Origin of the sequence: Butyrivibrio sp. AE3006 (assembly GCF_000424165.1) — a bacterium.
Classification (GTDB): Bacteria; Bacillota; Clostridia; order Lachnospirales; family Lachnospiraceae; genus Butyrivibrio.
Map to the genome: position 1 here is coordinate 1 of NZ_AUJJ01000021.1, position 57,671 is coordinate 57,671.

At 40.6% G+C, this 57,671-nt stretch carries 47 protein-coding genes, 2 tRNA genes and 1 rRNA gene (1 of these 50 running past the window's edge); 3 read left to right on the forward strand and 47 right to left on the reverse strand.

The features are described from left to right. From G603_RS0111415 to murI, 28 genes are all read right to left on the reverse strand, one after another. A 16S ribosomal RNA gene (locus tag G603_RS0111415) occupies nt 1-122 on the reverse strand; the annotation flags it as partial. Between the two features lie 611 nt (nt 123-733). Further along, nucleotides 734-821, reverse strand: a tRNA-Ser gene (locus tag G603_RS0111420). 152 nt (nt 822-973) lie between these two features. Further along, on the reverse strand, nt 974-1,531 hold the full coding sequence (locus G603_RS0111425) for a Fe-S-containing hydro-lyase (protein ID WP_026524466.1): 558 nt from the start codon (nt 1,529-1,531) through the stop codon (nt 974-976). A 31-nt stretch (nt 1,532-1,562) separates the two neighbouring features. After that, nucleotides 1,563-2,408: a fumarate hydratase gene (locus G603_RS0111430; protein WP_026524467.1), complete on the reverse strand. Its 846-nt coding sequence runs from the start codon at nt 2,406-2,408 to the stop codon at nt 1,563-1,565. 15 nt (nt 2,409-2,423) lie between these two features. Next, nucleotides 2,424-2,834: an HIT family protein gene (locus G603_RS0111435; protein ID WP_026524468.1), complete on the reverse strand. Its 411-nt coding sequence runs from the start codon at nt 2,832-2,834 to the stop codon at nt 2,424-2,426. Beyond that, nucleotides 2,831-3,529 carry a rhomboid family intramembrane serine protease gene (locus G603_RS0111440; protein WP_051207788.1) on the reverse strand — a complete coding sequence of 233 codons (699 nt, stop codon included), beginning with the start codon at nt 3,527-3,529 and terminating at the stop codon, nt 2,831-2,833. The genes G603_RS0111435 and G603_RS0111440 overlap by 4 nt, the downstream gene beginning before the upstream one ends. 2 nt (nt 3,530-3,531) lie before the next feature. Then, nucleotides 3,532-4,533, reverse strand: a complete 1,002-nt coding sequence (locus tag G603_RS0111445; RefSeq protein WP_026524470.1) for an SCP2 sterol-binding domain-containing protein — start codon at nt 4,531-4,533, stop codon at nt 3,532-3,534. 84 nt (nt 4,534-4,617) lie between these two features. Continuing rightward, nucleotides 4,618-5,946 carry a DUF6382 domain-containing protein gene (locus G603_RS0111450; RefSeq protein ID WP_026670308.1) on the reverse strand — a complete coding sequence of 443 codons (1,329 nt, stop codon included), beginning with the start codon at nt 5,944-5,946 and terminating at the stop codon, nt 4,618-4,620. Next, on the reverse strand, nt 5,947-6,441 hold the full coding sequence (locus tag G603_RS0111455) for a pilus assembly protein (protein ID WP_026670309.1): 495 nt from the start codon (nt 6,439-6,441) through the stop codon (nt 5,947-5,949). It abuts the gene before it with no gap. Then, on the reverse strand, nt 6,428-6,892 hold the full coding sequence (locus G603_RS0111460; protein ID WP_026670310.1) for a hypothetical protein: 465 nt from the start codon (nt 6,890-6,892) through the stop codon (nt 6,428-6,430). Before G603_RS0111460 ends, G603_RS0111455 begins: the two co-directional genes overlap by 14 nt. A 22-nt stretch (nt 6,893-6,914) precedes the next feature. Next, the gene (locus tag G603_RS0111465; RefSeq protein WP_155832667.1) at nt 6,915-7,775 is read right to left on the reverse strand and encodes a pilus assembly protein; all 861 of its coding nucleotides are present in this window, start codon (nt 7,773-7,775) and stop codon (nt 6,915-6,917) included. 52 nt (nt 7,776-7,827) lie between these two features. Further along, nucleotides 7,828-9,300, reverse strand: coding sequence for a DUF5702 domain-containing protein (locus tag G603_RS0111470; RefSeq protein WP_155832668.1), 1,473 nt, complete (start codon nt 9,298-9,300; stop codon nt 7,828-7,830). Further along, nucleotides 9,245-9,379: a Flp1 family type IVb pilin gene (locus G603_RS23245; protein WP_242829632.1), complete on the reverse strand. Its 135-nt coding sequence runs from the start codon at nt 9,377-9,379 to the stop codon at nt 9,245-9,247. Before G603_RS23245 ends, G603_RS0111470 begins: the two co-directional genes overlap by 56 nt. A 163-nt stretch (nt 9,380-9,542) precedes the next feature. Continuing rightward, nucleotides 9,543-11,012, reverse strand: a complete 1,470-nt coding sequence (locus G603_RS0111480) for an immunoglobulin-like domain-containing protein (protein ID WP_155832669.1) — start codon at nt 11,010-11,012, stop codon at nt 9,543-9,545. Nucleotides 11,013-11,027: 15 nt separating this feature from the next. Beyond that, on the reverse strand, nt 11,028-11,792 hold the full coding sequence (locus G603_RS20175) for a type II secretion system F family protein (RefSeq protein WP_081669910.1): 765 nt from the start codon (nt 11,790-11,792) through the stop codon (nt 11,028-11,030). Beyond that, nucleotides 11,743-12,969 (reverse strand): CpaF family protein, encoded by a 1,227-nt coding sequence (locus G603_RS0111490; RefSeq protein WP_155830993.1) that lies wholly within the window; start codon nt 12,967-12,969, stop codon nt 11,743-11,745. Before G603_RS0111490 ends, G603_RS20175 begins: the two co-directional genes overlap by 50 nt. Then, on the reverse strand, nt 12,959-13,954 hold the full coding sequence (locus G603_RS0111495; RefSeq protein ID WP_026670314.1) for a hypothetical protein: 996 nt from the start codon (nt 13,952-13,954) through the stop codon (nt 12,959-12,961). Before G603_RS0111495 ends, G603_RS0111490 begins: the two co-directional genes overlap by 11 nt. An 18-nt stretch (nt 13,955-13,972) precedes the next feature. Next, the gene (locus G603_RS0111500) at nt 13,973-14,404 is read right to left on the reverse strand and encodes an A24 family peptidase (RefSeq protein WP_026670315.1); all 432 of its coding nucleotides are present in this window, start codon (nt 14,402-14,404) and stop codon (nt 13,973-13,975) included. A gap of 387 nt (nt 14,405-14,791) precedes the next feature. Beyond that, nucleotides 14,792-15,268, reverse strand: a complete 477-nt coding sequence (locus G603_RS0111505) for a flagellar export chaperone FliS (RefSeq protein WP_026524479.1) — start codon at nt 15,266-15,268, stop codon at nt 14,792-14,794. A 48-nt stretch (nt 15,269-15,316) separates the two neighbouring features. Beyond that, nucleotides 15,317-17,017 (reverse strand): flagellin N-terminal helical domain-containing protein, encoded by a 1,701-nt coding sequence (locus G603_RS23155; RefSeq protein ID WP_051207791.1) that lies wholly within the window; start codon nt 17,015-17,017, stop codon nt 15,317-15,319. 31 nt (nt 17,018-17,048) lie between these two features. After that, nucleotides 17,049-20,144: a DUF6240 domain-containing protein gene (locus G603_RS0111515; protein WP_155832670.1), complete on the reverse strand. Its 3,096-nt coding sequence runs from the start codon at nt 20,142-20,144 to the stop codon at nt 17,049-17,051. Between the two features lie 97 nt (nt 20,145-20,241). Beyond that, complete coding sequence (glgB, locus tag G603_RS20185) at nt 20,242-22,293, reverse strand: 1,4-alpha-glucan branching protein GlgB (RefSeq protein WP_035793006.1); 2,052 nt, start codon at nt 22,291-22,293, stop codon at nt 20,242-20,244. Between the two features lie 85 nt (nt 22,294-22,378). Then, nucleotides 22,379-25,693 carry a tetratricopeptide repeat protein gene (locus tag G603_RS0111525; RefSeq protein WP_026670317.1) on the reverse strand — a complete coding sequence of 1,105 codons (3,315 nt, stop codon included), beginning with the start codon at nt 25,691-25,693 and terminating at the stop codon, nt 22,379-22,381. Between the two features lie 117 nt (nt 25,694-25,810). Further along, nucleotides 25,811-26,575 (reverse strand): TatD family hydrolase, encoded by a 765-nt coding sequence (locus G603_RS0111530; protein WP_026524482.1) that lies wholly within the window; start codon nt 26,573-26,575, stop codon nt 25,811-25,813. After that, a complete protein-coding gene (gene rsmA, locus G603_RS0111535; RefSeq protein WP_026670318.1) occupies nt 26,575-27,456 on the reverse strand; it encodes a 16S rRNA (adenine(1518)-N(6)/adenine(1519)-N(6))-dimethyltransferase RsmA in 882 nt (293 codons plus the stop codon). Before rsmA ends, G603_RS0111530 begins: the two co-directional genes overlap by 1 nt. Before the next feature lie 122 nt (nt 27,457-27,578). Beyond that, nucleotides 27,579-28,112, reverse strand: a complete 534-nt coding sequence (nrdG, locus tag G603_RS0111540; RefSeq protein ID WP_026670319.1) for an anaerobic ribonucleoside-triphosphate reductase activating protein — start codon at nt 28,110-28,112, stop codon at nt 27,579-27,581. A 155-nt stretch (nt 28,113-28,267) separates the two neighbouring features. Beyond that, on the reverse strand, nt 28,268-30,439 hold the full coding sequence (nrdD, locus tag G603_RS0111545; RefSeq protein WP_026524485.1) for an anaerobic ribonucleoside-triphosphate reductase: 2,172 nt from the start codon (nt 30,437-30,439) through the stop codon (nt 28,268-28,270). A gap of 159 nt (nt 30,440-30,598) precedes the next feature. Further along, nucleotides 30,599-31,420, reverse strand: coding sequence for a glutamate racemase (murI, locus tag G603_RS0111550; protein ID WP_026524486.1), 822 nt, complete (start codon nt 31,418-31,420; stop codon nt 30,599-30,601). A gap of 70 nt (nt 31,421-31,490) precedes the next feature. Here murI and G603_RS0111555 point away from each other — a divergent pair, with 70 nt between their 5' ends. After that, nucleotides 31,491-31,940, forward strand: a complete 450-nt coding sequence (locus G603_RS0111555; protein WP_026495426.1) for a hypothetical protein — start codon at nt 31,491-31,493, stop codon at nt 31,938-31,940. A gap of 67 nt (nt 31,941-32,007) precedes the next feature. Here G603_RS0111555 and G603_RS0111560 read toward each other — a convergent pair whose 3' ends face one another. The 3 genes from G603_RS0111560 to trmB all read right to left on the reverse strand — a co-directional run bounded on the left by G603_RS0111560 (nt 32,008) and on the right by trmB (nt 34,056). Beyond that, on the reverse strand, nt 32,008-32,859 hold the full coding sequence (locus G603_RS0111560) for a hypothetical protein (protein WP_026670320.1): 852 nt from the start codon (nt 32,857-32,859) through the stop codon (nt 32,008-32,010). A 180-nt stretch (nt 32,860-33,039) separates the two neighbouring features. Further along, nucleotides 33,040-33,363: a thioredoxin gene (gene trxA, locus G603_RS0111565; protein ID WP_026524488.1), complete on the reverse strand. Its 324-nt coding sequence runs from the start codon at nt 33,361-33,363 to the stop codon at nt 33,040-33,042. Nucleotides 33,364-33,417: 54 nt separating this feature from the next. Then, complete coding sequence (gene trmB / locus G603_RS0111570; RefSeq protein WP_026524489.1) at nt 33,418-34,056, reverse strand: tRNA (guanosine(46)-N7)-methyltransferase TrmB; 639 nt, start codon at nt 34,054-34,056, stop codon at nt 33,418-33,420. Nucleotides 34,057-34,179: 123 nt separating this feature from the next. On the opposite strand from trmB, the gene G603_RS0111575 reads away from it, so the two are divergent. After that, nucleotides 34,180-35,583, forward strand: coding sequence for a D-alanyl-D-alanine carboxypeptidase family protein (locus G603_RS0111575; RefSeq protein ID WP_242829630.1), 1,404 nt, complete (start codon nt 34,180-34,182; stop codon nt 35,581-35,583). On the opposite strand, the gene G603_RS0111580 is transcribed toward G603_RS0111575, so the two are convergent. Together G603_RS0111580 and G603_RS0111585 are read right to left on the reverse strand one after the other, a co-directional pair. Continuing rightward, nucleotides 35,580-36,503, reverse strand: coding sequence for a 3'-5' exonuclease (locus G603_RS0111580; protein ID WP_026524491.1), 924 nt, complete (start codon nt 36,501-36,503; stop codon nt 35,580-35,582). The genes G603_RS0111575 and G603_RS0111580 overlap by 4 nt on opposite strands. Before the next feature lie 19 nt (nt 36,504-36,522). Continuing rightward, nucleotides 36,523-39,021: a clostripain-related cysteine peptidase gene (locus G603_RS0111585; protein ID WP_026670321.1), complete on the reverse strand. Its 2,499-nt coding sequence runs from the start codon at nt 39,019-39,021 to the stop codon at nt 36,523-36,525. A gap of 198 nt (nt 39,022-39,219) precedes the next feature. Between G603_RS0111585 and G603_RS20190 the strand changes: the two genes are divergently transcribed. Then, on the forward strand, nt 39,220-40,899 hold the full coding sequence (locus G603_RS20190; protein WP_051207792.1) for a putative bifunctional diguanylate cyclase/phosphodiesterase: 1,680 nt from the start codon (nt 39,220-39,222) through the stop codon (nt 40,897-40,899). Between the two features lie 98 nt (nt 40,900-40,997). Here the strand turns inward: G603_RS20190 and pepF are convergent, their stop codons facing one another. The 14 genes from pepF to jag form a co-directional block, all read right to left on the reverse strand. After that, complete coding sequence (gene pepF, locus G603_RS0111595) at nt 40,998-42,797, reverse strand: oligoendopeptidase F (RefSeq protein ID WP_026670322.1); 1,800 nt, start codon at nt 42,795-42,797, stop codon at nt 40,998-41,000. Nucleotides 42,798-42,835: 38 nt separating this feature from the next. Then, nucleotides 42,836-44,221, reverse strand: coding sequence for an MBOAT family O-acyltransferase (locus G603_RS0111600; RefSeq protein ID WP_026670323.1), 1,386 nt, complete (start codon nt 44,219-44,221; stop codon nt 42,836-42,838). Beyond that, a complete protein-coding gene (locus G603_RS0111605) occupies nt 44,218-45,264 on the reverse strand; it encodes a hypothetical protein (RefSeq protein ID WP_026670324.1) in 1,047 nt (348 codons plus the stop codon). The genes G603_RS0111600 and G603_RS0111605 overlap by 4 nt, the downstream gene beginning before the upstream one ends. Nucleotides 45,265-45,429: 165 nt before the next feature. Beyond that, nucleotides 45,430-45,503 (reverse strand) — tRNA-Arg (locus G603_RS0111610). Nucleotides 45,504-45,576: 73 nt separating this feature from the next. Next, a complete protein-coding gene (locus tag G603_RS0111615; RefSeq protein ID WP_026670325.1) occupies nt 45,577-47,808 on the reverse strand; it encodes a hypothetical protein in 2,232 nt (743 codons plus the stop codon). Between the two features lie 123 nt (nt 47,809-47,931). Beyond that, nucleotides 47,932-48,816: a DUF3881 family protein gene (locus G603_RS0111620; RefSeq protein WP_026524497.1), complete on the reverse strand. Its 885-nt coding sequence runs from the start codon at nt 48,814-48,816 to the stop codon at nt 47,932-47,934. Nucleotides 48,817-48,858: 42 nt separating this feature from the next. After that, nucleotides 48,859-50,145, reverse strand: coding sequence for a serine--tRNA ligase (gene serS, locus G603_RS0111625; protein ID WP_026670326.1), 1,287 nt, complete (start codon nt 50,143-50,145; stop codon nt 48,859-48,861). A gap of 44 nt (nt 50,146-50,189) precedes the next feature. Then, on the reverse strand, nt 50,190-50,699 hold the full coding sequence (locus G603_RS0111630) for a DUF4446 family protein (RefSeq protein WP_026524499.1): 510 nt from the start codon (nt 50,697-50,699) through the stop codon (nt 50,190-50,192). A 20-nt stretch (nt 50,700-50,719) separates the two neighbouring features. After that, nucleotides 50,720-51,616, reverse strand: a complete 897-nt coding sequence (locus G603_RS0111635; protein ID WP_026524500.1) for a ParB/RepB/Spo0J family partition protein — start codon at nt 51,614-51,616, stop codon at nt 50,720-50,722. Between the two features lie 60 nt (nt 51,617-51,676). Continuing rightward, the gene (locus G603_RS0111640; RefSeq protein ID WP_026524501.1) at nt 51,677-52,441 is read right to left on the reverse strand and encodes a ParA family protein; all 765 of its coding nucleotides are present in this window, start codon (nt 52,439-52,441) and stop codon (nt 51,677-51,679) included. A gap of 216 nt (nt 52,442-52,657) precedes the next feature. Continuing rightward, complete coding sequence (gene rsmG, locus G603_RS0111645) at nt 52,658-53,392, reverse strand: 16S rRNA (guanine(527)-N(7))-methyltransferase RsmG (protein ID WP_035793010.1); 735 nt, start codon at nt 53,390-53,392, stop codon at nt 52,658-52,660. Nucleotides 53,393-53,456: 64 nt separating this feature from the next. Continuing rightward, nucleotides 53,457-55,379 (reverse strand): tRNA uridine-5-carboxymethylaminomethyl(34) synthesis enzyme MnmG, encoded by a 1,923-nt coding sequence (gene mnmG / locus G603_RS0111650; protein ID WP_026670328.1) that lies wholly within the window; start codon nt 55,377-55,379, stop codon nt 53,457-53,459. An 8-nt stretch (nt 55,380-55,387) separates the two neighbouring features. Continuing rightward, on the reverse strand, nt 55,388-56,785 hold the full coding sequence (mnmE, locus tag G603_RS0111655; protein ID WP_026670329.1) for a tRNA uridine-5-carboxymethylaminomethyl(34) synthesis GTPase MnmE: 1,398 nt from the start codon (nt 56,783-56,785) through the stop codon (nt 55,388-55,390). A 116-nt stretch (nt 56,786-56,901) separates the two neighbouring features. Further along, nucleotides 56,902-57,671, reverse strand: partial view of an RNA-binding cell elongation regulator Jag/EloR gene (jag, locus tag G603_RS0111660; protein ID WP_026670330.1) — the 3' portion only. Its footprint extends 25 nt past the window's final position; 770 of the gene's 795 nt are visible here — the last part of the coding sequence; its start codon lies off the right edge, out of view — the gene reads right to left on this strand; its stop codon occupies nt 56,902-56,904.

Genomic DNA, 57,671 nt, shown 5'->3' on the forward strand with positions numbered 1-57,671 from the left:
TCCGCCACTAAGATTTAACAAGATTCCGCCGAAGCCTCATCAGCGTTAAATCTCCGTTCGACTTGCATGTGTTAGGCACGCCGCCAGCGTTCATCCTGAGCCAGGATCGAACTCTCACGTTTAAAATTTATCTAATCACTTAAAGTGACTGGATCGTTCGTCTGACCAGAACTAAAGCTTGGCTTTGTTCTGTCCGTTTTTACCTTGTTAGGTTTGTTTTGTTCTCTGAAATTTCTTTTTTGGAATTTTCAGGGTTGCATTACTATTCCATTGTCAAAGTGCTTTGTCTTGGCTTGTCAGCCGCAACTCTGATAGAATATCATGTTTGGCTTTCTCTGTCAAGAACTTTTTTAAATTATTTTTTCGTTCGCTTTTCTGTGTAGACGCTGAAGCCTTCCGGTCAGTCGTTTCTATCACTCGCAGCGAGCGAATATAAATATAACATCAGTGCCTTAGTGTGTCAATTACTTTTTTTAAATTTTTTTAAAATTTATAAAAATTTCTCAAACCCTCGTATTTACTGCGGTTTTGACGACGCTGTCATATATATTTTAGTTTTTCTTTATATTGTTGTTTTAATTGTATATGAATCTTTTAACTACTATATATAGTAGTTATTATATAGAAGATACTCATTCAATTATTAGTTGGCCTCCACTTTTACTTATCCAGGCAATCCATGAAAATAAAAAAATAGAGAGCATTGATCTCAATGCTCTCTGGAAGTATTCAACGGAGAAAGAGGGATTTGAACCCTCGCACCGCGTGAACGGTCTACACCCTTAGCAGGGGCGCCTCTTCAGCCACTTGAGTATTTCTCCATGTCTGAAAACCTCTACCAAACGGTATTTGGTTTTAATGGTCAGAGGTAAATATCTCTAACGCAAAAGTAATTATACAAAGACATTGATGCCTTGTCAACACATCTTTTAAGAAGTTGTTGAGTTGCCATGCCTGTTGTTATAGAAGATTATTACTTCTTTTCTGTATTAAACTCCTTAATTGCAGTCTCATACAGGTTGTTGCCCTCAGAATCAATAACCACTATCGCCGGGAAGTTCTCAACAGTAAGTTTTCTTATAGCTTCGGTTCCAAGGTCATCATATGCAACTACTTCAGATTGAACAATGGCTTTTGATAAAAGAGCGCCGGCGCCGCCTATGGCTGCAAGGTATACTGCGCCGTTTCTTACTATGGCATCTATTACTGCCTGGGATCTTTTACCTTTTCCTATCATGCCTTTAAGGCCCATATCCAATAAGGTAGGGGCGTATTTATCCATTCTGCTGGCTGTGGTAGGACCTGCAGATCCTATAGGGCGGCCTTCTCTCGCAGGAGATGGTCCCATGTAATAGATAACGTTGCCATCAACATCAATAGGAAGTTTTTCCCCATTATCAATGGCTTCCTTCATTCTCTTATGTGCAGCATCTCTTGCTGTGTATATTGTTCCTGTGATAAAAACCATATCTCCGCTCTTAAGCTTTGAGATGGTTTCATTATCAAAAGGCGCATTTATCTTATATTCCATCAGATAATTCCTTCCGGTATAAAAATAGTATTTATAATGTAATACTGCGGTGTCTGTTTACATGGCAGCAAATGTTCACTGCTACGGGCAGACCTGCAATGTGGGTCGCATAAGTGTTGATGTTAACTGCAAGAGCAGTTACTCTTCCTCCGAGACCGCCGGGGCCTATTCCAGTACTGTTTATTCTTGAAAGAACTTCATCTTCCATTTTAGCTACATATTCTATATCAGAATGCTGACCTACGGGTCTTGTAAGAGCTTCTTTTGCCATAAGGGCACACTTTTCAAAGGTGCCGCCTATGCCTACTCCTACAACCATGGGAGGACATGCGTTGGGACCGGCATCCTTTACTGCCTGAACGATCGCATCCTTGACACCCTCTTCACCGTCTGCGGGCTTAAGCATGAACACTCTGCTCATATTTTCACTACCAAAGCCCTTGGGCGCTATTGTGATATGGATTTTATCGCCGGGTACTATATCATAATGAATTACAGCCGGTGTATTGTCCTTTGTGTTTTCCCTGATAAGAGGATCGCTTACTACAGATTTCCTGAGAAATCCTTCCGTATATCCCTGTCTTACACCTTCATTTATGGCATCTGTAAGGTTTCCGCCTTCTATATGAACGTCCTGGCCAAGCTTAACAAAAAAGACAGCCATTCCTGTGTCCTGGCAAATCGGTATAGTATCACTGTCTGCTATTTTCAGGTTTTCCTCAAGCTGTGAAAGTATCTGCTTTCCAAGAGGGGATTCTTCCGTCTCTACAGCTTTCTTAAGAGCGTCTGTCATATCGGGCGAAAGTCTATGGTTAGCCTCTATGCAGAGTCCTTTTACAGCTTCTGTTACTTCTGATGCGTTGATTGTTCTCAAAATAGTACTCCTCTTTTTTCAGACCTTAAGGTTCTCGCAAAGAGCTTTTAATTCTTCTGCTGAAGGCTCTGTGGGCTTCCAAAGTATATGCTGTCCATCATTCTCATAACGAGGAATAAGATGAAGGTGGAAATGATTAACAGTCTGTCCTGCTGCCGCTCCGTTGTTCTGAACGAGATTAAGACCATCTGCTGAGAGCTTTTCCGTAAGTGTCTTCGCAAGCTTCTTGGCAAGCTTCATAGCTTCTGCTGCTGTATCATCAGGAAGCTCATAAAGATTGGCATAATGTTCCTTAGGCAAAATAAGGCAATGGCCCTTTGTTGCAGGTCCGTTATCCAGGATTACATTGAAATTATCATCCTCATATATTGAGTTTGTGGGGAAAACCCCATTTGCAAGTTTACAGAAAATGCAATTATCGTCCTTCATAGCCACTCCTCCATTGTGTATTCTTTTTTGAATATATTGGTTATAAAAAATGTAATGATGATTCCGCCAATGAGTCCGCCGATATGGGCGGCATTGTCGATATTCACTTCTTTAAATCCGCTGTATACCGAGAGAAAAATAATGGCGATCAGCCTACCCAGTAAATTAGAACCGGGCCTTAGATTTTTCCTTCCATATATAACGATGATCAAAACAGCACCTATAACGCCAAAAATAGCTCCGCTGGCGCCAAGTGACGGTGTAAGATCATTTCTTATGATAGAATCCGCAAGACTTATGACGTCTCCTATAAATCCCGAGAACAGGTAAACGAAAAGATAGCTGATATGTCCAAGATCGTGCTCTGCGTTTGCTCCTATAAAGAAAAGTATAAGCATATTACTGCCAAGGTGCTCTATAGATGCGTGCAGGAACATGGATGTGAACAACCGGTAATACTCCCTGTTTTGGAAAAATCTGACAGGGTCAAAATCAAATCTGTCCTGGAAATCATAGCCTGCAAAGAGTCCATAAACAAAGATTATCACATTGCATAGAATGATCGCGATATTTATATAGGAAGATAAGAAAACCTGGGTCTGGCGTTTCCAAAAGGCCTGCATAGGATCCTCTTCAAGACCATACTCCCTGTTTTCTTCCTCTTCTATCAGATTTTCATCGTTTTGTTCTTTCAATATTATTTAAAATCAAATAACTGATCCATATTTCTCAGTAATTTGAAGTCTCCCTTCATTTTAAGGTTGCCCTCCATGAAGGCTCTCTGGAAGGTCATCCTGCCCTGAATGATCTGCTCAAGAACGGATGTAGTCATGGATGCATGCACATCACTGCTGGATGTATCCTCTGCCTTGCATTCAAGGTTCTGATTATCAATCTTAAGTAAAATATCTCTGTCCTTTGTCTGATCGGTCAGAGTAATATGATAAACAGCGTGAAGACCGGCAACAGGAGTAAAGCGGCCCTTAAGCTTACTTATAAAATCATCAACATGGCCTGCGGACTGTTCCTTGTCCATCTTGTCGCGGAACAAGTTACTGAGCTCCGCTATATCCTTTTTCTGTGTCTGTACATATTCATCATTGGAGACATATCTTGAAAGCTGCTCTGTCTCCTGGGGCGTAAGGTCAGTTATCTTGGTGATGGCAACACTGTTCTTAACGGCCTGATTACTTGTGGGCAGGGAATCCATCTTCTGATTCATGCTTCTGTAGATATTCTCAGCCTTTTTCTCGATGAGCTTCTGATAGCTCTCATTTCTCTCAAAGGTTGATGTATCTGCTACATAGCCGCAGATTCCGTCAAGAGGTATTCCGCCAAGCATCTCCCATGCACAGGCCAGCTCCATCATACCCTCACGCTCCCCATGGGTTGTGGACATGACAATAGGAGCCATGTATAAGCCCTTAAGTTTATCTTCATCGCCGTATAACCAGCATGCATCAAGGAACTGGTGCATATATCCGCCTATTCCGAACCACTCCACAGTAGACGCCAGAATAATGCCATCTACACCTTTAAGTGTGCCCGGCAGTGCTGTTATTCCATTTTTGTGCTCAAACAGATTAAATTGTTCGACCTGAACATTGAGCTCCCCAAAAACATCCGACATCCTGGAAAGAACCCCAAGAGTAGGATCGTCGATAATTCCTCTTCCGCCATAATATATATTGATTTTCATACCATACCCCATGTACATGATTTAGAATAATCTAAATCACATTATACCACAAAGCGGATTGGTGAAATATAAGAAGCCTCATTATTATCTGAATGAAAAAGCGCACTTTCCAAAGACTATCTCATCATCAACTTCGATGGTTCTCTTTTCGTTCGGAAGGAGCTGAGTGCCGTTAATGAAGGTGCCGTTTTTGGAATTTAAGTCCTTTATCATGATCTCGTCCCCAAAGCTGAATATCTTTGCATGGATTCTCGAGACTGTCGGATCCTTTATTACCGCATCGGCGCAGGAGGAAAGCTTACCTATTACTATAGGAAGACTGCTTAATGAAATGTTCTGTATTCCATCGTCCTCGCTGTAGAGTTTGTGGGGATTCTTGGAAAAACTAAAATTTAAAAGAACAGTCTCTTCGTTTTCATCTTCTTCAGAATAAGAGAAAGATGGAACTGCTTCGGGGGCGGGCCTTCTGATTTCATCTTTAGTTTCTTCTTTTTCCTCATCCTTTTCCGCATCTTCATCATCTTCATACTCATCATCTGATGATGAGCGCTTTCTTTTCCTAATGATAGGGCCAGCAACCTTAGATGCCTTAAGTGTCTGAATAAAGCAGATAAGCGACATCATGACACATATCATGAAAACAGCTATATCAAGGAGGTTTTCTTCGTAGGTAAGAATGTATGCCGCCCTGATGTACCAAAGAACGCCGCCCACTATTGCAAAAAGAGCGGCCATCAGCATGCTGACTCCAAATGGCAGCTTTATGGGGATAACCTTTGTTTTTACATCAGTTTCTTCATCATCATCAATATCTTCATCAATGTCAGTAACTTCATCTACGAGAATATCATTATGACTGACATCCGGATTTTCCAAGTCTTCTTTTGATCTTAAAATGTCATTTATTATAAGAGAAAAGCAGGGGCCGTCCGGCTTTACTCTGTCGCAAAGTTCATAGATAAGCTCCATAGCCTTCTGATCACCTATATCAATCATTTCAAGAAGGGATGCAAAAAAGGATACTGCATTATTATTGTCGTAGTCCGGATTATATAAGAAATGAAAGCTTCCTGTGGAAAAATCCTCAAAAATGCATTCCTCTGTGAGCATAAGGTGATTGTCATCAAGGAAAAATCTGGATATTTCCTCTGTTACTTCAACAACTGATTTAAGAAGCTTTTTTAGATTCTCGTATGAAATTCTTCGGCGAGAATACATATTTCCAAGACTTTGCTTTGAATCTATCTCATAATACATCGCTGTTTCGCCGTCGATCCTTCTAATTGTAAAGGGAACAATTCCTTTTATGTTGTTGTGCTCAAGCATCTTGTACTGATAGCTTCCTGTATCATCCCCATCTATCTTAAGAACAAGATAGTTATGTAGCGCCTCTCTGTAATATTTTATTTCCATTTATGAATCCTCTCTTTTATCACTCTTATTAATGGCCTTTTTGGCTATGTCCTCTATCCGCTTATATTTCCTTAGTTTTCCGGAAGGGTCACGAAGCTTAACTGTTGCTACGGCACTTCCCCTAAAAGAAGAAGGAAGGCTCTTAAAATATCGAAATAAACCGTTTGTCTTAGTCAAAAAGCTGCCTTCAACCTTTATCTTGTCTGAGGCTTTTGATGCGCTAATATCCGGCTTGTCTGCTGCAAAGTATCTGGTCCCCAGCTTTTTCCCCGCATTATCTGTTACATATTCAGTCTCTGAAGCATACCCCTGCTCCTTAGATAGGAGCTCTGCGCGAAATCCAAGTATGTATACGTCCTGAGATAAAATGCACCTTCCATAGAACCAGAAAGCAAGATATATGATGAAAGCCATAATGAACGTAGCTGCCGGAACTATGAAGGAAGCTTCAACGGTCATATAACCGGATAGCTTTCTTTTTTTATATAAATGCAAAGGAGATAACCCCCATTCCGGCTGTAAGATATGGCAAAAAGGCCATCCTGCTCTTTAACGTCGCTCTTCCTAATATCAGTAAAAGCATGCCTGCTATTGCAGAAAAGGCAAATGCTACAGTGACGCCTGTTAAAACAAGCACAGGGCCAAATACAGGTCCCGCCAAAAGAACCATAAGTCCATCACCTTCTCCTATTCCGATCTTTAAAAGCTTTGATAATACAAGCATTATTGCTCCCGGCAAAAGTGACATGAAAATAAACTTAATGTCACCTCCGCAAAATGCTATATCATATACACACCATGAAACTGATATTATGGCGCATGCCAGAGGATACATGATATCTATTTTCTTTTCGCGCAAATCCTGAAAAGCTGACATGAGCATTATCAGCAAAACTTCCACCCTCATTAATGTTTCAACTACTATTCTTCCTTCTATAATCTCCATAATTAACCTCTAATTTTCTGCTTTATCCGCACTCACTGCAGGCTCTTCTTCCTCCTGCTTCTGAAATTGGTACTGTTCTTATGCTTCTCTTAATTCCGGGACATTTATTGTTGCTGTGATATCTGTTCCCGTAATTTGTGATGTAAACCGTACTTCCTGATCTCTTGCCGCAATATTCGCAAGGGTAATACTTTGACCCGTCGCTGCTTCTTTTTTTACTTACGCTACTCTTAGAGCAGGCCTGTACTGATACCCTCAAATGAGAACACTTTGTACTTCTGTGATAAACGCTTCCGCTTTCTGTAATGTACACGTATTCTTCTTCGGCTTCCCCTTCATCCCCGCAGCCATCATCAGGATTGTAGCCAGTAAAGCCATGTCCATAAAATCTGCTCTCCACGGTAAAATCCGAAAAGCCCGCAATTCCTAGTAATGGGTGTACCTTGTAGGACGCAACGATATCAATGATGTCACCGTCTGATCTAAGCGCTGTCTGCAGGAATGAAAGGCCACCTGCTCCGCCTCTGATACAGCTTTTATTTAAATATTCTTCTCCCAGATATGCCTTAACCTTTTTGCTTGCAAGACCGGTAGTTATCGCACCTTCTGCAAAAGCTTCTGTTTTACTTTTTTCATCCCCTGTAAGCATTTCTGAAAAAGCTGCCTGTTCCATAATCTGACTCCCCGCTTGATGAAGTGCAGCTTCCATATCACACTGGATCCGTAAAATATCAAAGGCTCCCAGAATGTTAATAAAGAAGAATATAAAAAGTGGCAGAACAAGTGATGCCTCGACTGTTACTGAAGCAGCCGGTGATGGTCTTTTTCCAGTGAACTGCCGGAGAAGCAGGTCCTTTATTTTTTTATTTTCTTTTGATTTCACCTTAAATTTTCCATTATTTGAAAAAGACCATAACCGGCCACTCCAAATCACATCATTCCATTTCATAGCCATATATTCTGTCAACCTCAAAGCTTTCCATTCCTCTTGAAGACGCCTTAAAATCTGCTCTGAAAACATCTATGCAATTGTCTATTTTGAAATACTCATTTCCCTCAGTGTTTCTGATATTCATCTCCATAACATCCATGAGTCTCATAGTCTTTTTGTCCTCATTTTCCATAAGAACCATCATTCTGAGATAGTCCTCATATTTAAGGCCGGATCCTCCGCCATCTGTTAAGCTATCTCCAAATGAAAGCATTGCTTCCAAAGAAAGCTTCCAGCTTGCAGCTGTTTTAACCATAGGGACCCTTCCCCCTGTCAAAAGGATGTGGATGTCCGAGATGCTCTCAGCAAAGGTCCAGGCAAGGATTATTGCTGTCTTTACCACCTCGCACAGCTCCGGTGCTGCAACAACTGCTGCCGCTGTAAGAGCCAAAGCCTCTGCCTCCGCAAGCTTTGCAGAGTCTGTCATTATATATGCAAAGTTAGCCGCTTCCCTCCAAAGGAAAAGCTTATTGCACACTGCTTCAAGATTCTTATAATCGCTATCTTTTCCTGCATAGATGTACTCAAGCTCGTATTTAAGAGGCGAGTCCTCCATCTCATTTCCATAGCTGGACATCTTTTCAAAAATGTATTCGTTAAAAAGAGCTTTCTTTGATGCTCCCATGGAATAGTCATCATCAAGGCCTGTCCCCTTTGACAGCGTCCTGTGAGATGCATAGAGATCTTCATTAATTGCAGCTGATGATATCTTTGACATGTCGGGAGCAGCCAGGGTCAATATTCCAAGCCCTTTCTTGGAAGCTACAGACTGTGCCGGGTTATCGATATCTATTTCTTCGTTTTCCCCGTCTCCATCACTGTCTGTTTCGTACTTCCCTGACATTGCAGAATCATTTTCATCTGCCTTTTCCTCAAAATCCGAAGAGTCGTACCCGGACTCCTTAAGGTCATCTACATTTTTACTGACACCTGATACTATTTTCCCAACTGCGTCGCCCTCCATATAGGAAAGGATCTGCCTTTTTAAAACAGCGCCATTGTTATCGCTGGCCAGGGAAAAGCCTGTTACAGCGCAGTCAGTGAGTTTTGCCGACATGTAAGTCTTCCTTCCGGTGATTCCCTTGTCAGAAAGCTCGAAGTTTTTCCTAAAGTACTTAGAAAGGTGCTCTTCCACATTTCTTACAGAGCCTTGCTTTTTCCCAAAGGAATCATCCAAAAGAAGGAGACCGTATCTGTCAAAAAGCTCTCTGTTATATTCCCCAAGAACTGAATTCATGGTTATGTCCGTAACAAGCTCTGTTTTCATTTTCACTGCACCTATTCGCGCCCCGGATAGGAGCGCCAGAATAAGTGAAAGTATCACCGTCATTGAGAGGGACAGATAAACCGTAAGATATCCGTCAGCCTGTGACCTTTGCTGCATCTGTGTTGATTGTTTTAAAGATTTCTTCAACAAGACCATCAATCTCCTTTTTGAACACGATAACAAGGCCAATCAAAACCACTATGATAAGTATTACTTCAACGGTGCCCATTCCTCTCTCATCAAGCAAAAACTCCTTTGCCTTAAATGCCAGGTAATTACCTGCATCTCTTGCTGTTTCGATTACTCCTTTGAATCTTTCCTTTAATCTGTTCATTTTTTCCTCCTAAAATTTGGTTAATAAAATATATTTAGTAACACCTGCGTGATTACTATCAGAATGATAAATATGCAGGAACCATGATCACTATCATTACGATTAGAAGCATCATGATCATTGGTAAAAGAAGCTTTGTTCCCGCTTCCTCGCCAAGCTTTCTGGCATAGCTCATTCGTTCCTTTACCGCTTTGTCTGCTTCTTCTCTAAGTAGATATGAAAGCTCACTGTTTCCCTTTTTAAGATTTTGCGACAAAAGTGTCACAAGTCTTGTGTACTGCTGTGCGCCGCATCTTATTCCGAGTCTCTCGTATACAGAAAGCTCCGATACTCCGCTTTGAAGCTCATTGGATGCTTTGCGGATTTCCTCATATAAAAAGCTTTTGGAAGAGCCACTCTCTAAGTCTTTTTTATATTCCTCGGAAAACAGCTCAAAGATCGCTCTTACTGACATGCCGGCTCCCATGTAAAGAACCAGCCTTGAAATAAACTGCGGATAATCAAGAATCAGTTTTTTTCTTCTGTTTTCCACCTCTTTATCAAGCTCCTTGTCCTGAAAAACAAAGATAAGTACCGCTGATATGATGACCAGCAACAAAATAAGAAAACTGTTATCATCTATGCTTTCTGCAAAGATTATTCTTTTTCCAAAAACTTCTTCGGGAAGCTTAAAGCTTGCATCTTCCCTTGTGTTTTCTTCTGCCTTAGTGAGCTCCTTTTGAATTTCCTTTTGTAAAAAGGCTGCTCCTGTAAGCTCCTTTTCATAGACGTTTGCAAAAAACTCATGCTCCCATTTATAGTCCAAATAGGATATTTCCGCCGTTAGAATTACCAAGGCGCCTTTATCCGTAAGCCCTTCTCCGTCAACTTTTCCATCTGAGTGAATGACATCAATGTCGTCAGTTTTCCAGCTGATTTCAAAAGGATAACCTGGAACCTTTGTCACCAGATTAAGGTCCTTTTCCACATGACTAAGGTCCTCATTTTCGCCAAGAATTATTTCCGGCAGTTCCTTAAGCATCTTTGCAAGCAGCTCTTCTGCCTGTTTTTTTGTATAGGCTCTTTCTTTTACAAGAAGATCAAAATCTCCATACTGCTCCCCGCCTTCCCCTGCTGCCGTCAAAGTCCTTGTCATTTCCCGCTTGTCATAATCATTTCTAATGAGAAATCCGTTTTCATCGAAGGCATCACTGCGTCTTGACTGAAAATAGCAAAGGGCTGCTATGATAGAACCTGCCGTAATAAGCATCAGTGCCATACTGATTTTTTTGATATAGTATTTAGCCTGCTCTTTTTCCACATCTTTCTTGGAGTTAAGAGCTTTTAATCCTCGCTCCACATTCTTTCTTGAAGGCGATCTGTAAAAGGATTTGCTTTTCTTTAAAAATCTTCTGTATAGGAATGCTGCTATTTTGTTAAAAAAGGTACTTACTCCATCCGCAGGTAAGCCTGTAGGGAGCTTTTCCTCAGCGGATAATATATACAAAAGGCCCATATACGCCGGAATCATCAGATATAAAACTATCAATGCAAAACCTCCTGCCTAAATCTCTATTGTGACTATCTTCTCTATCATCAGATAAGCTGCGATGTAGATAAGAAGGCACACCGTCATAATGAATACGCCAAGAACATTCCCATAAAGGACATCAAAAAAGCCGGGGTTGGTAAGGCCCACGTAAGCCATGATTCCAAAGGGAACCATCTCCATGATCTGGGCTTCCATTCTTTTTGCAGATATCAGTACATCGATCTCGCTTTCAACCTCCATCCGCTTTCCTATGACATCGACGCATCTTTCGATTGTTTCAGTCATGTTTCCGCCGCTCCTTTTTGCCACTGCAAACACGCCTGCGAATTCCGTAATGTCCCTGTTACCTGATTTTCTTCCAAGCTTTCTTATCATCTTTTCTACTGAGACATTGTTGTTTATGCCCTGATGAATTATTTCCAGTTCTTTGCATATAGGCGCATGTTTTCCATATAAAAGCTCCATGTCATGCTTGGCTTCGTGAAAAGAATTCTCTACGGAATATCCCGCCTTTTGGGCAGTAGAAACAGCCATCATGGCATCCTTAAACTGAATACCAAGATCGTGATTATCTCTTCTTTCCTTTTTCTTTTTTTCATGGAAAAACCAGGGAACTGAAAGTGGCAGTATGAAAAGTGAGATTATAAAGGACCCGTAAAAGAGCCTTCCTGCCAGGAGAAGTATAAGAACATTTCTTAAAAGGATAGGTATGTCGGATGGCACATATCTATATTGCAAGGCCTGCCGACAGTAGCTTTTCAGTGTTTGTAAGATCATTTTCTTTTCTCCACTCCCCTATTATTTTGTTATTCTCATCTACTCCAACCTCCGTAAACTTATACAGCGTTTGCATTACAATATCCCCGGTTCTCTCGTCCAGCTTCCCCGTAAGTTCGCATATTTCAAGCACCTTCCTTGTTTTGTCCCGAAGTCTTCCAAGCTGCACGATTATATCTATGCCGGAGGCAATCTGTCCCCTTATGGCATTAAGAGGTATATCCATTCCCATAAGAACCATGGTTTCAAGTCTCGATAGCATATCGGATGCACTGTTTGCGTGGCCCGTGGACATGGAGATGTGGCCTGTATTCATCGCTTGAAGCATGTCAACACACTCCTCGCCGCGAACCTCCCCCACAATGATTCTTGTGGGTCTCATTCGAAGAGATGACTTTATCAGATCTCTTATGGTTATCTCTTTGCAGCCCTCCACATTGGCATTTCTGGTTTCAAGGCGCACAAGATTAGGGACATGCAAAATCTGTAGTTCTGCGTTGTCCTCAATTGTGATAACTCTGTCATCACTTGGTATGCTGTCTGATAAAGCATTTAGGAATGTGGTCTTACCTGAACCGGTACCACCTGCGATAAAAATATTGTAACCTGCTGCCACTAGAGTACTTAAGAAAGTTGCCAGCTCTTTTGGTATCGAGCCTATCTCTATAAGCTTATCCATGGTTATGGGATTATCCGGGAATCTTCTGATTGTAAGTATCGGGCCGTTTAGTGCGACTGGTCCAAGTACAATATTCACTCTGGATCCGTTTTCCAGCCTGGCGTCCGCTATGGGACTGGCTTCATTCACCACCCTGTTGCATTTACTTACAATCTGCTGGATTACGTCTTCTAGCTTTTCCTTTGATTCAAACTTAAGGTCATACCTTGATAATCTTCCATCCTTCTCCACAAAAATATTATCTGTTCCGTTTACCATTATTTCTGTTACGGAAGGATCATCCACGAGGATTTGCAGCACATCAAGCTTTCTTATTGAATAAAAAAGCTCTTTCCGGAGCCTTAGCTTTTCATCCATGGATATTCCCTTTGATCTGCATAGCTTCAGGATATTTCTGTCTATCCTCTCAAGCATCTCATCATCATCAACATCTCTGGAAAAATCCATCTCTGAAAGAATGCTATCCTGTATACACTTTTTTAATTCTTCATGTTCCATCAGATCCTCTTCCTCCGCGGCTTTCTCTGATATTCCTGTATAAGCTTATTCTGCCCTCTGAAACATCTTCATAAATGATCTTCTCTTCATTCATATCTTCATGCTCAGACAATTCCATTCTAAATTTCCTTATCCTTTCTCTGGCTTCTGCATCCTTTGCTCCAAGAACCACAATTTTGTCGCTGGTCTTAAGAACATCCATAAGTCCCGATATGCTCTCAGAAAAATCAAGAACAATATAGTCATAGCCCGCTGTTTTCCTAATAAGCTCTATAAGCTTTATATATTCCTTCCCGCAAAAATCTCTGACTGCACTGTTGTTGCAAGGCAGGTAACAAAGCTTTTTATATCTTTTTCTAATCCTTTCAAGATATATAGAAAACCTTTCTTCGTCGCACTGTGCATAATACATAAGATCACAGATATTCTCGCAGGGCTCTTCGCTTCTAATCCTAGGAAGGCTGCAAAGTGAATCATTGCAGATAAAAAGGACATTCTCATGTTCTGAGAGCTTACAGGCAAGATCAAATGCTGCCCTTGACTGATCTATACTTCTAACCGGCGTATAAAAGGCTATAAGCTTAACATGCGTTGTAGCTGTAACAACCATTCCACCAGGCAAAAGCTCAGGCATTTCAAGGCACATGGAAAGGATGCTGTCTGCAACCTTCTCGCTACTTTGATATTTACTGGTATGTCTTATATTTACATCTTCTGGCTTTCCAAAATCCGTATCGCTCTCAGAAAGCACTGCGTCCCTCTCATCAAGAACCAGGATGTTTTTATATCCATCAACAGCGTTTTTATTAAAGAGTTTTTCTGAAATAACAAGCAGCGTCTCCTTTTTATAGGAAAAATCCTTAAGTTGTTCGCTTCCCGTAAAACTGAATATCTCAAAGGGAATACTGAGTGATCCTCTTAAGAAACTATCCATTCTTTTGCAATATCTTTTATCGGGATCGCAGATAACAAGTATATTCTTCATAAGTCTCCTCCAAAAATGTCAAAGGCTCGTTTTCGTAATAAGTAAAACACTTATAAGTACAGGAACCGCAAAATTTATGGTTTGATATGGTTTTTTATTTTTAATAATTTTCAGGATTCCCATAAATGCAGCAATTACAAAAGAAACCACAACTGCCGCGATAAGCTCATTCTTATTTAAAAACATTGCCGTAACAGCAAACAGCTTTATATCTCCGCCTCCAAGTCCGCCTAAGGCATAGACCGGAATAAGACAAAGTAGCGTGATGGATGCACGTAGGAGTTTCATATAGAATGGATCCTGCCCTTCTCCAAAAAAAGACAAAGCAAGTCCCATACAGACTCCTGCAAGCAGCCAACGGTTCAAAATTTTGTGTCTGTAAATATCCGTCAGAGCTGATCCTGACAGCAGACAGTACAAAACCGGTAATTCCATATTTAATCCTTTCATTTACTGAAAACTTCCCGAATGGGTGTAGGGAATTAAGAATTGTGATCATCAGACATCCGTGAAAAATTCGGCTTTGCGAATGCTTATGGGGAACAGGGGGATAAGACTCGATATGGAGCAGAAGGTGCTTGGCGAGTGCCAGCCGATCATTTTCACTTTGCTGATGTCGTTCAACGAAAGCGATAATATCAGCCAGAGAATTTTATGTCAAACCCGGTTTCCAATGGCTAAAAACAAATATTAAGATTTTATGAAGGCACCTCTTTTTACAAGAAAATAAGCCGAACATAACACCCTCCTGGGAATTATATCCGGCCTTAGCTTTAGGTCATTCTATCTGATGAATTTTCATTATTAAGTTTTTGTGAATTTGTACCTGAAAAAAGATTACGCCATAAAGCCTCTGGATGAAACGTTGCCCATTACGCTCTCGCTAAGGGTTCCTCGTCCATAGGTAAGTCCTGCATATACCTTAGGAACATTTGTCATAACCGCGCTTTCTTCATCCTTCTTTTCAAGCTCTGCGTATGCTGCCCGCAGACTTTCAAAGGTCTTTATTACATGAGAAAGCTTATCTTCATCCATTTTTACAGTACATAATATAAGTGCTCTTTTCTCAAAAAGGTAAAGCTCAAATAATACTCTGCCAAGCTCATAGCCTATGTTTAGAGAATGAATAAGCTCGTCTATGCAGCCCATGGCACGGTACATGGATTCCGTGTACATATTGGTATCATCTTCTTCATAGGCCTTTGTTGCATCATCTATGTAATCTAGTACCATCTCATACAAAATGGTAATCATCTGGGTTTTATTTGCCATGGTGATGCGTCTTGTGTAGGCCTGGATCTTTTCACGTGTCATAAAGGTACCTCCTGACTGGTGCTGACTTCAAAGTAAACATGGAAGCTTTTACTGCAGGAGCTGAAGCACCTGTGAAGGTCTCTCATTTGCCTGAGCAAGCATTGTGGTTCCTGCCTGTGAAAGAACCTGCTGTGTTGAATATACTGTCATTTCTTCAGCCATATCCACATCCATTATTCTGGAATATGCGGCTGTCATGTTTTCGCTAGTTACGTCAATGTTGCTGACTGTGTGCTCAAGTCTGTTCTGATAAGCACCAAGTCTGCTTCGAATATCGGATACTTTCTGTATAGCATTTTTGATATCCTCGATAGCCTGGTCTGCACCGGTATGAGGAGCCATCTTATAGCGTTTATCAGCATAGGCTTTTATTTCATCAAGCTTCTCATTATAGGCTGCCATGGGAGCTGCCCTGAGCTCATCATAATATGCCATGGTATCTGCTATCTGGTTATCTCTTGCCTCATTAACTCCGTCTATAAGTGAAGCAACTATCGGATTCATGGGAGTATCAGTTGCTCCGGGAAGAGTCATATAAGTGGCAATCGTGTCATCTGCATCCTTATTTATCTGTCTTACCTTCTGCTCCTGTGCCATATCATAGGTATATGTCTGCTCGCGATATTCTTTTTTGGCTTCTATTATGGCTCTGGCATCTTCTATGTTAAAGAAGTAGTAATCAATATCATTCTTTTCGCCTTTACCCTCATCGATGCGCTCTTTATCGATGTCATAGTAGGTCATGTCGATGATTTCATTTTTTTCTGTAAAGGACAGAATGTTGTTGGATACATTATTTACATAATCTACGAAATCAAGAAGATCATTTTTATAGGTACGGCTTACATCTGTGTACTGAATTCCAAGGTTTGACAATGTGATCTTGGGCACTCTGATATCAAGGGTCTGTCCTTCGTTTGCTCCAACCTGCATGGTCATGGCGCCTTTTCCTGTAAGCTCAAAATCAATCCTCTCACCAACAAGTTTTCTGTTTACCTTAACCTCGATCTCTCGTCCATCTCTGGTTGCAACCTTGATAAGATCTCCGTCAACTGTGACATCGGCGTCAGACATGTATGTGATGGTCTCTGTTCCGCCCTGAGAGGTAATAACTCTTGAAACGTCCACCTTAAGAGAATCTACATAATGGGGATATTTAACATTATCAATTTCTTCTACTTCGAAAAGTCTTACTTTTCCTGTTGCCTCATCATATTCTGCATTTATGCCTTCAAAGTAGTAGTTTCCACCGTCCACAAAATCACTGTAGCTGTTTACTGTTATTGCAGGATCGGTTCTGTTATTTACAGTAGCATAGCCCTTAAGATCAAAGGAACCATCAAGGAGGCTCTGTCCGTTAAACTGCGTAGCCTCTGAAATTCTGGTGATTTCATCCTTTAACTGACCTATCTCATCCTGTATGATTTCAAGATCGCTTTCACTGTTTGTGCCGTTTGCAGCCTGAATAGACAGCTCGTTCATTCTCTGAAGGATGTCATGAACCTCGGACAATGTGCCGTCTGCTGTCTGTATTACAGATATACCGTCGCCGGAATTGCCGCCTGCAACAGATAAACCTTTTATCTGGGCATTCATTCTTCTGGAAATAGCTAGCCCTGAAGGGTTATCCTTGGCATTTGCAATCTTAAGACCACTTGAAAGTCTCTCAATCGATGCTGCCAGCTTGTTATCATTTGAAACAAGTGCGTTGTTTGCGATCATTGCGGAAATGTTGTAGTTAACTTGCATGTGATGGACCTCCTACTGCATGCGTCATACATTAAAGTGCATGAACAAATATCGCCGCCATCCTTAGCAACTGTCTGTTATCGGAAAGTCCATTTTCCGCACCTTGTACCACGCTACCTGCTTCGCTTCTGTGATACATAATGTTTATGTTACTTTCTGTTACAGCAAGTCCACTATCAAGTAGATCTGCTTCTTTTATAAACCTATCTCTTACCTCTTCCATATATTCACTGACATCAGGTGCCTGGGTAAGAGAAGATGCAAATGCGCCTCTAAGCTGCCCGTTTTCTATGGTTGCTGCAAATGAGATTCTTCCATAGAAGCTGCTCTCAACACTGGCTTCCATTTTGGAGCCTTCGTTATCACTGTCCTTTAGAGTTACGTGCATGGATACCGTTCTTCCATCCACTTCTACTGGAACTTCAAAGCTTCCTCTGTCAGCCATCTTAACAGCTACGTAAATCTGCTTTTGCATTAGCTGTATTGCTTTAACATCAATAAATGATTGGGTCTGAGTCTCTTCTATCAGCATATCGTCGAGGCTTTGTGACAATTCTTCAAGGTGTTCTTCATAGGCTTCCTTGAATTCTATGCCGCCTGCAAGCTCATCGAGAATCTCCGCTTCCTTTTCCTTAAACGAAAGATTGGAAAGCTTTTCTGCCTGATTAAACAGCCCGTTCCTGCCTCGTCTTCCGGCCCTTAGATTAATAAGTGCTTCTAAGTTAGAAACATTTACTTCTATTTCATTTCTTATAAGCTCTTCTGCCACATCGGTGTCATCTGCCACATCTATGATGTTCCTGATCCTTCTTGTTTCCTCAGAATAATATGCTTTTTCTGCTTCTTGTGACAGAGCACTCTCCTGCATTGCAGATAATTTATCAGCCATCTTATCAAGTAGAGTATCTTCTTTTGGCTTAAGCCTGTTCAGTTTCTCGGGATCGAGATTCTGATATACAATATCGGCCTTTTCGCTGTAATACTTAAATGCTGCTTCTATCTGGCTGTCTATTGATTTTGTAATCCTCTCTCCTGCATCTGCGCCTGCAAAGCTTTCATCAACCTTATAATCAAGACCTCTTTTTTCTGTCTTTAAGGTTCTTGTGGCACTAAGGAGATTTTCAAGAGTCATGGGCGCTCTTGTTTCAAGAACGGCACCAATTGCTGCATTGTCTGTCTTTTTAAGTGTATGGAAAAGTCTGTAAATACCAATGTAGCTTTCTCTCTCTTCAGGTGATATTTCGGCATTTTTCTCGAGTTTATAAAGGAATTTTGCATACTTTTCTTCTCTCCCTGATCTGTCTTTGTCCCCATCAGATAAGTTATTTGATAGCTCATCTAACGTCATGTTTAAAGGATTTTTGCCTTCTCTTATAAGGTTCAAAACTGCCTGGGGCTTAAGCTTATCTATTGTATTCATAAGCTTTTCATCCACAGCTCTTACCTTCTCGATATTCTCAGGTGATATCTCCATGCGGTTGTATCCAAGAATTCTTACAACGCGCCTGTTTTCATCATTAATGTCTTCCTTAAGATCTCTTAGAATATCATCAACATTCCTGAAGGCTTTCTTAATGTTATCTCCAAGATCTGATCTAACCTGGGTTCCAACTGCTTCATAGGTTGCACCGGCCTTTTCATATCTGAGCTTTAGCTTGTAACCTGACTCGATAATACTGTCAAGGCTGTCATTTTTTTCAGGATCTATTCTTCCAACAAGAGCTACAGGATAGGATCTGAATTCACTTATCTTTTCCTGCGTGCTATCAAAAAGTCTAAGCTTCTCTGCGCATTCTTTTCCTGTGATATCAGGAGTCCTGCCAAAAAGACTTTTACCTATTTCTTCTATTTCATTATTGAGGTTTGTTATGAGCTCCTCCATGGGAGCTGTATCTATAGAAAAACCTTTATCGATGAGACGAAGATTTGCTGTAACTGACATTGAAAGCCTTACTTCCTCAAGCTGCTTTCTTGCTGTAAGAAAATTAACATCCTGATTTTTTGAAGACTCACTAACCTCAGTTTGCTGCCCCTTTTCTTCATGGACATCAAAGAGGGTCTTGAGATTTATCTTTTCGCCTCTCTTTACTGCTTCTTCTAAATCGGCGTCTGTGATGAGCCTTGTCTTTTTATTTATTGCTACTGCTTTTTCGAGATGATTTTCCTCGCCTGAAACAGCACCTGCTGCCGCAGTATTCTTATTGGCTATGGACTTGACAGCACTGTCAACTATAGCTTCTTCAGTCATGGGAAGCTTTATGCACTTTAGCTCATCTGCTTTTTTGAGATTATCTGTTGTAAGTGGTATAGACTGCTCAACCATCCACTTTGCAAGATTTTCGTTTTCTTCTGAGGCTTCAAGTCCGGCCTCATCGATAATTCTAAGGGCCTGATCTCTTAATGAATCCCATTCGATTTTGTCTGCCTTCTGGGCATAATATCCACCTGTTTCAAGAGCGATAAAGCCGCGGCTCTTTGCATTTTGGCCATTTGTTGCATGCTCTGCCATGTAAATGTTATCCATGGTCGCATCAAGATTATTTGTAACCATGAATTTTACAGAGCCCTCTGACAAGCTGTCTATTTCAGACATTTGCCTTACAGTCTCTGCCACTTCCTTAACATTTTCTTTTGTAAGCGGGATATCATTTTCATGAAAAGATGATGCTATCTGATTGGCAAGACCCTCACTTCCTGTTATCTTTTTAAGCTCACTTTCTGAAAGATCATCTGTATAGCCGATAATCTCTTCACCTGACTGGGCAAGAACCGCCTTTATCTTATCAATAATAGTTACGATTTCATCGGAAGAAGTCCTTGAAAGATCAAAGCCCTCCTCTGCTGCCTTGGCATAGTCCTCAGGAGATAAGGTGTTTGCCATTACTGACATATAATTGTGGCGAACGGACATTTCTGTGTTTTGCGCCTGTGCCATAATATCATTTTTGGTCTTTGCGCCTTCGCCATAAGCGTTATTACTAAACAGACTACTGCCAAGATCAACCACGGCGGCACTCTGTGTTTTATTTACCTTCTGATTGTTAAACTGAAAGCCTGCTTCCATGCTGACTGTAGCTTTTTCAAAATCGGATTCCGTTCCGGACAATGCATTTATACTTATGTTCATATATCCTCCGAATGCAGGTCCATAAAAAAGTAAAAAGGTGACAGACATAATCCATCACCTTTTATTTCGGAATAATTATTTAATTTCTAAAGAACCATTATTTCTTCTTTTTGGTAGTAGTCTTTGCTGCCGGCTTTTTAGCTGCTGTTTTCTTGGCAGGAGCCTTCTTTACAGGCTTTTCTTCCTTTTTCTCTTCAACCTTAGCTTCCTTTTTTACTTCTTTTTTGGGTTCAGGCTTAGCATCAGGATTCTGGAAAACGAAAAGCTCTGCGCCATAAGGCGGAAGTGTCATTGTAATACTGTAATCCTTGTAATCGCAAAGACCGGGCTCTGCCTTGATCTTATCAGGAATACCGCTTCCACAACCTGCATATTTCTTATCAGCGCTGTCCAAAATGTGCTTGTATATGCCTTCGAAGGGAACGCCTACCTTGTAATTCTGAATCTCCATGGGAGTAAAGTTGATTACAAACAAAACGTTATCCCTGCCGTTGCTGGCTCTTCTGTAAAAGCTGAATACGCTGTGATCTGAATCGTCAGCATTTATCCATTCAAATCCGCCCCAGTCATTATCAATCTCATAAAGAGCAGGATATTTTCTGTAAATCTCAAGAAGGTCTCTTACAAAATCCTTCATTCCGCGGTTTAAGTCCTCTGCAAGAAGGAACCAGTCAAGTTCTCTCTTCTCACTCCACTCGCGCTCCTGACCAAAGTCCTGTCCCATGAAAAGGAGCTTCTTGCCGCTATGACCAAACATATATGCATATCCGGCACGGAGATTAGCGTATTTATCAACCTTATATCCGGGCATCTTCTCAAGCATTGAGCACTTAAGATGTACAACCTCATCATGTGAAAGAGGCAGGATATAATTCTCAGCATTATTGTAGCTCATGGCAAAGGTCATCATGTGATGAGCGCCTTTTCTGAAATAGGGATCAAGCTTCATGTATTCACAGAAATCATGCATCCATCCCATGTTCCACTTAAATGTGAAGTTAAGACCATCCTCCTCAACAGGTGCTGTGATCTTAGGCCATGCTGTGGACTCCTCAGCGATCATCATAACCTGAGGATAGGTTCCTCTGATTACGCTGTTAAGATGCTTGAAAAACTCGATAGCTTCGTAATTCTTATTGCCGCCGTCCTTGTTGGGAACCCACTGTCCATCTCTCTTACCATAATCAAGATAAAGCATGGAAGCAACGGCATCTACTCTAAGGCCGTCAATGTGGAACTCCTTTATCCAGAAAAGTGCATTGGCAATAAGGAAATTCTTAACCTCATGTTTGCCAAGGTTGAATATCTTGGTACCCCAGTCGGGATGCTCACCCTTTCTCGGATCCGGATCTTCATAGATGCAGGTTCCGTCAAAGCAGCCAAGACCGAACTCATCGGGGCAGAAGTGTGCCGGTACCCAGTCAAGGATTACGCCGATGTTGTTTTTGTGGAGCAGATTAACAAGATACATGAAATCCGTAGGCTCACCGTAGCGTGCTGTAGGTGCATAGTACCCCGTTACCTGATATCCCCATGATCCGTCAAAAGGATGCTCGGCGATTCCGATAAGCTCAATATGTGTATATTTCATCTCCTTGAGATATTCGACGATTCTGTCTGCGAACTGCCTGTAGTTATAGAAGCCGTCTTCTGTACCGTCGGGATGCTTCATCCATGATCCGATGTGACATTCATAGATTGCAACAGGCTCTCTATTAATATCCTTGCCCTTAATGGAGTCAAACCATTTCTCATCACTCCATTTAAATTTGGAAAGATCTGTTGTTCTGGAAGCATTGCCCGGGCGAAGCTCGGCATAGTTAGCATATGGATCAGCTTTGTACAGCTTCCTTCCATCCGGTGTGTAAATGAGATATTTGTAAAGCTCACCTGTTCCTACACCAGGAATAAATAACTGATAAATGCCCATATTTCCAATGCGCTGCATCGGATACATATCCTCATCCCATCCATTGAATGATCCGATAACATGGACAGCTGCTGCATTGGGAGCCCAAACAGCAAAGAACATTCCTTTGACCCCGTTCTCTTCAGAAACATGTGCACCAAGCTTTTTATAAATATCGTAATGTGTTCCCTGACCGAAGAGATATTCATCTGCTTCGGAAATAAAAACTGTCTGACCCATATATATTTCCCCTTGATAAGTTTATTTGTTTTACATTATAGCACAAATTAAGGGCAGACCACATTAATGGCTGCCCTTTTTGAATTTAATGAAGGAAATCTTTTTCTCTAAGTATGATCATGTCGTCTTCATCAAAACGTTTTCTGAAAATTACATCCACTACATGACCAACAGAAGCCTTGTCAGCATAGTAGATCGCATCATCAACCATTTCCTTTACTTCTGTGACGGTTACTTCATGATCTACAGTCTGTCTCTCACTGATCTTCTGGTGAAGAGCAAGGATTCCAAGGTTATCTATTACGTGCTCTTTTTCAAGCGCATACTGCTTTGCATAAGCAACAAGAGAATCATCATCAAGAGCTTCTATGTCAACGCGAACATTAAAGCACTTCTTAAGATCCGGATATTTATCGAGAAGTCTGTCAATATCATCCTTAGTATCTTCAATGATTACAATATATCCCTTGTTTTCAATCTGCAGCTGCTTAAGGATTGTAGCAACTGTATCCTCTTTAAGATCTGCTGCCCTTCTGATAATAAGAGCACCGTTTACTATCTTATCAAAAATAGTACTTACGGATTTCTTATTAAGAGTTATTGCACTGATCATTGCAACCTTACCGGAGAAGTTGGAATCCGTTGCCTGCACTGCCTTAATAAGACCCTTTGCAAGATTAACGGTTCCTGCCCCTTCTTCGCCTGTAACTATGGCGTTGTTGGTATATGCTGCCATGCTGAGGTTATCGATGGCTTCAATGATCTGCTTGCGGGACTTACGATGCTGAATGTAAGGACCAAAGAGCTCTTTCTCTTCGGGAGTCATGACTCTGACTCTTGTTTCGAGAGCCTTATCCTCCTTCTCATCAGTATCTTCCTCTTCTTCCTTCACCTTTTTGTCAGGTTTAGAAGATGCCTTTTCAGTCTCTTCGGGAAGTTCCTCTTCTTGTGGTTCTTCCTCTTCCAAGGAATCTTCTGATGTTTCAGTCTCTTGCAAATCTTCAGGTTCGTCTGAAGTTATCTCTTCCTCTGTGGTCTCAGGCTCATCTATAATTTCAGTTTCTTCTGAAATCTCAGGTTCAGATGTATCTGCAACTTCTTCAGGCTGACTTTCTACTTCTTCTGTTTCAAGCTCATTTATTATGTTTTCTACTTCAGCACTTTCAATCTCAGTGGTTTCGCCAAGATCTACTTCCGCTGCATCAACTTCCTCTTCGGGAGTATAAACAAGCTCGTGAAGGCCATTTTCTGAAACGGGTTCTTCAGGAATATCCTCCTCCGGATACTCATCTTCAGAAATATCCTCATCATCAGGATAATCTTCCATGAGTTCTTCTTCGCTATAAGGCTCTTCTTCGCTGTAGTACTCATCGTCCTCTACAGGAAGCTCTTCTGTTTCCTGAGGTACTTCCTCCTGCTCGGAAATAGTGCTGGCAAATTCAAGGTCTTCGCCTGTTATCTGTACCATGGACTGAGTATTCTGCAGATCTTCCATGGGAACTATATCCTGACTTACAGCAGGAATCTCAGGCTCAGGCATAAGAACCTCTTTTATCTTAGGCTCTTCAATTTCCTCAAGCTCTTCCTCAAGAAGAGGCTTTGCTGCTGTCTCATCAAAATCCTTAAACAGCTCACCGGTCTCAGATGCCACAAGCTTTTTCACATTATCAAGTTGCTTTTGCTGCTGATCCTTCTTGTAGCTCTCCCAGTCGGTCATGAAATCGCCAATGCTGATCTGACCTGTTATCTGCTGCTCAACCTGCTTCTGCTCATCAATGGCCATACTGATCTGACCATCATATTCCTGAGAAAGCATCTTATCGAAATGATTGTTTATCTGATAACGTACGTTGGGCTTTATTACTGCGCCTGGAACTTCATCCTGAAGCGGTTCATCTGTGAAAACAGCGCCCTTGTATAAAGCATGCTCGTTCAAAGTAGCTGCCGCAATGTTTGCAGCAATTTCCTTATCCTTAAGCTCTTCTGCAAGAGAAGGCTTCTTTATGGGCTCTCCTGAAGTCTGGGCTGTTGGCTCAGCATAAGGTGTTTCTTCCTCTGCAGGCTCTATAGCTTCATCCTGCATTTCCATGGATTCTTCTGAATCCACAGACTCTTCTACAGGTAATTCCTCATTTACAGCCTCCGGATTAATATCGCTGGTCTTATCCTCGTAAAATACCTCAGACATTGAAGGCGTAGCCTGGATGTCTATGGTATCAGTCGTATCATACATCTCGCCGGAGTCTTCTGCATCCTGGGATTCGTGATCTACCTTGGGACCATTTGCATCAGCAAAAAGCGCTGCCTCAGGACTTGCAATAAGTACCTCTTTAAGGTTCTCTGCAATCTCCTTTTGAAGGTCAACTGTGTTGTAGTCACCTACATTAACGGTAGGAACCTCATATTCAGCTCTCTCTTCCTGTGTGTTATCAATCTGCTGCTGAACTTCCTCAGCGCCCCAAAGCTGGGTCTCCTGATTGTAAACACTTTCAGCCCCTGAATCTACAGCCTGCTCTGTATAGGGAACTGCCTCTCCGATTATCTGGGTAGGACTGTCATTAATATCGCTCTCGGCAGTATACTCCTGCTCATATTGATAACCATCACCCACAGCTTCGTTTACTTCATCAGCTCTAATCTCAGTGGTATCAGCTTTTGCAAGGTCGCCTGCTTCAAAGTCTTCCGGAACCTGTGGAAGCTCTTTGGTAGGCGTCTTGGTGCCTTCCTGAACATCACGGCCCATCTCGGCTGAACGCATCTCGGGAGCACTTATGGTGCCGCCTGTTGCTGCCTTATACTGTGCGTAGACTGCCTTCTGTTGGGGTGAAAGTGGCTCATGGAGAGCCTTAAGCTCAAGGGCTTTGATTACATATCTTCCTTCCCTCATGTAAACAAAAAGCTCGTCGCACTCTTCTATACATTCAGTGGTAAGACCTACTCTGTGGTAAAGGTATGCCAGCTCGTAAGCCCACTTTTCGTTATAATCGTGCTTTTTATACTCCTCAAGAACTGCAATTCGCTCTTCAAGACTAACTTCCTGTGCCTCGTAAAGCTTGTACTGTAATATGTATCTGGCAGTGTTCCTGGGAGCAAGTCTTACGAATTCTTTATAATATTCTACAGCCTGAACAAATTCGCCCATGGCAATAGCAAGCTCACACAAAGAATAAACAATCTCTCTTCGTGTAGGACTTCTGTCATAAGCAAGAAGCAGAATATCTCTACTCTCTTCCAGGCGTCTGTTTACTTTGTACAGATCGCTTATGGCACAAAGCATACCGACACTCTTAACCCTCTTCCAGTCAATTGTGTCGGCTATCTTAACGGCATCAGCATAACGCTGTGCTTTTATTAGCGATTTAATCTCCTCAGCTCTGATTTTATATTCTGTTTTATCCAAAATATTGCCCTCTAAAACTTTTTCATACTATATCTAGTGTAAATTTTAGCATAGCATACTTTTGATGTCAAAAAAGTATAGCGAAAAACCCGCGAAAATACGCGGGTTTTAATGATTTTATATTCTATAAAGTCGCTTGGCGTTTGATGTTGTTATATCCATAACTTCATCCGGGGTTAATCCCTTAATTTCTGCGATCTTTTCAACCACATAAGGCAGGTACAGTGAGGAGTTTCGCTTTCCTCTGTAGGGCTCCGGTGCAAGGTATGGCGAATCTGTTTCTATTACTATCTGTTCAATGGGTGCATATTCTACGACTTCACGAAGCTTTTTGCCATTCTTGAAGGTAATAACTCCGCCGACTCCGATGAAAAATCCCATGTTAAGGTACTCTCTTGCCATTTCCACAGAGTATGAAAAACAGTGAATGTCACCGCCTATCTCCTCCGCCTTCATGGCCTTCATGATATCTAAGGTATCCTTTGCAGCATCCCTTGAGTGAATGATCACGGGAAGCTTTACATCCCTAGCCATCTGAAGCTGAGCTTCAAACCACTTTTTCTGTACATCCTTTGGGGGTTCGTCGTAGTGGTAGTCAAGTCCGATCTCACCAACTGCAACTGCCTTCTCATAGGAGCACTGCTCTTTTAGCCATAAAAGCTCATCTTCATCCATCTCTGCGCAGTCACTTGGGTGAACACCGATTGTGGTATATATGAATGGATATTTTTTACAAAGTTCAAGGGACTGCTCTACGGTCCTTTTGCTGGCTGTGGCATTTACGATTATGCCAATTCCGTTATCATTCATGGATGATAAGAGCTCATCCCTGTCTGTATCAAATGCCTCATCATCATAATGGGCGTGGGTTTCAAAAATCATTATTTATCTCCGGTCTTATTTACTAGTGGATATAAGAGGTTCGAAAGCTCTGCAAATTCTGCAAGGCTTAGCTTCTCGCCTCTTACTGAAGGGTTAAGTCCCATCTTGGAGAGAGCGTCTGTAACCTGCTCTCTGTTAATGCCTATGTTTCCGTTGGCTACGCCATTGGAAAGAGTCTTTCTTCTCTGGGCAAAAGCTGAGCGGATAACTGAAAACATGAATTTGGAATCAGCTACTTCCACAGGGGGCTCTTTGTGGCACTTTAAATGTATTACCGCAGAGTCCACCCCCGGCTGCGGAATAAATGAACTTGGGGGCACAACCTGCACAAGTGATGGCTCAGTGTAATACTGGACCGCTAAAGAAAGTGCGCCGTAGTCCTTAGAGCCCGGCTTTTCTGCCATTCTGTCAGCAACTTCCTTCTGAACCATTACGGTTATGCTATCTATAGGAAGTTCACTCTCAAGAAGTCGCATCAAAATTGGTGTCGTAATATAGTAGGGAAGATTGGCTACTACCTTGATGGGCTTTCCACCGTTTTCTTCCTGAACTATGCTCTCAATGTCGACCTTCAGGATATCCTGATTGATAACCTTAACATTATCGTAGTCAGACAAAGTATCCTCCAGAATCGGAATAAGCATTCTATCAATTTCAACAGCTATGACTTTTCCTGCGCTCTCAGCTATGTACTGGGTCATGGTTCCGATTCCAGGGCCGATTTCAAGAACAGTATCTTCCTTTGTGACGCCTGCTGCCTCAACGGTTTTGCTGAGGGCACTGTCATCAATAAGGAAATTCTGACCAAATTTCTTTTGTATGCTCAGGTTGTATTTTTCTATAACCGCCCTTGTTCCGGACGCACATCCAAGTGTTGGCATATAGTATCTCCATTACTAATCGAGTTTATTATCAATACTCATTATACACTATAACCGATAGTTACGTATAAAAGGAAAAACCGAGAGACCAGCTCCCGGTTTCTATACAAGTATTTCTTAACTCAATCATCATTATGCTCTGAAAGAACAATGCTGCCCTCTTCAAGAGTCTTGGGCACATCAATGATTCTCTGGTTAGATGATCCTCTGAACTTAAGGGAAATGTTCTTAAGATCAAGCTTGAACTCGCCGTCCACAAGAACGTCTATCATTGAAAGAATGGCATCTGTGTCATCGCCGTGGCAGCGGGAATTATTCACATCTGTGAGTTCCTCCCATACATAGCCTGAGTAAACCCAGATAGTTTTACCGGGAAGCTCTTTTTTGATGCGCTCGATGAAAGGGCGAAGAGCCTTCTGATTAACAACCTCCATGGGTTCGCCTCCAAGGATTGTAAGGCCGGTCACATAGACGGGACGAAGTGATTCAATGATCTCATCCTCTACTTCCTTTGTGAAAGGCTTACCAAAGTTAAAGTCCCAGGTCTCCTCGTTGAAGCAGCCCTTACAGTGGTGGGTGCATCCTGAAACAAAAAGTGATGTTCTTACACCTACTCCGTTTGCAATATCAGTGGTTTTAATTTCGCCGTAATTCATAAATTTCCTCTTATTTCTACTACATATTTTAAGGTTTAGAAAGGAGCTACCCTAAGATAGCTCCTTCTCCCCATTTTTTATATACCTTTACTCCTCCCTGATCCACCGAAATACTCGGCCGCTCCGGATCAAAAGGGATTCTATGGCAACATGCATCAAAGATGCAGTACGCGCTCTTTAATCTCCTGTGTACGTCCCTGGTTCCAATACTGGGTTCCGATATATCCACAGGTACGTCTTGCTACGTTCATCTTGGTCTGATCTTTGTTTCCACAATTCGGGCATACCCAGATAAGCTTGCCGTCTGTGTCATTTTCAATCTGAATCTCGCCGTTGTAACCGCAGCACTGACAGTAATCACTCTTGGTGTTCAGCTCAGCATACATGATGTTCTCATAAATGTACTGCATAACTGCAAGAACAGCCTCGATGTTGTTGTTCATGTTGGGAACTTCAACATAGCTGATAGCTCCGCCCGGTGAAAGTGCCTGGAACTCAGACTCAAACTTGAGCTTGGTGAAGGCATCAATCTTCTCTGTTACATGAACGTGATAGCTGTTTGTGATGTAGTTCTTATCAGTAACGCCTTCGATCATGCCAAAGCGCTTCTGAAGTGCTCTTGCGAACTTATAAGTTGTTGACTCAAGGGGAGTTCCGTAAAGGCTGAAGGAGATGTTGGTCTCTTCTCTCCACTTAGCACACTTATCGTTCATGAACTGCATAACACGAAGTGCAAAGTCTTTTCCTGAAGGATCTGTATGTGTAACGCCCTTCATGTATTTGGTACACTCGCAAAGTCCTGCATAGCCGAGTGAGATTGTGGAATAGTTATCAAACAATAATTTGTCGATCTTCTCACCCTTCTTAAGTCTTGCAAGTGCTCCGAACTGCCATAAAATAGGTGCTACATCTGAAGGTGTTCCAAGGAGACGGTTGTGTCTGCACATAAGAGCCTTTTTGCAGAGCTCTGTACGCTCTTCCATCAGTTCCCAGAACTTATTCTCATCTTTTCCTGAAGAGCAGGCAACGTCAACAAGGTTGATGGTAACAACGCCCTGATTGAAACGTCCGTAATACTTGTGCTCTTTATTCTCTCCAAGTCCCTTGTTATCGGGAGTAAGGAAGCTTCTGCAACCCATGCAGGGATAAACGTCGCCGTTCTTATATTCCTTCATCTTCTTGGCAGAGATGTAATCAGGAACCATTCTCTTTGCTGTACATTTTGCTGCAAGCTGTGTCAAATACCAGTAAGGTGTACCCTCATGGATATTATCCTCGTCAAGGACGTAGATCAGCTTCGGGAAAGCAGGTGTGATATAAACACCCTTCTCATTCTTAACGCCGATGATACGCTGCTTGAGCATCTCCTCAATAACAAGCGCAAGGTCGTCACGAAGCTGTCCCTCCGGTACTTCGTCGAGGTACATGAAAACAGTAATGAAAGGAGCCTGACCATTTGTAGTCATAAGAGTAATGACCTGATACTGGATAACCTGAACTCCTCGCTCGATCTCCTTGCGTACACGCATCTCGGCTATCTCATTTATCTGATCATCGGATGCCTGCATTCCTGCATCCTCAAATTCCTTACGTACTTCTCTGCGGAATTTCTGTCTGCTTACATCTACAAAAGGCACAAGATGTGACAAAGTAATACTCTGTCCACCATACTGTGAACTTGCTATCTGTGCGATTGCCTGTGTTGCAATATTACAAGCTGTTGAAAAGCTCTTAGGACGCTCGATCATGGTCTCAGAAATAACTGTGCCATTCTGGAGCATATCTTCGAGGTTAACAAGACAGCAATTGTGCATGTGCTGAGCAAAGTAATCTGAATCATGGAAATGAATGATTCCCTCCTGGTGAGCCTTAACAACGTCCTCAGGGAGAAGGAATCTACGTGTAATATCACGGCTTACTTCGCCTGCCATGTAGTCTCTCTGCACACTGTTTACTGTGGGATTCTTATTGGAGTTCTCCTGTTTTACTTCTTCGTTATTGCATTCGATAAGAGACATAATCTGCTCATCGGTGGTGTTTGATTTACGCACCAGGGCATGACGATAACGGTAGGTAATGTACTTACGTGCAACCTCAAACTTGCCGGATTCCATAAGGCCGTCCTCGACCATATCCTGGATCTCCTCCACGTTTGCTGCTCTTGTGAGAAGGCCGCACTTCTCCTCTACCTTTGCCTCTATGTTCTTGATCTGATCCGCAGACAAGCTTTTATCCGGTGTAACTTCCTTATTAGCCTTCTCTATTGCTGCAAGGATCTTCGCGCCGTCAAAAGTGACTTCTTTTCCGCTTCTCTTGATAATTTTCACTGGTGAACCCCCTATGATTTCTACAACAATCAGGCACCCCCTATGTACCCGATCCCGTACTAGATTTAGATGATTATAGCCACACGAAAACTATATCTTGTGGCTACAATTAAACTATAATACATTATGTTGTATAAATCAAGTGACAATTTATCGATATTAAAAATTTCGCATAAGTTCAAGGCGGTTCAGCATTCTGAGGTACTTTGACAATCTATTGTTATCCGTAATTTCGTATCCCGACTCGTAGTATGTAGTATTATGATTAACCACAATATCTTGTGGTGCGTTAAATTTCATCGTACAATTCGAATCGTTTTTAACATTAATCCCCATTACATCACCCAGATGTCTGATGGTTCCATAGTTACCATCCACCAGTTCTATGCTGTCTCCCAGGATCTCTCTGTACAGCGGTTTGAAGTAGTTAAAGTGAGTACAACCAAGAACCAGTGCACTGTATTTTGATATGTCAAAAGAAGAAAACTGCTTCTTTAGATATTCTTTTACTTCCTCTGAATCAAACTCTTCTCTCTCTGCATAGGTAACAAGCATTGGCATTTCAAGAAGATCAACCCTGTGAAGATTGTCGACTCGGCTTAGAAGGCTTGCCAGCTTCTCTTCCCTTAGAGTAACCGGTGTAGCCATAACAAGAATTCTGCTCTCATCGCTGGTATTTTCAACGGCAGGCTTAACTGCGGGTTCCATGCCAAGTATGGGAATGTCATATTTTCCTCTGACATAGGAAGCCGCAACGCTTGTGGCAGTATTGCAGGCGATAACTATGGCATCTACTCCCTTTTCCATAAGAAAGCGGACTATCTCATCAACATATCCCTTTATCTCTTCCTCTGTCTTAAGGCCGTAGGGTACATGCTCTGTGTCCGCATAAAATATATATTCCTGATCTGAAAGAAGATGGTAGGCTTCATGTAAAACAGAAAGGCCTCCCATACCAGAATCAAAAATTCCTATTCTCATATCTATCCTCGTTGTTGTATAGTAGTTAAAGAAAATATTTATTTTACTATATCACTTATTAGGCATAACCATGAAAGAATCTTACACTAACGAATTACAAAAATTATATGACGATGAGCGCGTAAGCCCCTTTATCCAGGAAATCTGTGAGTACTATGCATCCTCAAGGGATTATGAGGATGGTTCATACATTGAGGAGATAGAGCCCAGAGAGATTGTGGAGCCTGTATACATCCTCTTTTTCCTGCAAAGGCGTGAGACTCTGCTTGATGAGCTCTCTTATGTAAAAAAGAAGTATCCTGCACTCTTTGAAGCAGTATCTGATCTGCATGAAGAAATCCTTATACATATGGACATTCGCTCTCTTGAATCAAAAAGCTCACAGAGGCTGGTTGCCGCAATGGATGGCAAAATAGCATCGGCGCAGATCTTTGACAAAATCGAAGAGCTTGCAGACAGATATGATGAACTGTCAGAAGCTCTTGATCCATTTTATTCATGGCTGCATTCCTTCTCGTAAGGAGCAGCTTTTTCTTTGCTTTATTTCTCACAGCGCTGCTATGCCTGTAAGAAACAATCGAAGCTCTTTATTCTTCCACCCTTAGATATTTCATAACGCAGTAGAGGACTTTATCTTCGTACTCTACCTGAGCCCAAACTCCATCATCACTTACGGCTATTCTGTCAAGAACAGTACCCTCAGGAACCTGCACCTCAATAAAGTCATCCGACACTGTGCTGGGAGTATTCCTGAGATTAAGCTCTGTGGTAGTCACAACCTTATCGTCTGTGTAGGTATATCCTGCAACCTGACCTACCTGCACGGTTCCTCGCACTTCATCCGGGTCCGGCTTTAGATAAACATCATAGACCTTAACCTTAAATATCATTCCCATAAGGATAAGAATGAAAATTCCTGTAAGAGCAGAAGCAATCCTTACAACAACATATGGATTGATGCCGCCTCCCATATCTTCATCCTCATCGAACCAGTCATCTTCATCTCGGCCTCTTCTGCCCCTGTCACGGGAGGTTTCCTTCACAACTTTTCGAGAAGTTTTCTTTTCTTCTTTTCGTGAAACCTTCTTTTCTGCTTTGCGGGAAGGCTTCCTTGCAGGTTCTCTTACAGGGCGGCGAGCAGGTCTTTCTTCATATTCATAGTCCTCTATATCTTCCTGCTCTTCCCTTACCTGGTATCCGGTCTCATCCCTCTGCTGTTTTGGAGGCTCGTCATCAAAGTAGAACTCAGAAGAATCCTCATCTAAGCTCTCCCTTTCCCTGTCCATGGCTTCATGCTGAGTTCTGTAGTACTCTTCACGTTCACTTGCTGACAAAAAGTCTAAGGGATCCTGAATCTCGATATTTATCTCCTCAGTATCCTGATTTTCTATATTTACTTTTTTCCTATAATCATTAAAATTTCTGATATTATCTGCCAAAAGCTCTCCTCCGAATTCTTCAGGCTAATATCTCCCCCTGAAATAAGCAAAGCTCTTTTTATCAAAATCAAAAGGCATTTACTTAAATCAAAAGATATTTTATCACAAAACAATATCATCTTCATCCCGGGCAAAGAAAAAGCCTCTCCTTTTACGGAGAGGCCATGAAAATCATTATAATTATGAAACGATCTTGTCGATCATGTTCTGGAGCTTAGCCTTACTCTGAGCACCAACTGCAGAGTCTACAAGCTCACCGTCTTTAATAAAGGCAAACATGGGAATTGACATTACTCCGTATTTCTGAGCAATCTCAGGCTGCTCATCAACGTTGATCTTGCCAACCTTAAGCTCCCCATCGTACTCCTTGGCAAACTCATCGATCATGGGTGCCATCATCTTACAAGGACCGCACCAATCAGCCATGAAGTCGATAAGAACCGGAATCTTGCTGTTGAGAACTTCTTCTTCAAAGTTCTTTGTAGTAAAAGTATACTCCGCCATTGTCCACCTCTTTCCGCGATATCCCTCATATCGCTGTGTTAGATTTTAAAGTACTTACCTTTTAATAATATATTTGAAGATCGGATTGCCCTTTGCAGAAAACCGTTCCTCATATTCTGTCATTATGTTGCCTTCGTTCATAGCTGCGTCGTTATGAAGATCGAAGGTCACTGCCTCTGCGTGCCAGCCTGCAGTATTGAGCTCCATCAGTGAAAAATCAAACAGCTCCTTGTTATCTGTCTTAAACTCAAGCTGTCCATCCTCTTTTAAAATATGATCATATCTGTTAAGGAAGGTACTAGATGTAAGTCGTCTCTGTGCGTGTCTTTCTTTGGGCCAGGGATCGGAAAAATTAAGATAAATCCTATCCACTTCACCCTTATCAAAAACCTCTGTTAAAATCTCAGCTTCCATACGGATAAATCTGACATTCTTAAGTTCAAGCTCTGTCTGCTTCTGAATAGCTCTTAAAAGTACACTTGAGTACTTCTCAATTCCTACATAATTTATATCAGGATTGGCTGCTGCCAGATCCATTATAAATCTGCCCTTACCTGTTCCAACCTCGATACGGACAGGATTGTCATTTCCAAATACTTCTTTCCATTTCCCTTTGTGCTCTTCGGGATTATCTATAGCGAAGGGTGACTCCGCAATTCGCTCTCTGGATCCGGAGATATTTCTTAAACGCATTAAAACATTTACCTTTCATTTTCCTTCTCTTTTAGTGTATCATAAATGGGCAGAAACTTTATACTGTTTGACTGAAAAATAAGAAATTTTTCATATTTTTATCTGTATTTGGAGCAAAATAAATTGAAATTTAGAAAATTACAAACAATATCAATAATGCTTCTTGCAGTGCTTATATTTGTAAACTCCGGCATTTTTGTTATGGCAGAGACTCTTGAGGAAGCTGCTAATGAGAGAAAGCTTCTTCCTATTGAGAGTAACTCCATTGCCGGCTGGCCGGAAGGTCCTGAGATCGGCGCTGAGGCTGCTATTCTCATGGAGGTCAATACAGGAACAATTTTGTACTCCAAGAACATACATGAGGAGCTTTATCCTGCAAGTACCACCAAGATCATGACCTGTCTTCTTGCGGTTGAGAAGGGGAATTTGTCGGATACTATTAATTTCACTTATGACGCCATTCATTCCGTTCCTGCCGATGGATCAAATATCGGTATGGATGCAGGAGAATACCTCTCTCTTGAAGAATGCCTTTACGGAATTATGGTTGGTAGTGCCAATGAAGTTGCAAATGCTGTAGCAGAGAATCTTTGCGGATCAATCCAGGGATTTGTTGATCTTATGAATGAAAAGGCCAAGTCTCTTGGCTGCACCAATACTCATTTTGTTAATACCAATGGACTTCAGGATTCCGACCACTACACAAGCGCCTATGACCTTGCTCTTATCGGCTGCGAATTTTTCTCAAATGAGCTTTTGTGCAGAGTTGGAAATACTCCACGCTATCACTTTGAGCCAAGTGCAGGGCAGCCTGATGATTTTTATCTAAACAATAAGCACAAACTTATAAGCGGCGAGATACCTTACACAGGAATTATCGGAGGAAAAACAGGATACACAGATCTTGCAAGAGAGACTCTTGTAACCTGTGCTGAGCGCGGTAACATGAAGCTTGTCTGCGTTATTTTGAAGGAAGAATCTCCTGCGCAGTTTACAGATACCGTTCAGCTCTTTGATTATGGCTTTAATAACTTTAAGGCAGTCAATGTAAAAAGCGAAGAGACAGGATATATCCCTAAGGACAACTCCTTTTTCTCACAGGGTGAGGATATTTTCAACATAAAGGGAGCTTCTCTTGAATTCACCAAAAATGATTATGTCTGTCTTCCTTTGACTGCTGAATTATCGGATGCCACATCCAAGATTCTATACACAAATGATGAGAATTCACCTGAATCTGTAGCAACCATCGAATATTTTTTCAGCGGAGTTCCTATTGGAAACGGACATATTGTGGTAAATTCAGGGGCTTCCTCTGATTCTGATAAATCTGATCCTGAAAAGACTATTTACATTAATATAAAAACAGTCCTTTCCGGCATTTTGGTAGCCGGAGGACTGCTGCTTTTATCAATATATATCAGCGCTCTCATTTCAACCTACAGCTTCGGTGGAAGCCGCGAGGACAGAAAGCGTCTTTCAAGGAGAAAGAAGGAAGCCAGAAAGAGAAGCGGTCCGAGATTTTAATATTTCTTTTTCTCGGATTTTGCTTTTACTTCGCGCATCTCCTTTTCTGTAATAAACTTAAGGGTCTTAACGGCATAGTACCTGTCACGTTCTGTCTTTTTAACACGGACCTTGGCCTTCATATAGCCATGCTCCTTACAGATGGATACGCTGTAGAAGTGCTTGCCGTTAATGGAAAACCATTTAATCTTTCGTCTTAAAGGGTGATTACAAAGATAACACTTTGTGCCCATTACTTCAGGATCAGCAAGGAGTTCTTCCTTGGTCTTAAATTCCCTGGAAATGTATTTTGCATAGTGATCAAAAACAATATGAACTTCCTGATCCTTGGTCTTGGGAGTCACGTAATTATCGAAGGAATAGTTATAGAGAACCTTTTTATCAAGCTCCACAAAAATCCTTGCGGTGTAGTCCGCATCTGAAAGGGCTCTGTGAAAAGCACTGTCCTTCTCCATTCCAAGACTGTCCGTAGCGTGCTCAAGAGAACGTCTCATTTTTCCATCTTCATACATGATACTATAGAGCTTTTGCACATCATAAAATGGAAGCGGTCTGTCCGATAAAAGCTTCATATCAAAAAAGTCCATATTACGCTGAAGCTCTGTAAGATCAAGGGGTCCCCAGGTGCAGAATATGGGATCCTCACCGCACCAGTTAAGAAAATCATTTACTACGGTTACAAAATCATCACCGCTCTTAAGATCATCCATTGTGATGTGAATGAGATTCTCTGTTATCTTGTGCATTTTTTTATAAATCTGGGGACAGATGAGTCTGTTAAACTCACCTGTTCTTTTCATGTTTTCATCAAGGCGGATCGCACCTATTTCGATAATTTCGAAGGGCAGCGATTTCCCGTTCCTTTCTTTAACTGATTTCCCCTGATTCCATTCAAGATCAAAAACAATATAGTTTCCCATAAATTATTACTGTCTTTCTTTAGTATTTAAGCGATTGTGACCAGTGTTCCTGTCCGTAAATATCTGTAAATTTAAAGGATACGAGTATTTCTCCATCTCCCACGCTTCTGTTGGAGATATGCATATCTTCCATGCTGCCCTCAACTATTACGGGATCTCCAAGGAAGTAGGTATCTGTGTAGGTCTTATCGTATGCGTAGCAGTCGCAGATATATTCAAGCTTATCACCCTCTGACAGCTCTGTCAGATTTTTAGCAACCGTATCTGTCTCACCATTTACATAGTCGTAGGTTACGCCTGCCACATATCCATCTTCATTCTCTGAATCAAAGATAAGGATAAGGTCAGCTCTCTGATCATTCAGCATAACAGGAACTCTTCCCATAATAGCGTAGTTATCGGAATCTCCCTGAGTATCAATATGATAGTAGGAAACTATCTGATCATCAATATAGAGCCATGTTCTGTCAGAAGGTGCAACTGGATTGCCATCAGCGTCAATATCATAGGAGTTATCAAGACCCAGGTCCACATATCTTGTTCCGTCATCATAGAAAATATTGACCTCAAGATCCTGTACAAGATCCCACTGGTCAGCTGACATCTGAATTACATCGCCGTCCTCATCATTTTTCACAAACATAAGGGCGTTTTCATCAAACTGGTTGGCTGATACATAATCTGCCATATCCTGTGGATCAAGACCTTTTCCAAAGAACTGTGTATTGGATGCATCAAGTCCTGAAATTCCGCTATAGCTTCCTGAAAGCATTGTGGTAAAGAGCTGCATAAGGGCATCACCGCTTGCTGATGAGGATGAACCCGAAAGCTCGCCAAAAAGGCTTCCTGCCGGAGTCTGCGTTCCGCCTGCTGCCATCTGACCTGCAACCTGCATGGAAGCAACTTTCTGAATACATTCAGAATAGCTCTCATCCATTCCTATAGCTTCACTGGTGCTGACCATGCTGTCAACCTTAGAGGATTTCCTGTAAGGGAAGTACATGGAAAGACCGTAAGCATTGGTCATACCCTGGCTTGTGCGATTATACTTAACGCAGCCCTTGATGGCATCTGCAAGTTCTTTACCTTCATCTGTGCCCATATTATAAGCAAGATGAACAAGGTCAACCTGATCGATCTTTGTTGAAGCTGCAAATTCTCTTGTCTGTGCTCTGGCATTTGCAACTGTCTTATAGTTTTTATCTGAAACAAGATCAGATGTGGACTGGGCAAAGCCCTTAAGCTCATCAGGAACAGTTTTCTCAAGCTCTGCAAGATCTATAAGTGAAAGTGTTGTCTTTTGGCCTCGGCAGGTACTCTCACAGGTTTTGGTAAATCCATCAATTATGTTTTTACCGATTTCAAGAGTATCCATGGAGGGATTGGCTGAATATGCGTTAAGCCAGTCGGTGTAATACCAGCCAACACCGGGTTCTGTCTCTTCTGAAGCGATGAGATAGTCACCGTAGGAAGCAGTCATAAGGGCTGTCTCAACAGTAGCCATAAGGCATGCATCAAAGCCAATAAAATCAAAGGTTACTCCTCCGCCCTTAAGAGCTCTGTTTATTCCAGAAAGTCCCATCGAACCAGACTGAGCATTTTTCTCATCATATCCATAGCCGCTTACGGAGCCGCCGCCATGATCCCAGAAAATCAGATCATATCTGTCAGCAGGATATTTATCCGCAGTCCATTTAATGAAGGATGCCAGATTGTCAGGATCTGTCATGGGCTTTTGACCTGCGTTGTCATTAAGGACTCTCAGGCCGCCCTTTTCAACCTTGTAAATCTGGTTTACTGAGCTGGATATTACATTGTTCTGCCAGTTTTTACATCCACCTGTGTAAACAATGATGTTTATCTGATCTGAGAGATCTGCAGCCATCATTTCCTGAAGGTCCTTGGTGGCCATGGCGCTTCTGCTCTCAAGATCTGTTCCGCACATGTATACCATGATGGTGGTCACATCGCTGCCATCACCTTTTATAACCGTGCGCTTAGCTCTTGCACCATCGATAACTTCTTTATTGAGAACTCCTGTATTTGGCTCCTCTGCCCATGCACTTGAAGCTGAGCCATAATATCCTGTGCCGCCTCCAAGGAGAGAACCAAGAAGTGATCCCATCTGAGAAGATGAGGATGCAGTACTACTCTGAGTAGTATTTGAATAGGCGTTATCTGTTGTCTGCTGGGTTGTTGTATCTGTAGTTGTAGCCACATTGCCGGTTGTAGTAGTCTGCGTATATGAACCGGTGTCAGTGGTTTCCGGTGAATCGCCAAAAAGTGATGAAAGGCCGCCGCCTCCGCCAAGCAAAAGTATCACCAGTACAACTACTATTGAAAGAGGACTTATGCCTCCGCTTCTCTTTGGCCCGCCGCCATTTGATCCGCCGCCTGACCCTTTTCCTTTATATCCATCTGATGATCCAACGGGTCCTGTTCCAAGACCATCACCTCTTACGTGGACGCCATTTCCGCCTTCTTCTATATTTTTCTTTCTTCTTACTGGTTCCGCCATTATGCCCTCCCATATAGTCGGATATATTTTTTTCCATTCTATCATATTGTACTACTTATCGCTCTTTTTTGTTTTTAATCGTGTTAACCTCCATACCAAACTCCTTTATTAAAATTCCATTAAAAAACCCTTAATATCAGTTTTTTCCAAAATATGTGATTTATAATTTAATATAGAATTGTTTCGAGGATACAGAATATGACTAACGAAAACACTGAACAGGTCAAAACATATTCATATAAAGAAATAAATATAGCCATGGATTCCATGCGTGTCATGTTTGACATCGTAAGGCTTGTTGATGCTGAAGAATGCCGTGAAGTCTCAGTTTCTGCTGAGGGCGTGCTATGCTTTGGCAAGGAATGCTATGCCGTTTGGAATGCAGATCACAGGTGTGCCAACTGTACCAGTTTTCAAGCATGCCACACTCACTCCAAAAAGACCCGTGTCGAGTATTTTAACGGCAAGACCTTCCAGATTCAATCAGTTCCCATCATTCTGACTTTAAAGGACGAATCTCCCTACTGCTGTAATTTAGAGCTTATATCCTTTAGCGATGATGCTGTTGAAGCAGCTTACCACGAAGAGAAAACAAAATGGGAAACAAGCGGGTATCTTTCTACCCATGATACTCTTACAGGTATTCTTAACTGGGACGGCTTCTGTAAGGGAGCCCGTAATTTAATCAGCAATAATCCGGAAAAAAAGCATCTGGTTATTTCTGCTGATGTTGATAATTTCAGACTGGTTAACACTCTTTTTGGAAACAGTAAAGGAAATGAAGTTCTTATAGGCATTGCCAAAATATTAGAGGAAATGAGCGGAAGCACCGGAGTTGCCGGAAGATGCGGCGGCGTAAACTTTGCGCTGTGCATAGATGAAAAAGATGATCTAGAGAAGTGGCTTTCCGAGCTGTCTTCAAAGGTTGCAGAGCTTATCTATTCACCTTCATTTACACTGACTATGCATTTTGGTATTTTTGATGTAGAGAATCAGAACCTCCCTATTTCCATAATGTATGACCGCTCCTATATGGCTCTTGAGTCCATAAAGACTGACGAAAGTGTATTTTATGCATACTTTACGGATGAGCTTTTAGAGAAGGCAGTCCATGAACAGAAGATTATAAACGAGTTTAAATCAAATCTAAAAAGCGGTCAGTTCATAATTTATCTGCAGCCTCAGGTTACAAAAGAAGGAGTGATCGAAGGTGCCGAATGTCTCGTAAGGTGGTGTCTTCCATCAGGTGATATACTTCCTCCGATGGAATTTATTGAGATTTTGGAGCAGGTAGGTCTTATAGGATCCCTTGATGAATATGTGTGGGATCTTGCTGCATACCAGCTATCCAAATGGAAAGGAACTGAATTTGATAATCTCTACCTCTCAGTAAATGTATCGCCAAAGGATTTTTATTACCTTGATATTGCCGAGATTTTTCCTTCTCTTTGCAAGAAGTATGATATATCACCTTCAAAGCTTCATATAGAAATTACTGAGACCGCCATTGCAGATGAAATGTCCGGAAATATGGCAACAATGGAGAAACTTCAGGCAAATGGCTTTACTGTTGAAATTGATGACTTTGGAAAAGGTTCGTCATCCCTTGGACTCTTGAAGGATTTAAAGGCTGACGTTCTGAAAATTGATATGCGCTTTATTCAAAGATGCAGCGATGATGACAGAAGCAATGTCATTTTGGAATCTGTGATAGATATGGCAAAAAAGCTTCATATGGAAGTTATCTCAGAAGGAATAGAAACAAAGGATCAGCTAAATAACTTATCTGAGCTTGGCTGTGATGTATTCCAGGGCTTCTATTTTTCAAAACCAATTCCTGTGGCTGCCTTTGAACAGTATGCTAAAAAGAAGTCATAGAATCCTGCTTATCAAAAAACAAGACCTTTTCGTTTATTCTATATTAGTTTATGCCATAAAAATCGCTCACACCCATTAACGGATGTGAGCGTATTATTTTACTTATAGAGTTCTTCCATTTCTTTAAGTGCTTCGCCAAATACTTCAAGTGCATCATCGATGGGCTTAGAAGTAGTAAGATCAACTCCAGCAATCTTAAGAAGACTAACCGGATCGTCTGTGCAGCCGCTCTTTAAGAAGTTCTTATACTGCTCTACTGCGCTCTCGCCCTCTTTGAGGATGCGGCTTGCAATAGCAACTGAAGCAGCAAAGCTTGTAGCGTACTGATAAACATAGAAGTTGTAATAGAAGTGAGGTATTCTGCACCACTCCCATGCAATCTGAGGATCTGAAACCATATCCTCGCCAAAGTACTGCTTATTAAGCTCATAGTATACATTTGAAAGTGACTCTGCTGTCAGAGGCTCGCCCTTCTCAGCCATTTCATTGGTCTTTCTCTCGAATTCCTCAAACATGGTCTGACGATACATTGTACCCTTGAAGCTTTCAAGGAAATGATTGATAATGTATGCCTTCTCTTCCTTGGACTTTGCATTGTCCTTCAGGTAGTGATAAAGAAGAACCTCGTTAGTTGTGGATGCAACCTCAGCAACGAAGATCTTGTAATCTGCGTTAAAGATGCTCTGTGCATGGTCTGAATACCAGGTGTGCATTGAGTGTCCCATCTCATGTACGAGTGTAAATACATCTTCTAAAGTGTTGTTGTAGTTAAGAAGCATATAGGGATGTACGCCATAAGCGCCGCTACTGTAAGCACCGCTTCTCTTTCCTTCGTTCTCAACCACATCGATCCAGCGATCTTCATAAGCTTTTTTCACAATTGAAAGATACTCTTCACCAAGAGGTGCAAGAGCCTTCAAGGAAATCTCCTTAGCTGTCTCGTAATCAACCTCCATGTTGAAGTCCTTGATCATTGAAACATATACGTCATACATGTGAAGTTCATCAACGCCAAGTAGCTTTTTCCTAAGGGACACGTAGCGATGCATCTTATCAAATCCTTTGTGGATTGACTCGATAAGCATATCGCAAACCTTAGGATCAACATTATTTCCATCAACTGCTGCTTCAAAGTTTGAGTTATATTTTCTTGCCTTTGAATTGAAGATTCTGGCCTTTACTTCACCGTCATAGAGGGCAGCCCAGGTGTTCTTGAACTCCTCATATCTACCATAGAATGCTTCGAATGCTCTTTTTCTAAGCTCCCTGTCCTTGGACATCTGAACAGGAACGAATCTTCCGTTTGAAAGAACAACTTCTTTTCCTTCTGAATCCTCTACACTGGGGAATTTAAGGTCTGCATCTGAGAGCATGTTAAAGCCTGTGTAGGGAGTGTTTGCCATCTCGCCTGTTGATGCAAGGAGCTGCTCCATCTCTTTACTTAAGATGTGGTCCTTAAGTCTTCTCATCTCTTTGATCTTAATCTCATACTGCTTAAGTGAAGGCTCTTCGCTGTAGAAGGCTTCAAGCTTCTCATCTGAAAGCCCAAGAATTTCAGGCTCAACAAATGATGTCTTCTCGCTTACAGCCACAAGAGCAGATGTGGATTTCTGGTTCATTCCGTTATATTTGGAATTAGCTGTATCCTCATCATGTCTCATGTGTGCATAGGCATGGAATCTGCTCTCTAAAAGCTCGATCTGCTCATAGAGATTTAATGCTTCAAATAAATCCTTTGCACTCTCAGTGAGCTTTCCGCTGTATTTTGCAAGCTCTCCTGAAAGCTCTATTGCTTTATCAACTTCCTTCTGCCAGTCTGCTTCGTTCTCGTAAATATCCTCAAGTCGCCATGTAAGCTCTGCTGCAACTTCGGATCTCTTTGGTAATCTGTCCTGCATATTGTTTTCCTCCATTTAAAGTTTTTATTTCCCCCGATTTAGAACTGGAAGTATACGAATGGATTCTCACCTGTGTAGGCAAGAGTCAGTATAAGTCCAAGCTCAATAAAGAACAATGTCATTCCCTTAACTGTACTAAGGTCAAGTATAGGATAAAATCCGCTTACAGGGCGGTTTTCTTTTTTCGCTTTTCTGTCTGCAATAATCGATGCAATAATGAGTACAGCAAATCCTATAAAGGACCAGGCAAAGGGCTGGTTTATACCCTTCTGGAAGGTAACGATCCTCTTTATTATAAGAATTGCATCTGAGAATTTCTCTGATCTGAAAAAAATAAATGAAAGTGAGTTAAACAAAAAGACATCTACTATATTAAGCGCCCTCACAACCTCATTTTCACTTTTCCTTGGAACAAACTTATCAACGCAAAGCATGATTCCGTGAAGTCCGCCCCAAAAAACATATTTCCAAGCAGCACCATGCCACAATCCACCAACCAGCATAGTAAGGAAAAGATTAAGGCATTGTCTGTACAGTCCTTTTCTGTTTCCGCCAAGGGGGATGTAAACATATTCCTTAAGCCATGTGGAGAGGCTTATGTGCCATCTTCTCCAAAGCTCTGAAATGGATCTGGACATATAGGGTATGTTGAAGTTCCTGCTAAAGTCATATCCAAGGCACTTTGCACAGCCTATAGCCATGTCTGAATATCCGGAAAAATCAAAGTAAATCTGAACGGTATATGTAATGGTAGCAAAAAACAGTGAAAATGCACTGAAAGCTGCAGGCTTTGAATAAACATCATCAACAAATACGGACATGTGATCCGCAAGGACTATTTTCTTGAAAAGTCCAAAAGCAAAAACCTGAAATCCCCACTGAAGATTTTGCCAGTTGACGCATCTCTTTTCACGGAGCTGTGGCAAAAACTCGGATGCACGAACAATAGGGCCTGCAACCAGCTGAGGGAAAAAGCTTACATATAAAGCGAGCTTTATAAAGTCCTTTTCAACAGGGATTTTTCCTCTTTTTACATCTATAACATAGCTAAGAGCCTGGAAGGTATAAAATGAAATACCAACAGGCAGGATTATTCTGAGTGTACCAAGGTCCCTTCCTATCATGGCTTCAAAGGTATCCATGAAAAATCCAAGATACTTAAATATTCCAAGAACCGATAATGGTACCAAAATACCTGCCACAAATGCGGGCTTTTTGTCTGTGTGCTGCGCAGAAATATATGACACAACTATCACAAACAAAAGCAGGAAGCAGAATCGATAATCCCAGTAGCCATAGAAAAAGAAGCTGGCCAAAAGAAGGAATATTTCTTTTACTCTCTGTTTAAAAAAACGCTCTATAAAAGCCGTTCCGGCAAGTACTAAAGAGAAGAATATTAAAAAATCTATTGATGAAAATGTCATTTGTTCTCCTCTATGTATTTATAAAGTTCATCTGCCATCATTTTTTGTCCCTTTTTATTAAGGTGTCCCAAGCCCACGGAGGTATTTGTAAAACCGTAGGCGAGAGTGTTGTTATCATAGTACTCCGAAGCAAATCGCTCTGACATATCGATGTAGCTTATTCCGACTTCATCGCAAAGTCTTTCATACTGAAGGCTGTCATTGTCTGTATTGTCGTATGTAAGGACGCCCTCGTGATCAAGTCTCATTGTGGGATGGAAAATAATTATTATATGAGCACCATTCTCATCCGCCTTCGTTTTTATCTTGGAAAGTACTTTTCTTAGAAGTTCTTCATTGCAAAGATCATCTTCTTTTTTCTCTTCGATTACTGTCTCTGCGGCAGCGCCTGCTTTTTCAAAAGATATTATTTTATCCTTTATTTCGCTTGGTCCTATTATCTCCTTGAAGCTCTCAAGCTGATAATACATCTGCCTGAGGAAAGGATTTTTCTGAAGCGCACCTATTATGCCATCTGCGTGGGAGCCTATGGTTTCTACAGTGCCATCAAGTATCTGATTAAGCTCTTCGTCTGTGAAGTGAAGATAACCCGTCTCAATTACCACATATTTTGAAGGCTTATATTTGTCCATGGCCGCATCAAAGTTATTAACGCAGGTTGCAAAGTAGTGGCCTGACACGCCTATGTCATAGATTCTAAGATCCGGCAGACTTTCTGACAGCAGCGCTGCAGAGGAATATCCGGAAGGGACATTGGATGCCTCCATCTGAGAAGAACCCATTATGAGGATATCTATATCCTCTCCCTCTACATAATCTGTAGTATCATAGTACCCCTCATTATTGGTCTTGCCATAGGAAAAACCTTCAGTCATCTGTGAATGGAAGGTTTTGGGTTCCCATCTGTAATCAGTGGCACCATCAGGGTCATCATAATGTACCGGTGTATTAGAATAGAAAAAGCAAAAAGCAGTTAATACGCAAAATGCAATTATCATGGATAATAGTATTTTGCCTGCCTTATTAAAAAAATTTGAAATCATTAAAAGACCTCGTTTATCAAATATCTACGTATACAAAACGAGGAAGCCTTTTGGCTTCCTCTACAGACGTTCCCGATGTGGTGCTGCACATCCGGGGGATGTGCGCTTAGCACCGACCGAAGTGGAACGGAGATCGAACACACGACCTTCCGCTTATCTACCAAACGTTCCCGATGTGATTCGAACACACGACCTTCCGCTTAGGAGGCGGACGCTCTATCCAGCTGAGCTACGAGAACTCACTAAGCGCTATTTATACGCGCTTAGTTATTTTATCACAGCAGTTTTTATTGTTCAACTGTGCTTTTAGCTTTACGCCTTAGGGTTCCCTTTTCGCTTGCAGCAAAAGATCAGAATTGCAATTGCTGTTGCAAGAGATATGATCTGAGAAAGTCTCCAGGTAAAGGGCTCGCTAAAGTAAACCTTCACATTTCCGCTAAAGCCTGCGGGAATCTCGACTGCCACGCGTTTTGATTCAGACTCTGTCACAGCAAGTGATTTACCATCGCTCTTTGCCTTATATTTTTTATAGCTCCAAAGAGGGAACTCTGCTGTTATATCCTGTCCGCTCTCATTATTTATTTCGGCGATGATGGTTGTTGCCTTTCTCTGTTTGATGCTGCCTGACACACCCTCTACTTCAGGAAGTGAAAGCTCTGATTCTCTGTAGGCAAGACTTGCCTGGGCTCCTATAATTCCAAATTCATCAAGACCATCGAAATAGCATTTTCCTGAATCAATTGCAGAAACGGTATGAGCAACTCTAAATACCTCATCATAGTAAGTAAGATCCTGACCTATTGTAAGAATGGTCAGACAAAATGCTATGATAGCAGCAAGCTCCATGCCAAAGGCTTTTCCTTCTTTTACAAGGTTATCCTCCAATGCACCAAGGGAAAGTACTGTAAGCAGCACCACGAGTACACATATCACTCCAAGGAAATGCCATGGAAACTGAAGTATCTCAAGAGCTGAGTACAATTTTTCCGGAAGAAGCCTGTAAACATCATAGTATGGGAACCACTTTGTGCACATTATAAGAAGTACAACTGTGCATAAAAGAAGCTTTACTACCGTATTTTTCAGTTTTCCAAAATAGCCTTTTCCAAGAACTGCTGCGCAGATGAAAAGCGCTACAAGTGATGAAAAGCCAAGTGCTGCCCAGCCTGCCGTATACTGCATGCTATCAGGTTTTGTCATGAAAAGATATTCCGGCTCTGTGGCATTGCCCCAAAGGATATATCCATGCTCACCCATAAGCATCGGCACGTTTATAAGGTAGTCCACAACTGGAAGCATGAAGTGTAATCCAAGAAGAATCGTAAGTCCCAGTGTCTTAAGGAGCTTTATAAATATCTTTTTGGAAAATGTCAGCTTAAAAAATACAAGGCAGATAACCGGAATAACCATCGCCAGTATAAAGGTTGAGTGAACATGGGTCTCGATAGTCATATCGATTCCAACAGCCATCTCAATTATGCCGATATTTCCGGAAAGCTTCTCGTTATCTGTATATATATCCCACATTCCAAGCAGGATAAGTGGCAAAAATGCGTATGCTGCAAGCTCTCCAACAAGGGCACCTGAATAAATGCTGTGAAGATGGAAACCCATAAGTGAGTAAAGTGCAGCACCTGCAACGCCAAGATACTTTTTATTTGTGATGTTTCCAAAGACTTTGTATGAGATAAGTACTGCAATAACATTCATCATCAGAATGTAGAACTTATATGCAAAAGCCAGTGAAAAACCAAGAACTATGAGTACTGCAGAAGGATAGAGGAACATTGATCCATACCCTACTCCGTCAGCATAGCCATAGCCGTTACACCATAAGGGATGTATTTTTACAGGAAAAATGCCGCTTTTAATTCCATCAGCTATAGCGCAGAATCTGGTGAGATGATAGTTTAAGTCATCTCCAAAATATACACCCTTATGAACAAGAGGATAACTTGAAAGTGCAACTATTCCTAAAAGAAGTGCTGCAATTGTGGCATTTTCCTTAAGCCATTTATCTGTTTTTTCTTTATTGAAAACGAAGGCTGCTATGAGAAGATCAATTATTACAAAAATGAACAGCCAAATGGTGAACTCGTGAAGTATTGTTTTGCCTCTAAGATATTCAATGTGAATATCTCCTACCATGATGTAATCTTCATCTGCAACAACAGGAAAATTTACTCTGAAATTCCCGGATCTGTTGATATACGCAAGATGTCTTCCTGTTTTATTCTCAGTATTATAGATTCCGATAACATCGGATACTACATTATCTGCACCCTTGTTTCCGGAAAAATCATCTACCGATTCAATCTCGGAATAAACATCCTTTTTGGAATCCTCATAAACGTTATTGGTATCGTAGGTGTAGCTGATATCATAGATACCTTTTTCCAGATAAATGTTTTCTGTGGTAATCATCTGGCCGTTATGATAGGAGTGGTCACAATAGGCACCCTTCTCATAACCGTTATCTTTTCCCATATATAACAGAAGATCATCCTGAAGGATGTCCGATGCCATTTGTCTGTTGAATGACATGGTATGTACTCCTAGAAGGATGATTTCTAATAAAATGATCAATGCAAAAAATATGCGTTTTTTATTCATGATAATTTTTGATTTCCCCTGATTTTTTCATGTGCACGATCCGGTAAGCTAATATCAATCCTCTGCGTAATTGACATAGCCCTGCATCCAGATATTCCCCTTAAATCTTCTACCTGGCATTGGCTCTCCGAGAAGATCCTTTCTGTTAATGCAAACATCAAATACAAGCTCGTTACAATTTATTGTCATAACCACAAGTGTCTGACCTGTAAGTCTGTTTGTCTCCTCGTGACAATCCATGATTTCTCCCATGACAGAATACTGATCACTTTCTACTCCGTAGGGCATAAAGTAATTGTCTACAAGAGTGTAGATATCAGTGGTCTTTATCTGCTTAGAAAGTGCACTGTAGGTATCCATATCCTCTATGGACAAGGATTCCATTGCTGACTCATCGCCTTTCCTGGCTTTGTGCATCAGCTTCTCTCTCTCCCTTGTTCTCTTTCTGACAAACTTCTTGTCGCTGTCTGTTTTAGCAATAGGCATTACGACAGTTCCATTTGTGGAAAGAGCTGACATAGTAAGTGTAGTTCCTCGTATGGGGAATTTATTTTCATTCTGCACCTTAATATAAGGAATCATATTTTGCAGATAAAAAATAATGGTAACTCCCACACGAAGATCATCACAGACACCGGCATAGGATTCTCTTGAAGCGTGACGAGAAACTGTGATGTCTTCTTCTGTAGTTATGCCGGTACCTCTGATATATGGATAATAGTAGTCGTACATGAATTTGTCCTGCTCATTAAACTCGCCGCAGACACAAATTCCTATACCATCAGCGAAATCCTTGCAGAATTCTCCGAGCAACTTATCGCCATCCTTAGTAACATAGGATCTTGAATCTGCTTTCTGCACTGTCATTGCTATCAAATTCTGTATGTCTTCTCTGCTTTTTATATTTTCAAAGCCTATTGCCCGTAAATAATTATGCATGGATTTCACCTCCTTTCATTTTTTCTAAAAATATCTATAGTCTTATTTTACAGGGATGAGTTTTTCTTTTCCACCCATGTAAGGTCTAAGTGCAACAGGAATATTAACTGTTCCGTCTTCATTGAGGTTATTCTCAAGGAATGCGATAAGCATACGAGGCGGAGCAACTACTGTGTTGTTAAGTGTGTGAGCAAGATAGTTTCCATCTTTGCCCTTGATTCTGATCTTAAGTCTTCTTGCCTGAGCATCACCAAGGTTAGAGCAGCTTCCTACTTCGAAGTACTTCTTCTGTCTGGGTGACCATGCTTCAACGTCGCAGGACTTGCACTTAAGATCTGCAAGATCTCCTGAGCAGCACTCAAGTGTACGAACAGGAATATCCATTGAACGGAAAAGATCAACAGTGTTCTGCCAAAGCTTGTCATACCACATCTTTGACTCTTCAGGCTTACAAACTACGATCATCTCCTGCTTTTCAAACTGATGAATTCTGTAAACACCTCTCTCTTCGATGCCGTGTGCACCCTTCTCTTTACGGAAGCAGGGTGAGTAGCTTGTAAGAGTCTGAGGAATATCAGCTTCTTCAATGATCTGCTCCTTGAACTTACCGATCATTGAATGCTCACTTGTACCGATAAGATAGAGATCTTCACCTTCAATCTTGTACATCATAGCTTCCATCTCAGGGAAACTCATAACACCTTCTACAACATTGCCGTGAATCATGAAAGGAGGAACGCAGTATGTAAATCCTCTGTCAATCATGAAATCTCTTGCATAAGAAATAACTGCAGAGTGAAGTCTTGCGATATCACCCATAAGATAATAGAAGCCATTACCTGCAACTCTTCTTGCGGCTTCAAAATCTATACCGTTAAATCTTTCCATTATATCTGTGTGATAAGGAATTTCGAAATCCGGAACTACAGGATCGCCAAACTTTTCAATCTCAACATTCTCGGAATCATCTTTTCCAATCGGGACACTCTCATCAATGATCTGAGGAATTACCATCATGATCTTGAGAACCTTCTCATCAACAACCTTCTGGTTTTCCTCAAGCTCAGAGAGTCTTTTTGCATTAGCTGCAACCTCAGCCTTCTTTGCTTCAGCCTCTTCTTTTTTGCCCTGAGCCATTAAAGCTCCAATCTCTTTAGAAATCTTATTTCTGCTTGCGCGGAGATCATCTGCTTCCTGCTGATTTGCTCTTCTCTCGTTATCAAGTGCGATAACCTCATCTACAAGAGGAAGCTTTTCATCCTGGAACTTCTTCTTAATGTTTTCTTTTACTACTTCAGGATTTTCTCTTAAAAATTTGATATCTATCATTTTTGCATCTCCTTATTATGCTTAATTTTTCTGACTAAAAAAATTTATCTATAGTTCATGGCTTCATCCAAAGCTATCTGTTCTTCTTCACCAAGTTCAAGATCACATTTTCCGTTTTTGATTTCCTTTGAATATGTGTAGTTACCATCTGTGCTGTGAACAGAGTTTAATAAGAAACCATTGTTGTCTTCATCGAGAAGTGCAAGTGCATAACTTAGCTTTCCGCCCATCTGATTGAAGGCATCATATTTAATAATACCGATTTTCTGGAAACAGTATGCCAATCTGTTGTAAATATTATTTATGTCTTTTTGATTCTTTTGTGTCGCTTTTTTGATAATCTCATTATCTTCAAAAAGAGCAACTATTTCATCCTCAAGTGAAGCGGCTTCTTTACCCTTCATGAATTTGGATATCTGCACCTTGATACTCTTTATCTTTTTTCCCTGCATTATTATGATGACAAACAGGATTATTATCAAGAGGATATTTGCTATAAGTACATAGGTAATATCCAGGCTGATTCCCATTGAATCTAATAAGTTACTGTTCATTTATTTCCCCTACCCCATTTTTATTTGTAAAGTTTTTCTGCGATTCTCTCTAAATCATCTGTGCTGTAGAACTCTATCTCAATCTTACCGGTTCCTTCTCCCTTGGAAACAATCTCTACCTTTGTTCCAATTGCCTGCTTACATCTCTCTTCAAGTTCTCTGTAAGCTGACTCAACACTTTCATTTTTGAGAACAGATTTTTTCTTCTTTTTATCCGGCTTACCAAGATTCTTAACAAGCTTCTCTGTTTCTCTTACATTAAGCTTTTTATCAAAAACTTCCTCAGCAATCTGAAGCTGCTCTTCCGGATTCTCGATAGATATAAGTGCTCTTGCATGTCCCATGCTAAGCTTCTCATCTATAAGCATCTGTCTTACTTCATCGCAAAGCTTCAAAAGTCTGAGAGAGTTCGTAATAGTAACTCGACTCTTTGAAACTTTCTCAGCAACAACGTCCTGGGTATAACCAAACTCATCGATGAATCTCTTATATGCAAGAGCTTCTTCAATAGGATTGAGGTCATCTCTCTGGAGGTTATCAATAAGAGCATACTCTGCAATTTCTTCCTCAGTGAGATTCTTTATGATTACAGGAACTTCTTTAAGACCTGCCTTCTTAGCAGCTCTCCATCTTCTCTCTCCTCCGATGATCTCATAGTGATCACCTCTATCCTGAACAATAAGAGGATTTATTATTCCATGCTGTTTGATTGAATCAGAAAGCTCGATGAGTTTATCTTCATCAAAAGTTTTTCTGGGCTGATCTCTGTTAGGTTCAACCTTTGTAATATTTACTGTTGTAACCTGTCCCTCTTCAGGAGTCTCGGAAGTATTTGTCTTTGATGCAGACTTAGGTGCCGGTGCTATAAGAGCATCAAGTCCTTTTCCAAGTCCGCGCTTTGCATTTTTAGGTGGCATAATTCATCTCCTCTATATTTAGTATAATGTTTCACGTGAAACACTAATAGTTGTAATTAATTAAAATTTTCTTCCGATAACTTCATCTGCTAAAAGTCTGTATGCTACAGCACCAGCTGACTTAGTATCATAAAGGTTAATCGGTATTCCATAGCTGGGTGCTTCTGCAAGTCTGATATTTCTGGGAATGATTGTCTTATAAACATTCTCATTGATATGATCTTTTACATTCTCAACAACCTGCAATGAAAGATTTGTTCTGGAATCGTACATGGTAAAGATTACGCCTTCCATCTCAAGATCATTATTCAGTCTGTCCTTTACAAGATTAACTGTACGTACTAACTGACTAAGTCCTTCCAAAGCGTAGTACTCACACTGGATAGGAACAAGAACTGTATTTGCAGTAGTCATTGCATTTATAGTAAGCATACTAAGTGAAGGAGGACAATCGATTATAATAAAATCATAGTTGTCTCTGATTTTCTCAATTGCATTCTTTAAGATATATTCCTTCTCTTCCATATCAATAAGTTCGATCTCAACAGCAGCGAGATCAACATTGGCAGGAATAATATCAAGTCCGTCTACTACATTCTTAATAAGAACATCTTCGACATCGGCCTGTCCTATAAGTAATTCATAAATAGTATTTTCTAATTCATTCTTATCAAGTCCAAAACCACTGGTGGTATTTCCCTGAGGATCTGTATCAATAACCAGAACTTTTTTTCCTTTTTCTGCCAGGGTAGCAGATAGATTAATAGATGTAGTTGTCTTACCAACTCCGCCTTTCTGATTGGCGATTGCAATTGCTCTTCCCATATTGCTATATCTCCCTCTTATTATTAAACTCAATTTTGTATTATATCATAATTATAGAATTATTTTATTGGCAAATTGTTTAAATTATGTACTCAATTTTCTAGTAATTAATGTTTCACAAATAAAAACAACTATATATTGGGTTACAATGTTTCACGTGAAACAATTACTTGTGAGAAAATATTTTCAAATTGTAATGTTTCACGTGAAACTTTTTTATAAAGGTTTCTTCTGTGGAGTACCTGCTTTTCTTGGATACTTATGTGGAGTGTTTTGTCTCTTCTTGATTATACAGATAGTTCTTTTCACATCAGTACCCGGGAGATTGAATTCTTCCACAGAATCAGTCTTACCACCAAGTATAAATATAGCATTGGAAGCTTCATCAATTTCTTCTTTTGCTTTGTCTCCTTTATATGAAATAAAAGCTCCATCAACCTTTATGTATGGAAGGCAATATTCACATAAAGTAGAAAACCTTGCAACTGCTCTTGAAACGCATATATCAAATTTTTCTCTGAGTTCACCGGTCTTATAATCAGAATAATCTTCTGCTCTTCCATGTACAGTAGTTATTGATCCGGCACTATTTAGATCAAGTTCTTTTATCACTTCATCAAGGAAGATCAATCTCTTTTGAAGTGAATCCAATAAGGTAACATGTAATTCAGGAAAAACAATCTTCAGAACAATTCCGGGAAAGCCGGCACCTGTTCCAACATCAATAAGTGATAGATCCTTTTTAGTAAAATCAAAATACTTTGCTGATGAAATACTATCAGTAAAATGTAATTTACATACTTCATCAAATTCTGTTATGCCGGTAAGATTCATTCTGGTATTCCAATCCACCAACATTTCAAAATATTTATCAAACTGATTAAGTTGTTTTTCTGAAAGAATAATGCCAAAGGATTTAAAGTCTTCTATCATAGTATCAAAACTATGCATTTAAATATCTCCTTAAAAATACAATATATAGTGTTTCACGTGAAACATTATATACAATTAGTAGTTATTCAGATTTTGTTCCTCTTTTATAGTTTTCAAGATAAACTAATAATACTGAAATGTCAGCAGGATTTACTCCACTTATTCTTGATGCCTGTCCAACATTTACGGGTCTGAACTTTTTAAGATTCTGTCTTGCTTCTAATCTTAGACTAATTACATCATCATAATCTATATCAACCGGAATTATTTTTTTCTCCGTCTTCTTAAATTTGTCGACCTGTCTTTGCTGTCTTTCTATATATCCCTCATACTTGATATTGATTTCAACCTGTTCGATTACATCTAAAGGAAGGTCCGGTCTGTCGGGATCAATATCACTTATGTTCTGATAATTAAGTTCAGGTCTGCAGATAAGTTCAGCAAGAGATACAGCAGTTTTTAATCTCGGTGATTCATGCTTATCCATGAATTTCTGGATAGTTGCATTGGCACCAACCTTTATACTCTTAAGTCTTTCGGTCTCTTCCTGAATCTGTTTTTCTTTTAAGATAAGAGCATTATATTTCTCTTCAGAAATTAGTCCTACTTCATAACCTTTTTTACGAAGTCTTATATCTGCATTATCCTGTCTGAGTAAAAGTCTGTACTCAGCTCTTGAAGTCATCATTCTGTATGGCTCAAGATTATCCTTTGTAACAAGGTCATCAACCAAGACACCAATGTAGCCTTCTGATCTGTCTATTGAAAGATAAGGTTTTCCAAGGATTTGCATACATGCATTTATACTTGCGAATAATCCCTGAGCTGCAGCTTCTTCATAACCACTGCTACCATTAAACTGTCCTGCACTGAAAAGTCCTCTTACTTTTTTTATCTCAAGTGTAGGATGAAGTTCACCAGAACATAAGCAGTCGTATTCAATAGCATACGCATTTTTAACGATTACACAATTTTCAAGTCCGGGAACAGTTCTATACATCTGGAGCTGTACATCTTCAGGCATTGAAGAACTCATTCCATCAACATACATTTCATTTGTATGAGTTCCTTCGGGCTCGATGAAAACCTGATGTCTTATCTTGTCAGGGAACTTTATTACTTTATCCTCAATTGAAGGACAATATCTCGGTCCAATTCCTTCAATTACTCCTGCATATATAGGTGATCTATTTATGTTATTTCGTATTATTTCATGTGTTTTTTCATTTGTATAAGTGAGGTAGCAATTATGCTGTTCCTTCTGGATAGAATCAGGATCCGTATCAAATGAAAAAGGTATTACAGGTGTATCTCCTGTCTGAACTTCCATCTTGGAATAATCGATTGTATTTCCATCCATTCTAGCTGGAGTTCCTGTTTTAAATCTTCTTAAATTTATTCCGGCTTTTATAAGTGAATCTGATAAAAGGTTTGAAGGCTGTAAACCGTTAGGTCCTGTATACTGAATTGATTCACCGCAAAGACATCTGCTTTTAAGATAAGTTCCTGTACAAAGAATTACAGACTTACCTAAATATTCAAGACCGGTAACTGTCTTAACACCTTTAATAATTTTCTCATAGCCTTCTTTTTTAAGTTCATCATCTGATATATCTTCAAAAAGAATTTCTGAAATTTCAGATTGCTTTATTGTAAGATTTTTCTGGTTTTCCAAAATTCTTCTCATGGTCTTGGAATACTCAAGTTTATCTGCCTGGGCACGAAGAGAATGGATAGCAGGTCCTTTAGATTTGTTCAGCATCTTGGATTGAAGAAATGTCTTATCTATATTTTTACCCATTTCTCCGCCAAGAGCGTCAATCTCTCTAACAAGATGTCCCTTTGAAGAACCACCAATGTGAGGATTGCAAGGCATGAATGCAATATTGTCCGCACTTAATGTGAACATTACAGTCTTAAAACCAAGTCTTGCAGCTGCAAGTGCAGCCTCACATCCGGCATGACCTCCACCTATAACAATTACATCTACTATATCAGCTACCATAAAATCTCCTATTTTCCCATACAGAACTTTGAGAAAATCTCATCAATAAGATCTTCATCAACTTCCTGTCCAATTATTTCTCCAAGAAAAGCATAAGCATTCATAAGATCGATTGAATAAAAATCTTCAGACATTCCATCTTCAATACTGGAATTTACTTTTTCAAGACTTGCCTTTGTATTTATCAAAGATTCCTTTTGTCTTAGGTTGGTAATATATACTTCTTCTCTTGGAAGAATGTTTCCACTTAAAAACATAACAGATATTATTTTTTCAAGTTCTTCTATTCCAGTTCTGTCTATCATAGAAGTCTTAATTACTTCAATATCATCACCATACATTTTGTGTATGGATTTTTCAGTGATACTAATACTGTCACTGATGTCATTTTTATTAAGTAAAACAATCACATGGTTGTTTTGAATAATATTTTTTATTCTCTCATCATCTGATAGTTCATCATCAGTGGAATCTATGATATATAAAATCAGATCAGCAGTTTCAGCAGACTTAACAGCCTTTTCCACACCTATCTGTTCAATCTTATCTTCCGTATCTCTTATTCCGGCAGTATCAATTACATGAAGAACAATATCACCCAGTTTTATATTTTCTTCGATAATGTCTCTTGTAGTTCCTTCGATATCAGTAACTATTGCTCTCTCTTCACCGGCAAGCATATTTAAGAGAGAAGATTTTCCTGCATTTGGTTTTCCAATGATTACAGTTTTTATTCCTTCTTTTCTGATGATACCTTCATCGGAATTTTTAATTAGCTTATTTATTTTCTCAAGCCACTTTTTATTCTTTTCAGAAAGCTTTTCATCAAAACCTGTGAGATCATAATTTTCAGGATCATCTATTGCAGATTCTATGAAAGCCATCTCATAGAGAATCTCTTTTCTGAGTTCATCTATCTGTTTAAAAAGTTCACCACCAAGTTGAAGCTCAGAGTTTTTCATGGAAAACTCATTTTGGGAATGGATGATATCCATTACAGCTTCTGCTCTTGTTAAATCAATTCTTCCATTGAGAAAAGCTCTTTTTGTAAACTCACCGGGCTCAGCAAGTCTGCATCCATTTTTTATAAGGAGCTTTAAAATGGTTTCCATAATAAGTCTTCCGCCATGGGAATTTATTTCAACCACATCTTCTTTGGTATAACTCCTTGGAGCCTTCATGACAGATATCATAACTTCATCGATTTTGTTTTCATCTTCATCGCATACAAATCCATAATGAATAGTATGAGAATCAAAATCTTTTAAAGAATGATTTCCTTTAGCATCAATATACAATTTGTCAGCCTGCTCTATGGCCATTGGTCCACTTATTCTGATGATACCGATTCCGGCATCTATCATTGCAGTAGCTATAGCACAGATTGTGTCTTCTTTAAAATACATATCATTCCTCTGAAAATGAAAACAAAATTTGTATGGCAACTCTTTTATCTAAAAGAAAATCTACTACTTCCTTTTAGATAAAAAAGCTGCCGCATTAAATGCGACAGCCCCATTAATTATTTCTTCAGTGTAACTACAACTCTTCTGAAAGGTTCTTCGCCTTCACTATGAGTAGTAACATACTTATCACCCTGTAGAGCTGAATGTATAATTCTTCTCTCATAAGGATTCATAGGTTCAAGTGAAACTGATTGCCTGTTTTTACGAACCTTATAAGCAATATTTTTTGCAAGATTCTCAAGTGTGGCTTTTCTGCGAGTTCTGTAATTCTCTGTATCAACCTTAACATGAATGTAATCTTCACTGTCTCTGTTAACAACAAGAGAAATCAGATACTGGAGAGAGTCAAGAGTCTGTCCTCTCTTACCGATAAGAACTCCCATCTCATCTCCTGATAAATCAACTTCGAGAATCTTATCTGTCTCGTTGTATTTAGCATCTACATTTACTTCCATCTTCATAGCGCCAAATACATTTGATGTAAATTCCTTTGCTTTGTTTATGAATTCATGATCATAAACATAAGAAGCAGGCTTTTCTTTCTGAACTTCTTCCTTAACTTCAACTGCCTTTTCAGGCTTGTTGTTTTTCTTCTTTTCAGAATTATGATTTTTCTCAGCCTTAGGCTCCTTTGTAACCTTCTCTTCTACAGGAGTCTCTTCAACATCGCTCTTTTCTTCTGACTTAACCTTTGCCTTAATGATAGCAGGCTTTACATTAAATCCAAATAAACCGATTGAAGGCTGTTGGATTACTTCATAGTCAAGATTGTCGCTTGTAACGGATAACTGAATGCAAGCATCTGTAATACAATCATCAACTGTCT

What these genes read in the sequence shown, in the direction of transcription:
- trmB (WP_026524489.1), bottom strand. Translation starts at nt 34,056, where the DNA reads ATGCGTTTAAGAAATATCTCCGGATCCAGAGAGCGAATTGCGGAGTCA.
- G603_RS0111555 (WP_026495426.1), top strand. Translation starts at nt 31,491, where the DNA reads ATGAAAGAATCTTACACTAACGAATTACAAAAATTATATGACGATGAG.
- G603_RS0111490 (WP_155830993.1), bottom strand. Translation starts at nt 12,969, where the DNA reads ATGGAACATGAAGAATTAAAAAAGTGTATACAGGATAGCATTCTTTCA.
- G603_RS0111435 (WP_026524468.1), bottom strand. Translation starts at nt 2,834, where the DNA reads ATGAAGGACGATAATTGCATTTTCTGTAAACTTGCAAATGGGGTTTTC.
- G603_RS0111495 (WP_026670314.1), bottom strand. Translation starts at nt 13,954, where the DNA reads ATGAAGAATATACTTGTTATCTGCGATCCCGATAAAAGATATTGCAAA.
- G603_RS0111605 (WP_026670324.1), bottom strand. Translation starts at nt 45,264, where the DNA reads ATGATTTCAAATTTTTTTAATAAGGCAGGCAAAATACTATTATCCATG.
- serS (WP_026670326.1), bottom strand. Translation starts at nt 50,145, where the DNA reads ATGATAGATATCAAATTTTTAAGAGAAAATCCTGAAGTAGTAAAAGAA.
- G603_RS0111585 (WP_026670321.1), bottom strand. Translation starts at nt 39,021, where the DNA reads ATGGCGGAACCAGTAAGAAGAAAGAAAAATATAGAAGAAGGCGGAAAT.
- G603_RS0111640 (WP_026524501.1), bottom strand. Translation starts at nt 52,441, where the DNA reads ATGGGAAGAGCAATTGCAATCGCCAATCAGAAAGGCGGAGTTGGTAAG.
- nrdG (WP_026670319.1), bottom strand. Translation starts at nt 28,112, where the DNA reads ATGAATTACGGCGAAATTAAAACCACTGATATTGCAAACGGAGTAGGT.
- G603_RS0111630 (WP_026524499.1), bottom strand. Translation starts at nt 50,699, where the DNA reads ATGAACAGTAACTTATTAGATTCAATGGGAATCAGCCTGGATATTACC.
- mnmE (WP_026670329.1), bottom strand. Translation starts at nt 56,785, where the DNA reads ATGTATTTTAAAGAAGACACAATCTGTGCTATAGCTACTGCAATGATA.
- G603_RS0111500 (WP_026670315.1), bottom strand. Translation starts at nt 14,404, where the DNA reads ATGAAAGGATTAAATATGGAATTACCGGTTTTGTACTGTCTGCTGTCA.
- murI (WP_026524486.1), bottom strand. Translation starts at nt 31,420, where the DNA reads ATGAGAATAGGAATTTTTGATTCTGGTATGGGAGGCCTTTCTGTTTTA.
- G603_RS0111530 (WP_026524482.1), bottom strand. Translation starts at nt 26,575, where the DNA reads ATGATTTTTGAAACCCACGCCCATTATGATGATGAGGCATTTGATACA.
- glgB (WP_035793006.1), bottom strand. Translation starts at nt 22,293, where the DNA reads ATGGGTCAGACAGTTTTTATTTCCGAAGCAGATGAATATCTCTTCGGT.
- G603_RS0111445 (WP_026524470.1), bottom strand. Translation starts at nt 4,533, where the DNA reads ATGAAAATCAATATATATTATGGCGGAAGAGGAATTATCGACGATCCT.
- G603_RS23155 (WP_051207791.1), bottom strand. Translation starts at nt 17,017, where the DNA reads ATGCAAGTTAACTACAACATTTCCGCAATGATCGCAAACAACGCACTT.
- G603_RS0111615 (WP_026670325.1), bottom strand. Translation starts at nt 47,808, where the DNA reads ATGTCATTCAACAGACAAATGGCATCGGACATCCTTCAGGATGATCTT.
- trxA (WP_026524488.1), bottom strand. Translation starts at nt 33,363, where the DNA reads ATGGCGGAGTATACTTTTACTACAAAGAACTTTGAAGAAGAAGTTCTC.
- G603_RS0111580 (WP_026524491.1), bottom strand. Translation starts at nt 36,503, where the DNA reads ATGGGAAACTATATTGTTTTTGATCTTGAATGGAATCAGGGGAAATCA.
- G603_RS0111620 (WP_026524497.1), bottom strand. Translation starts at nt 48,816, where the DNA reads ATGCATAATTATTTACGGGCAATAGGCTTTGAAAATATAAAAAGCAGA.
- rsmG (WP_035793010.1), bottom strand. Translation starts at nt 53,392, where the DNA reads ATGCATAGTTTTGATACTATGATAGAAGACTTTAAATCCTTTGGCATT.
- G603_RS20175 (WP_081669910.1), bottom strand. Translation starts at nt 11,792, where the DNA reads ATGATCTTACAAACACTGAAAAGCTACTGTCGGCAGGCCTTGCAATAT.
- G603_RS20190 (WP_051207792.1), top strand. Translation starts at nt 39,220, where the DNA reads ATGACTAACGAAAACACTGAACAGGTCAAAACATATTCATATAAAGAA.
- G603_RS0111600 (WP_026670323.1), bottom strand. Translation starts at nt 44,221, where the DNA reads ATGACATTTTCATCAATAGATTTTTTAATATTCTTCTCTTTAGTACTT.
- G603_RS23245 (WP_242829632.1), bottom strand. Translation starts at nt 9,379, where the DNA reads ATGGGCACCGTTGAAGTAATACTTATCATAGTGGTTTTGATTGGCCTT.
- G603_RS0111450 (WP_026670308.1), bottom strand. Translation starts at nt 5,946, where the DNA reads ATGGAAATAAAATATTACAGAGAGGCGCTACATAACTATCTTGTTCTT.
- G603_RS0111505 (WP_026524479.1), bottom strand. Translation starts at nt 15,268, where the DNA reads ATGACACGTGAAAAGATCCAGGCCTACACAAGACGCATCACCATGGCA.
- G603_RS0111425 (WP_026524466.1), bottom strand. Translation starts at nt 1,531, where the DNA reads ATGGAATATAAGATAAATGCGCCTTTTGATAATGAAACCATCTCAAAG.
- rsmA (WP_026670318.1), bottom strand. Translation starts at nt 27,456, where the DNA reads ATGCCAACACTTGGATGTGCGTCCGGAACAAGGGCGGTTATAGAAAAA.
- G603_RS0111635 (WP_026524500.1), bottom strand. Translation starts at nt 51,616, where the DNA reads ATGCCACCTAAAAATGCAAAGCGCGGACTTGGAAAAGGACTTGATGCT.
- pepF (WP_026670322.1), bottom strand. Translation starts at nt 42,797, where the DNA reads ATGCAGGACAGATTACCAAAGAGATCCGAAGTTGCAGCAGAGCTTACA.
- mnmG (WP_026670328.1), bottom strand. Translation starts at nt 55,379, where the DNA reads ATGGTAGCTGATATAGTAGATGTAATTGTTATAGGTGGAGGTCATGCC.
- G603_RS0111460 (WP_026670310.1), bottom strand. Translation starts at nt 6,892, where the DNA reads ATGGAGATTATAGAAGGAAGAATAGTAGTTGAAACATTAATGAGGGTG.
- G603_RS0111515 (WP_155832670.1), bottom strand. Translation starts at nt 20,144, where the DNA reads ATGAACATAAGTATAAATGCATTGTCCGGAACGGAATCCGATTTTGAA.